58 protein-coding genes are annotated in these 55,184 nt (G+C 69.3%); 24 read left to right on the top strand and 34 right to left on the bottom strand.

The window, feature by feature from the left end:
• Positions 1–40 precede the first annotated feature (40 nt).
• Entirely contained in the window at positions 41–403 is a 363-nt protein-coding gene (locus tag Aco04nite_RS38625) for a hypothetical protein (RefSeq protein WP_213002186.1), read from the top strand.
• On the opposite strand, the gene Aco04nite_RS38620 is transcribed toward Aco04nite_RS38625, so the two are convergent.
• Genes Aco04nite_RS38620 through Aco04nite_RS38610 form a run of 3 tightly spaced genes read right to left on the bottom strand, consistent with a single transcriptional unit; the run spans position 381 to position 2,137 of the window.
• Positions 381–704, bottom strand: coding sequence for a hypothetical protein (locus tag Aco04nite_RS38620; protein WP_213002185.1), 324 nt, complete (start codon positions 702–704; stop codon positions 381–383). The genes Aco04nite_RS38625 and Aco04nite_RS38620 overlap by 23 nt on opposite strands.
• An 18-nt stretch (positions 705–722) precedes the next feature.
• The gene (locus tag Aco04nite_RS38615; RefSeq protein ID WP_213002184.1) at positions 723–1,808 is read right to left on the bottom strand and encodes a WXG100 family type VII secretion target; all 1,086 of its coding nucleotides are present in this window, start codon (positions 1,806–1,808) and stop codon (positions 723–725) included.
• A complete protein-coding gene (locus Aco04nite_RS38610; RefSeq protein WP_213002183.1) occupies positions 1,805–2,137 on the bottom strand; it encodes a hypothetical protein in 333 nt (110 codons plus the stop codon). Before Aco04nite_RS38610 ends, Aco04nite_RS38615 begins: the two co-directional genes overlap by 4 nt.
• Before the next feature lie 306 nt (positions 2,138–2,443).
• Here Aco04nite_RS38610 and Aco04nite_RS38605 point away from each other — a divergent pair, with 306 nt between their 5' ends.
• From Aco04nite_RS38605 to lexA, 3 genes are all read left to right on the top strand, one after another.
• Positions 2,444–3,406, top strand: a complete 963-nt coding sequence (locus tag Aco04nite_RS38605; RefSeq protein ID WP_213002182.1) for a hypothetical protein — start codon at positions 2,444–2,446, stop codon at positions 3,404–3,406.
• 93 nt (positions 3,407–3,499) lie between these two features.
• Positions 3,500–5,077 (top strand): COG1361 family protein, encoded by a 1,578-nt coding sequence (locus Aco04nite_RS38600; protein ID WP_213002181.1) that lies wholly within the window; start codon positions 3,500–3,502, stop codon positions 5,075–5,077.
• Positions 5,078–5,122: 45 nt separating this feature from the next.
• Positions 5,123–5,752 (top strand): transcriptional repressor LexA, encoded by a 630-nt coding sequence (gene lexA, locus Aco04nite_RS38595; RefSeq protein WP_213002180.1) that lies wholly within the window; start codon positions 5,123–5,125, stop codon positions 5,750–5,752.
• A gap of 29 nt (positions 5,753–5,781) precedes the next feature.
• Here lexA and Aco04nite_RS38590 read toward each other — a convergent pair whose 3' ends face one another.
• Together Aco04nite_RS38590 and Aco04nite_RS38585 are read right to left on the bottom strand one after the other, a co-directional pair.
• The gene (locus Aco04nite_RS38590) at positions 5,782–6,048 is read right to left on the bottom strand and encodes a hypothetical protein (protein ID WP_203835057.1); all 267 of its coding nucleotides are present in this window, start codon (positions 6,046–6,048) and stop codon (positions 5,782–5,784) included.
• A 97-nt stretch (positions 6,049–6,145) separates the two neighbouring features.
• Complete coding sequence (locus Aco04nite_RS38585) at positions 6,146–6,856, bottom strand: SDR family NAD(P)-dependent oxidoreductase (RefSeq protein ID WP_213002179.1); 711 nt, start codon at positions 6,854–6,856, stop codon at positions 6,146–6,148.
• Between the two features lie 84 nt (positions 6,857–6,940).
• On the opposite strand from Aco04nite_RS38585, the gene Aco04nite_RS38580 reads away from it, so the two are divergent.
• Entirely contained in the window at positions 6,941–7,576 is a 636-nt protein-coding gene (locus Aco04nite_RS38580; RefSeq protein WP_213002178.1) for a TetR/AcrR family transcriptional regulator, read from the top strand.
• A gap of 10 nt (positions 7,577–7,586) precedes the next feature.
• Here Aco04nite_RS38580 and mycP read toward each other — a convergent pair whose 3' ends face one another.
• The 3 genes from mycP to Aco04nite_RS38565 are packed head-to-tail and all read right to left on the bottom strand — an operon-like array spanning position 7,587 to position 10,203.
• Entirely contained in the window at positions 7,587–8,693 is a 1,107-nt protein-coding gene (mycP, locus tag Aco04nite_RS38575; RefSeq protein ID WP_213002177.1) for a type VII secretion-associated serine protease mycosin, read from the bottom strand.
• Positions 8,690–9,829, bottom strand: coding sequence for a hypothetical protein (locus Aco04nite_RS38570; RefSeq protein ID WP_213002176.1), 1,140 nt, complete (start codon positions 9,827–9,829; stop codon positions 8,690–8,692). The genes mycP and Aco04nite_RS38570 overlap by 4 nt, the downstream gene beginning before the upstream one ends.
• Positions 9,829–10,203 (bottom strand): hypothetical protein, encoded by a 375-nt coding sequence (locus tag Aco04nite_RS38565; RefSeq protein ID WP_213002175.1) that lies wholly within the window; start codon positions 10,201–10,203, stop codon positions 9,829–9,831. The genes Aco04nite_RS38570 and Aco04nite_RS38565 overlap by 1 nt, the downstream gene beginning before the upstream one ends.
• 397 nt (positions 10,204–10,600) lie before the next feature.
• Here Aco04nite_RS38565 and Aco04nite_RS38560 point away from each other — a divergent pair, with 397 nt between their 5' ends.
• The 3 genes from Aco04nite_RS38560 (at position 10,601) to Aco04nite_RS38550 (ending at position 13,412) form a co-directional block, all read left to right on the top strand.
• Positions 10,601–10,990 carry an HPF/RaiA family ribosome-associated protein gene (locus Aco04nite_RS38560; RefSeq protein ID WP_203835052.1) on the top strand — a complete coding sequence of 130 codons (390 nt, stop codon included), beginning with the start codon at positions 10,601–10,603 and terminating at the stop codon, positions 10,988–10,990.
• 134 nt (positions 10,991–11,124) lie between these two features.
• Positions 11,125–12,588 carry an aldehyde dehydrogenase family protein gene (locus Aco04nite_RS38555; RefSeq protein ID WP_213002174.1) on the top strand — a complete coding sequence of 488 codons (1,464 nt, stop codon included), beginning with the start codon at positions 11,125–11,127 and terminating at the stop codon, positions 12,586–12,588.
• Positions 12,589–12,599: 11 nt separating this feature from the next.
• Positions 12,600–13,412 (top strand): TrmH family RNA methyltransferase, encoded by an 813-nt coding sequence (locus Aco04nite_RS38550; protein ID WP_213002173.1) that lies wholly within the window; start codon positions 12,600–12,602, stop codon positions 13,410–13,412.
• Here Aco04nite_RS38550 and Aco04nite_RS38545 read toward each other — a convergent pair.
• A complete protein-coding gene (locus tag Aco04nite_RS38545; protein WP_213002172.1) occupies positions 13,409–13,843 on the bottom strand; it encodes an SRPBCC family protein in 435 nt (144 codons plus the stop codon). The genes Aco04nite_RS38550 and Aco04nite_RS38545 overlap by 4 nt on opposite strands.
• 71 nt (positions 13,844–13,914) lie before the next feature.
• Here Aco04nite_RS38545 and Aco04nite_RS38540 point away from each other — a divergent pair, with 71 nt between their 5' ends.
• The 4 genes from Aco04nite_RS38540 to Aco04nite_RS38525 all read left to right on the top strand — a co-directional run bounded on the left by Aco04nite_RS38540 (position 13,915) and on the right by Aco04nite_RS38525 (position 17,707).
• Positions 13,915–15,753, top strand: a complete 1,839-nt coding sequence (locus tag Aco04nite_RS38540) for a methyl-accepting chemotaxis protein (protein ID WP_213002171.1) — start codon at positions 13,915–13,917, stop codon at positions 15,751–15,753.
• A gap of 133 nt (positions 15,754–15,886) precedes the next feature.
• A complete protein-coding gene (locus Aco04nite_RS38535) occupies positions 15,887–16,219 on the top strand; it encodes a helix-turn-helix domain-containing protein (protein WP_213002170.1) in 333 nt (110 codons plus the stop codon).
• Positions 16,220–16,234: 15 nt separating this feature from the next.
• On the top strand, positions 16,235–17,098 hold the full coding sequence (locus tag Aco04nite_RS38530; protein ID WP_213002169.1) for an ImmA/IrrE family metallo-endopeptidase: 864 nt from the start codon (positions 16,235–16,237) through the stop codon (positions 17,096–17,098).
• Positions 17,099–17,275: 177 nt separating this feature from the next.
• Positions 17,276–17,707 (top strand): PIN domain-containing protein, encoded by a 432-nt coding sequence (locus Aco04nite_RS38525; RefSeq protein WP_213002168.1) that lies wholly within the window; start codon positions 17,276–17,278, stop codon positions 17,705–17,707.
• Between the two features lies 1 nt (position 17,708).
• Here Aco04nite_RS38525 and Aco04nite_RS38520 read toward each other — a convergent pair whose 3' ends face one another.
• Both Aco04nite_RS38520 and dhaL read right to left on the bottom strand, forming a co-directional pair.
• Complete coding sequence (locus Aco04nite_RS38520) at positions 17,709–18,149, bottom strand: protein-tyrosine phosphatase family protein (RefSeq protein ID WP_308161716.1); 441 nt, start codon at positions 18,147–18,149, stop codon at positions 17,709–17,711.
• Positions 18,107–19,768, bottom strand: coding sequence for a dihydroxyacetone kinase subunit DhaL (gene dhaL, locus Aco04nite_RS38515; RefSeq protein WP_213002167.1), 1,662 nt, complete (start codon positions 19,766–19,768; stop codon positions 18,107–18,109). Before dhaL ends, Aco04nite_RS38520 begins: the two co-directional genes overlap by 43 nt.
• A gap of 209 nt (positions 19,769–19,977) precedes the next feature.
• On the opposite strand from dhaL, the gene argS reads away from it, so the two are divergent.
• Positions 19,978–21,600 carry an arginine--tRNA ligase gene (gene argS, locus Aco04nite_RS38510; RefSeq protein WP_213002166.1) on the top strand — a complete coding sequence of 541 codons (1,623 nt, stop codon included), beginning with the start codon at positions 19,978–19,980 and terminating at the stop codon, positions 21,598–21,600.
• Here the strand turns inward: argS and Aco04nite_RS38505 are convergent.
• The gene (locus tag Aco04nite_RS38505) at positions 21,595–22,530 is read right to left on the bottom strand and encodes an RDD family protein (protein ID WP_213002165.1); all 936 of its coding nucleotides are present in this window, start codon (positions 22,528–22,530) and stop codon (positions 21,595–21,597) included. The two genes, argS and Aco04nite_RS38505, sit on opposite strands and share 6 nt — an antisense overlap.
• Before the next feature lie 16 nt (positions 22,531–22,546).
• On the opposite strand from Aco04nite_RS38505, the gene Aco04nite_RS38500 reads away from it, so the two are divergent.
• Complete coding sequence (locus Aco04nite_RS38500) at positions 22,547–23,566, top strand: stage II sporulation protein M (RefSeq protein ID WP_244876609.1); 1,020 nt, start codon at positions 22,547–22,549, stop codon at positions 23,564–23,566.
• Between the two features lie 62 nt (positions 23,567–23,628).
• Positions 23,629–24,216 carry a DUF5753 domain-containing protein gene (locus Aco04nite_RS38495; protein ID WP_213002164.1) on the top strand — a complete coding sequence of 196 codons (588 nt, stop codon included), beginning with the start codon at positions 23,629–23,631 and terminating at the stop codon, positions 24,214–24,216.
• Here the strand turns inward: Aco04nite_RS38495 and Aco04nite_RS38490 are convergent.
• A complete protein-coding gene (locus Aco04nite_RS38490) occupies positions 24,188–24,445 on the bottom strand; it encodes a DUF397 domain-containing protein (RefSeq protein ID WP_244876608.1) in 258 nt (85 codons plus the stop codon). The genes Aco04nite_RS38495 and Aco04nite_RS38490 overlap by 29 nt on opposite strands.
• Before the next feature lie 128 nt (positions 24,446–24,573).
• Here Aco04nite_RS38490 and Aco04nite_RS38485 point away from each other — a divergent pair, with 128 nt between their 5' ends.
• A complete protein-coding gene (locus tag Aco04nite_RS38485) occupies positions 24,574–25,434 on the top strand; it encodes a helix-turn-helix domain-containing protein (RefSeq protein WP_213002163.1) in 861 nt (286 codons plus the stop codon).
• Between the two features lie 200 nt (positions 25,435–25,634).
• Here the strand turns inward: Aco04nite_RS38485 and Aco04nite_RS38480 are convergent, their stop codons facing one another.
• The 3 genes from Aco04nite_RS38480 to Aco04nite_RS38470 form a co-directional block, all read right to left on the bottom strand.
• Positions 25,635–26,087, bottom strand: coding sequence for a DUF6232 family protein (locus Aco04nite_RS38480; RefSeq protein ID WP_213002162.1), 453 nt, complete (start codon positions 26,085–26,087; stop codon positions 25,635–25,637).
• A 418-nt stretch (positions 26,088–26,505) separates the two neighbouring features.
• Positions 26,506–27,033, bottom strand: coding sequence for a DUF6886 family protein (locus tag Aco04nite_RS38475; protein WP_213002161.1), 528 nt, complete (start codon positions 27,031–27,033; stop codon positions 26,506–26,508).
• Entirely contained in the window at positions 27,033–27,596 is a 564-nt protein-coding gene (locus Aco04nite_RS38470) for a hypothetical protein (RefSeq protein WP_213002160.1), read from the bottom strand. Before Aco04nite_RS38470 ends, Aco04nite_RS38475 begins: the two co-directional genes overlap by 1 nt.
• 69 nt (positions 27,597–27,665) lie before the next feature.
• On the opposite strand from Aco04nite_RS38470, the gene Aco04nite_RS38465 reads away from it, so the two are divergent.
• Positions 27,666–28,115: a DUF6314 family protein gene (locus Aco04nite_RS38465; protein WP_213002159.1), complete on the top strand. Its 450-nt coding sequence runs from the start codon at positions 27,666–27,668 to the stop codon at positions 28,113–28,115.
• Here the strand turns inward: Aco04nite_RS38465 and Aco04nite_RS38460 are convergent.
• The 5 genes from Aco04nite_RS38460 to Aco04nite_RS38440 are packed head-to-tail and all read right to left on the bottom strand — an operon-like array spanning position 28,082 to position 33,098.
• Positions 28,082–29,401, bottom strand: coding sequence for a DUF58 domain-containing protein (locus tag Aco04nite_RS38460; RefSeq protein ID WP_213002158.1), 1,320 nt, complete (start codon positions 29,399–29,401; stop codon positions 28,082–28,084). The two genes, Aco04nite_RS38465 and Aco04nite_RS38460, sit on opposite strands and share 34 nt — an antisense overlap.
• Before the next feature lie 7 nt (positions 29,402–29,408).
• Positions 29,409–30,383, bottom strand: coding sequence for an AAA family ATPase (locus Aco04nite_RS38455; RefSeq protein WP_203835032.1), 975 nt, complete (start codon positions 30,381–30,383; stop codon positions 29,409–29,411).
• Positions 30,380–31,693 (bottom strand): DUF4350 domain-containing protein, encoded by a 1,314-nt coding sequence (locus tag Aco04nite_RS38450; protein WP_213002157.1) that lies wholly within the window; start codon positions 31,691–31,693, stop codon positions 30,380–30,382. Before Aco04nite_RS38450 ends, Aco04nite_RS38455 begins: the two co-directional genes overlap by 4 nt.
• A gap of 2 nt (positions 31,694–31,695) precedes the next feature.
• On the bottom strand, positions 31,696–32,271 hold the full coding sequence (locus Aco04nite_RS38445) for a DUF4129 domain-containing protein (protein WP_213002156.1): 576 nt from the start codon (positions 32,269–32,271) through the stop codon (positions 31,696–31,698).
• Positions 32,268–33,098 (bottom strand): hypothetical protein, encoded by an 831-nt coding sequence (locus Aco04nite_RS38440; protein WP_213002155.1) that lies wholly within the window; start codon positions 33,096–33,098, stop codon positions 32,268–32,270. The genes Aco04nite_RS38445 and Aco04nite_RS38440 overlap by 4 nt, the downstream gene beginning before the upstream one ends.
• Before the next feature lie 154 nt (positions 33,099–33,252).
• On the opposite strand from Aco04nite_RS38440, the gene Aco04nite_RS38435 reads away from it, so the two are divergent.
• Positions 33,253–35,055 (top strand): bifunctional metallophosphatase/5'-nucleotidase, encoded by a 1,803-nt coding sequence (locus tag Aco04nite_RS38435; protein WP_213002154.1) that lies wholly within the window; start codon positions 33,253–33,255, stop codon positions 35,053–35,055.
• Between the two features lie 51 nt (positions 35,056–35,106).
• Here the strand turns inward: Aco04nite_RS38435 and Aco04nite_RS38430 are convergent, their stop codons facing one another.
• The 6 genes from Aco04nite_RS38430 to Aco04nite_RS38405 form a co-directional block, all read right to left on the bottom strand.
• On the bottom strand, positions 35,107–36,177 hold the full coding sequence (locus tag Aco04nite_RS38430) for a hypothetical protein (protein WP_213002153.1): 1,071 nt from the start codon (positions 36,175–36,177) through the stop codon (positions 35,107–35,109).
• A gap of 97 nt (positions 36,178–36,274) precedes the next feature.
• On the bottom strand, positions 36,275–37,834 hold the full coding sequence (locus Aco04nite_RS38425; protein ID WP_213002152.1) for a signal peptidase I: 1,560 nt from the start codon (positions 37,832–37,834) through the stop codon (positions 36,275–36,277).
• Positions 37,831–38,409 (bottom strand): hypothetical protein, encoded by a 579-nt coding sequence (locus tag Aco04nite_RS38420; protein ID WP_213002151.1) that lies wholly within the window; start codon positions 38,407–38,409, stop codon positions 37,831–37,833. The genes Aco04nite_RS38425 and Aco04nite_RS38420 overlap by 4 nt, the downstream gene beginning before the upstream one ends.
• A gap of 915 nt (positions 38,410–39,324) precedes the next feature.
• Positions 39,325–40,902, bottom strand: coding sequence for a serine/threonine-protein kinase (locus Aco04nite_RS38415; protein WP_213002150.1), 1,578 nt, complete (start codon positions 40,900–40,902; stop codon positions 39,325–39,327).
• 237 nt (positions 40,903–41,139) lie between these two features.
• On the bottom strand, positions 41,140–41,307 hold the full coding sequence (locus Aco04nite_RS49825) for a YdeI/OmpD-associated family protein (RefSeq protein ID WP_280519472.1): 168 nt from the start codon (positions 41,305–41,307) through the stop codon (positions 41,140–41,142).
• A gap of 63 nt (positions 41,308–41,370) precedes the next feature.
• Entirely contained in the window at positions 41,371–41,988 is a 618-nt protein-coding gene (locus Aco04nite_RS38405) for a hypothetical protein (protein ID WP_213002148.1), read from the bottom strand.
• Positions 41,989–42,325: 337 nt separating this feature from the next.
• On the opposite strand from Aco04nite_RS38405, the gene Aco04nite_RS38400 reads away from it, so the two are divergent.
• Together Aco04nite_RS38400 and Aco04nite_RS38395 are read left to right on the top strand one after the other, a co-directional pair.
• A complete protein-coding gene (locus Aco04nite_RS38400; protein WP_213002147.1) occupies positions 42,326–42,688 on the top strand; it encodes an STAS domain-containing protein in 363 nt (120 codons plus the stop codon).
• A 312-nt stretch (positions 42,689–43,000) separates the two neighbouring features.
• A complete protein-coding gene (locus Aco04nite_RS38395; RefSeq protein ID WP_213002146.1) occupies positions 43,001–43,873 on the top strand; it encodes a serine/threonine-protein kinase in 873 nt (290 codons plus the stop codon).
• Between the two features lie 6 nt (positions 43,874–43,879).
• Here Aco04nite_RS38395 and surE read toward each other — a convergent pair whose 3' ends face one another.
• The 4 genes from surE to Aco04nite_RS38375 form a co-directional block, all read right to left on the bottom strand.
• Positions 43,880–44,722, bottom strand: coding sequence for a 5'/3'-nucleotidase SurE (gene surE / locus Aco04nite_RS38390; RefSeq protein ID WP_213002145.1), 843 nt, complete (start codon positions 44,720–44,722; stop codon positions 43,880–43,882).
• 18 nt (positions 44,723–44,740) lie between these two features.
• Positions 44,741–45,679: a 1-phosphofructokinase family hexose kinase gene (locus Aco04nite_RS38385; protein WP_239158604.1), complete on the bottom strand. Its 939-nt coding sequence runs from the start codon at positions 45,677–45,679 to the stop codon at positions 44,741–44,743.
• Between the two features lie 22 nt (positions 45,680–45,701).
• Positions 45,702–46,007: a hypothetical protein gene (locus Aco04nite_RS38380; protein ID WP_203835014.1), complete on the bottom strand. Its 306-nt coding sequence runs from the start codon at positions 46,005–46,007 to the stop codon at positions 45,702–45,704.
• A gap of 72 nt (positions 46,008–46,079) precedes the next feature.
• The gene (locus Aco04nite_RS38375; RefSeq protein WP_213002144.1) at positions 46,080–46,997 is read right to left on the bottom strand and encodes a cation diffusion facilitator family transporter; all 918 of its coding nucleotides are present in this window, start codon (positions 46,995–46,997) and stop codon (positions 46,080–46,082) included.
• A 133-nt stretch (positions 46,998–47,130) separates the two neighbouring features.
• On the opposite strand from Aco04nite_RS38375, the gene Aco04nite_RS38370 reads away from it, so the two are divergent.
• Positions 47,131–48,063: an SMP-30/gluconolactonase/LRE family protein gene (locus Aco04nite_RS38370; RefSeq protein ID WP_213002143.1), complete on the top strand. Its 933-nt coding sequence runs from the start codon at positions 47,131–47,133 to the stop codon at positions 48,061–48,063.
• Between the two features lie 191 nt (positions 48,064–48,254).
• Here the strand turns inward: Aco04nite_RS38370 and Aco04nite_RS38365 are convergent, their stop codons facing one another.
• Both Aco04nite_RS38365 and Aco04nite_RS38360 read right to left on the bottom strand, forming a co-directional pair.
• The gene (locus Aco04nite_RS38365; RefSeq protein WP_213002206.1) at positions 48,255–50,366 is read right to left on the bottom strand and encodes a HelD family protein; all 2,112 of its coding nucleotides are present in this window, start codon (positions 50,364–50,366) and stop codon (positions 48,255–48,257) included.
• Positions 50,367–50,494: 128 nt separating this feature from the next.
• Entirely contained in the window at positions 50,495–51,412 is a 918-nt protein-coding gene (locus Aco04nite_RS38360; protein WP_213002142.1) for an alpha/beta fold hydrolase, read from the bottom strand.
• 148 nt (positions 51,413–51,560) lie between these two features.
• On the opposite strand from Aco04nite_RS38360, the gene Aco04nite_RS38355 reads away from it, so the two are divergent.
• On the top strand, positions 51,561–52,196 hold the full coding sequence (locus Aco04nite_RS38355; protein ID WP_213002141.1) for a carbonic anhydrase: 636 nt from the start codon (positions 51,561–51,563) through the stop codon (positions 52,194–52,196).
• A gap of 68 nt (positions 52,197–52,264) precedes the next feature.
• Here Aco04nite_RS38355 and Aco04nite_RS38350 read toward each other — a convergent pair whose 3' ends face one another.
• The gene (locus Aco04nite_RS38350; RefSeq protein ID WP_213002140.1) at positions 52,265–52,594 is read right to left on the bottom strand and encodes a hypothetical protein; all 330 of its coding nucleotides are present in this window, start codon (positions 52,592–52,594) and stop codon (positions 52,265–52,267) included.
• A gap of 242 nt (positions 52,595–52,836) precedes the next feature.
• On the opposite strand from Aco04nite_RS38350, the gene Aco04nite_RS38345 reads away from it, so the two are divergent.
• Positions 52,837–53,328, top strand: coding sequence for a DUF3145 domain-containing protein (locus Aco04nite_RS38345; RefSeq protein ID WP_203835008.1), 492 nt, complete (start codon positions 52,837–52,839; stop codon positions 53,326–53,328).
• Between the two features lie 134 nt (positions 53,329–53,462).
• The gene (locus tag Aco04nite_RS38340) at positions 53,463–55,163 is read left to right on the top strand and encodes a glycoside hydrolase family 3 protein (RefSeq protein ID WP_213002139.1); all 1,701 of its coding nucleotides are present in this window, start codon (positions 53,463–53,465) and stop codon (positions 55,161–55,163) included.
• Positions 55,164–55,184 lie beyond the last annotated feature (21 nt).

Raw genomic sequence — 55,184 nt, 5'->3', positions numbered from 1 at the left:
GAATCCTAAGGATCACAGCCCAAAGGGGAGTGTGACCGGGTTGCGGATTACCTATACCTCGACCTCGACCTCGACGCTTTATGCGACTTCGCGGGCGGGGGAGAAGGTGATTGCGATGCCGGAGGTGATGCCGCCGCCGAATCGGCGGGCTATTCGGTTGCCGATGTTTGTGGTGCAGTTGCTTGATGTGGCTCGGCCGGATGAATTTGGGTCTTGGGATCTGATTGCGTTCGGGGATTTCGGGCCGACCGATGCTCGGGGGGCCGCTCCGGCCGGGGTGCGGATCACGGGCAAGGATGGCAGCAAGGTGATTCTGCAGTCGCAGGCGACCGGGGCGATGGTGGGGAACGAGCCGGAGGAAGAGCCGTTTCCTGAGTACGTTATTCCTGCGGGGATCGGCTGAGGGTGGCTGGGCCGTCGAGCAGGACGTCCAGCTGTTCTTCCGCTTGCCCGGCCAGGGCGTTGCGTTCGTCCTGGTCGAGGGTGTCGTAATAGACGGTGAACTTGTCGAGGGCGACGCCGATTTCGTTGCCGTAAGCCTCTGACAGGGCGGCCTGGCGGAGGTCGATCTCGCCGTGGAGGACGCCTTCGGCCATCTCCTTGAGGAGGCCGTCGGGGCCTTCGGCGAGTTTGGTGAGGCTGGCTCGCAGGGATTTGGCGATGCGGGGGTCGTCGCCGGCGAGGTCGTAGACGCTGTCGTGCACGGGGTGGGATCCTCCGGGTCAGTTCGCCACGAGCGGGTGGTGGTAGCCGCCATAGCCCGAGAGCTCCGGCAGGTCGGCGCCCTGCAGGCGGGACACCTGGGCCTCGATGAGGCCGGCGCCTGCCTGGACAAGGCCGTAGACCGTGGTCATGACCTTGGTGGCTTCGGCCCACATGTCGAGGATTCGGGTGACCTCGATGGCGGCGATGCCGTATCCGACGATGGCACCGATTCCTGTTTCGACGGTGATGGTGCCTGCGGCGCTGGAGATTCCGGCGATGATCGCGGCGTCGAGCATTCCTTTGACGAAGCCGGTGGCCGACTCGCAGGAATTCCAGACGCCACGCGAGATCGTGTCGCACTGCTTGGCGATTTCCCGCATCGGATCGACCAGGTCCTCGACACCGGAGGCCAGACCAGTGAAATGTGTGTACGCGGAAGTGGCCGCCTCGCCCTGCCAGCTGCTCTGCAGGGAGATCGCTCCACCTTGCACGTTGTAGCCCAGGTCGTCGAGCGCGTCGGCGGCATTGCTGATGGCCTTGCCCGCCTTCGCGAATGCCTGCCAGTCACCGAGGAAATAGTCGGAGATCTTCTCGAGCGGGTTGAAGCCCAGCACGAAATCGAAGCCCTTGAGCGCCCAGTGGGAGACGCTGATGTTGTCGAGCAGACCCAGCGGGTGCGAATACTCGACGTCGTCGACGGGCTTCAGCCGGCCCGACGGTTCCCGTGAGTCGCTGAACGACGGCGCGCACGGGTTGGCTGCCCACTGGTTCTCCAGCGCGGTCGGGATCACGTCGCAGGGACTCAGCAACGTGGCGTCGAGCCTCGCCGCGGCGGCCGCATCGGTGCTGCGGTAGTAACTTGCCGCCTCGATCAGCCCTTGGCGGCTGTCGGCGAGGATTTCCGACGCTTTCTGGGAGGCTGCGACCGCGGCGTTCATGGAATTGACCGAGGAGCTGCCGACCAGTGCGATCAGTGCGCCGTTCCAGCCGCCCTGGATGGTGTAGCCGGAGAGATAGTTCTTCGTCCCGCTCGCATCGTCGGCCGCCCGGCCGATCTGGCCCGCATAACCGTCCAGCGCGGACGGCTCCACTGTGAAAGTCATGAGGTGAGCGAGATCGTGGCGAAGAACTCGGCGAACCCGAGGACGGTGCAGATGGCCGCCAGGAGTCCGAATCGTCGAGCTGGTTGCACGCCACCGGCCACGTGCACCATTCCGCCGAGTGCACCACCGGCAATCATGAGTACGCAGCCAGGTGCGGCCGCCCACGAGATGTCGCCCGCCATCAACGGAATGATGGAGACCAGCCCGATGAGCCCGAAGAGGATGCTGAGGTTGGCCGCGTAGAACCGGACCCGGGCTACGGCGGGGCTCTCGGTCTGCGCGGCGGTCTGCTCGCGGACATCGGCGCGGAACGTTCGGCGGAACGACATCGCAGCAGCCTAGCGGCAGTTGATCTCCTTCGTTGTCCCGTGATCTCCGGACGGCGGGTGCGCTCCGGGCGTACCCAAAAAGGGGTTGAAGTGATCCGGTGGGGTGTTGTTGATCGTATGGCTTGTCGGATGTCAGATCTTGGGACTTGCGGGTCTCGATGGGGTGAGGGACGGACACCGTGTCGACTAGTTCGGCACGGAACGGGGTATTTCGATGTGTACGCCCACCCGCGAACCCGCTTGGACGTGAGGAGAGACCCCCGATGGAACCGCACGACAGCAGTACTGACGAGGCCTTGTCGGGCCGTGCCGACGTGGGAGGTGACCATGGCGAGCTGGATTCTGGTGCCTTGTCTGGTCAGTCTGCGTAACGAATTCAACAAACTGGCGCCGTCACGCGACAAGGCTTCGGACGGATCGATCGGTGACACCTCGCATGCGGCCGGCGCATCGGATCACAATCCTGATGAGACCGGTAACACGCCGTCCGAGGACGCCGACAACATCAATGAGGTGCATGCCATTGATGTGGACACCGATCTGAAGAAGCCGGGCTGGAACATGCAGAAGTGTGTCGACATCATCGTCGGCAATCACCGGGCCGGGCGGGACAACCGGCTGCAGAACGTCATCTACAACCGGCGGATCGCCAGTGCCTCCTGGGGCTGGACCTGGCGGGACTACACCGGCACTTCGCCGCACACGGAGCACGCGCATTTCAGCGCCCGATACACGACGGCGCAAGAAAAGAACACGAGCCCGTGGGGGCTTCTCGAGGAGGACGGCGTGAGCAAGCAGGATGTCATCGACGCGTTGAAGAGCAGCGAGGGGCGGGCGGCGCTGGCCGACGCGATTCTCGACATGCACATCCGCAACAAGGCGTACCCGACGCGGACGTTCGAGAATTTCGTCAACGACATCGAATACAAGCGGGACTACGAGATCGGTGACGGCGCCGGCGCGAAGTATGCGGGCGTGAAGCCGGGGTCGTACATCAACATTCTCTCGGGTGTGCCGGCGACGCTGCGGACACTGTCGACGGCCATTCAGGCGATCGCCAAGAATGTCGCGGCCGACGATCAGGATCTGCCGACGATCATGGCGAAGCTGGACGAGATCGCCAGAGCGCAGGAGGGCGTCGCCGACGAGGTCCTGTCGGCGGGTCTGGGTCAGGGCGAGACCGATGAGGAGGCCGCCCAGCGGATGCTCGCCATTTACGGCCCGCAGCGCGCGGCTGCCATCGCGCAGCTGGTCACGTCCGAGGTCTGAGCTTGCCGGGGGGCGTCGCGCCAGGTAGCGGCGCCCCCGAAGTTCACCGAAATCCATTACTGTGCATCGATCATCCACGGGGAAAGAAGATCGATGCGATTCAGACCGGTACGCATGGCCTGCGCGGCGCTCGCCGCGGCTGTCATGGCTTTGACCATTCCCGCTCCGGCCATGGCCGCCGCGGCAGATATCACCATGACGCCCCGCTACAACGGCACCCTGATGGGTGTGGGCCGGTCCGGCACCGAGATCGGCATGGGCACCGGGACAACCGTGCACACGACCGCCGACACGGTCGTCCAGGATCCGAAATGGACGTGGTCGACGGCGGGGGAGCATGGCTACGTCTACCCGCACGAGAACCCGACGTGCTCGCGAAGCGGTACCGAGGTCGTCTGCCAGGGCAGTGCGAAACTGGCGCTGACCGCGGCGAAGCCCTACGACATGGGCATCGGCATTTTTCTCTCGCCCACCTCGGATGCCAAGCCCGGTGAAACGGTGCGCGTCACCGTCACGCTGAGCGGCAGCAACATCGAGCCGGTGTCGGCGGTGAACACCTATCGCGTCGTCGAGAACGTCAATTTCGCGGCGGTCGGCACCCGCCCGGCGGAGCGCATCCGGATCGGGCCCGGCAAAACCGTTGAGGTCCCGTTCTCGGCGGCGGTCGACGGCACCTACACCATTCGCCGCGCGGTGCTCACCTTCGACGATCCGACGGCGAAGCTGGTGCTGGCCCCGCCGAAGCCGGCCGAACTCTACAGCAATTGTGTCTACGACCCCGGCTTCGCCCTGCCCAAACAATGCGTCTTCGACCAGGACCTGGCGCCGGGCAAGACCTATACAGTGCGGCTGCCGATGACCGTACGCGCGGACGTCGAGCAGTTCGGCGAGCTCAGTTTCGGCTTCACCTGGGACACCGTTACGGAGCACAAATCCGTGACGGGTACGCACGGCAGCGGTGGCGCGTTGCGGATCGACTCGGCACCCGACTCCACGGGACCGCAGGTCGAACAGGTCGACCAGGACTACTGGAAGTACCCGAACAATTCGTCCTCGAAATGTATCATGGCTGACGCGGCCGCCACCGGCAAGACCGACACCGCCGCGTACGCGAAGTCCCCGATCCGTGGCAGGAAAGGCGACGTGGTGACGGCCACGGTCGGCGTCCACAACGCCGGCCAGTTCATCGTGCGGCCCAGCACTGTCGAATTCGCCCTGCCCCCGGGAACGACGGCCACCGGCCTGCCGGAGCATTGTTTCTCCTACAACAAGGCGACCGTCTTCTGCTCGACCTCGGATGTCTTCACTCTGCCCGGCGAGACCGTCACCTTCGACATCGGGCTGCGGATCGACAAGCTCATCACCACTGCCAAGGGGACGGTCCGAGTCGACCTGGTGCAATACGAGAGCTACGACGATCAGGCCAACAACGGTACGACCCTGGTCCTGAATCCTCCGCCCGCAGCATCCCCGGCCACCTCGTCTCCCGTGGCCACCTCACCTCCCGCCGCCACCACGCCCCCGGTCGTCGCCGATGAGGGCGGTTCCGGCGGCGGTGGTGGTCTACCCGTGACCGGGCCGTCCACCACGCTGATCGTTCTCACCGGAGTCGTGCTGATCGCGGGCGGTGTCCTGCTGGTCCGCCGCCGGCGGACGCGCTTCGAGGTGTAGGGTATCCGTTCGTACACATGTTCGTTTTTGCGGTAGGGTTACCGCATGGTCGACGAGGATTCCGCGGTCAGTGGCCGGCAACGACGCATCCTGGATGTGGTGCAGAGGCTGGTGCACGAGCGTGGATATCCGCCCACGGTCAGGGAGATCGCCGCTGCTGTCGGCCTGCGGTCTCCCTCGACCGTGACGCACCACCTGAAGGCGTTGGAGGCGCGGGGGCTGCTGCGTCGCGAGGCCCACTCGCCGCGTGCGGTGGATGCCCGCGAGTCGTTCTCACCGCAGCCCGGGCGGGCCGGCGCGGTTCAGGTTCCGTTGCTCGGCACGGTGGCCGCGGGTGTGCCGCTCCTGGCCGACCAGGTGATCGAGGAGGAGCTCGCGCTTCCCGAGAGCTTCGTGGGCCGGGGAGGCGAGCTGTTCGCCCTGCGGGTCAAGGGTGAGTCCATGATCGAGGCGGCGATCGCGGACGGTGATGTGGTGATCGTGCGCCGCGAGCAGACCGCCGAGAACGGCGACATCGTGGTCGCGCTGATCGACGACGAGGCCACGACCAAGGTCTTCCAGCGGCGCGACGGGCATGTCGAGCTCGAGCCCCGCAACCCGCTCTTCGACGTCATCCCGGGCGACGACGCGATCATCCTCGGCAAGGTGGTCTGCGTTCTGCGGCGGTTGCCGTAAGGGTTGGACGCGGACGGTTGCCGTGAGGGTCAGACGCGGACTTTGTGGTCGCGGCCCACCAGGTCGTGTGCGAGGTCCACGCCCTCCTGGTACTGCTCGTCCATGCTGAGGACGGCCTGGACCGATGGGAATTTCTCCGACAGCTCGATCAGCACCTCCGCCTTGCGCTGCAGCGCTTCGACGCCGAGCCTGATCGTGCCCCAGGTCAGGTCGGCGGGGACGTTGTCCTCGCCCGACGCGGCCTCCTTGTCCCAGGCCAGCAGTGATGTGTCGAGAATTTGCGCCTGTGTTTCCATGCCCGAGTCAACGACGCGCCGGGGCATTCGTGTGCGGGGGACAAAGTGACACCTACCACCCGTAACCGATTACCCATCGAGGACGGTTCCTCCCGATTCAGGGAAGCTGGCGCTCGAAACGGTCGCGCCTGGTGAGCAGATCCCAGAACGCGTCCGCGATCTCGTCGGGCTCGATCCGTGGAACGTGGGACAGGTCGAGATCGCCGGCGAGGGTGCCGCTGGTCATGGCGGTGTGGCCGGCGCTGCCCAGGACGATGCCGGCGACGTGGATGGCCCCGGCATAGACGCCCTTGTCCGCGACCTCGGCGTGCAGGGCCTGCAGGTAGTTGCGGGCCGCGGCCATCGCCGGGCCGACGCCGCTGAGGTTCGCCATCGGATGGATCGCCGAAACACCCTGGCCGAGCAGGATGGCGCCATCGCCGCGGTCCAGCATGTCGGGCAGGACCGCGCGGACGATCTCGATCGGCGTGAGCAGGTACAGGTTCACGTAGTGCTGCATCGTCGCCGCGTCCAGGGACGCAGCCGGAACGAAGCCCTCCGTGGTGATAGGGGCGTACTCGATCGCGTCGATGCTGCCGAAGTGGCGCTTGACCTGGGCGATCAGGTCGGGGACTTCGGGCGTACGCGAAAGGTCGGCGACGAAAGCCGCAGCGTCCACGCCCTGCCCGGCCAGCTCGGCGGCCAGTTTTTCCAACCGGTCCCTATTGCGGGCGACCAGCGCGACCCGATACCCCTCTCGCCCGAAACGGTGCGCGACGGCCTGCCCGAGACCGGTCCCGGCCCCGAAGACAACAACGGTCCTGCTCATGACGCTGCTCCTTAACTTGACGACGCCCTCAACTTACGACGAACTTGAGGGCGTCGTCAACTTAAGGGCACGTAGTCTTGGGGCGTGAAATTACGGAGCGACGCGCAGCGCAACCAGGAACGACTGGTGGCAGCGGCAACCGAGGCGTTCCGCGAGCAGGGCCTGCAGGTGCCACTCGAGGAGATCGCCAAACGCGCCGGCGTCAGCCCCGGCACCCTCTACAACCGCTTCGGCGGCCGCGACGCCCTCATCGACGCGGTCATGCCCGCCCTCGTCGAATCCCGAGTCCGCGACGCCCTCACCGAGGCGTCGGCGATACAGGATCCGTGGGACGCTTTCGCCCGCTATGTCACTCTGCTGTGCGAACTCCAGGCCAGCGACCTCGCCCTCAACGACGCGGTCAGCCGGCGCTTCCCGGACGCCGCCGAACTGACCCGCATCTGCGACGCCCAGATGATCAGCTCCCAGGAACTCGTGGACCGTGCCCAGCGTGCGGGAGCATTGCGGGCTGACTTCACTGCAGCCGACCTGGCGTACGTCTTCTGGTCGACTTCCATGATCCTGCGGGCTACGGCGGGCATCGCCCCGGAAGCTTGGCGCCGCGCTCTGGGCATCACCCTTGACGGGTTGAGGGCTTCGGCGGCTCATTCCCTTACGGTTCCGCCGATGACGATGGATCAGGTGCATACGGCCATGATCGGGCTGGGGAACCGGCGCTGAGTTCGGATGGTCAGCGGCGTCGTCTCAGCATGAGGGTCACGATCAGGCCGCCCAGGATCAGCACGACCGCGGCGGCGATTCCGGTTAGGAGGAGCGGCGAGGTCCGCTTCGGGATCGGCTGGGGGAGTGCCTCTGCAGTGGACGGCGGGTTGGATTCGGAGTGCGCCGTGGCTGGTGCGGCGGGAATGTCGGCGGTGAGGGCCGCGACAATGTCGAGCCGGCCGTAACCGTAGCTGTCATCGCGGCCGGGGGCGCCCGCATCCACGGCGGTCGCGGTCAGCCTATGAACAACCTCGGCAGCACTGAGCTCCGGAAAACGCGCCCGAACCAAAGCCGCAGCCCCACTCACCACCGCAGTGGCCTCGCTCGTCCCGCTGCCCTGGTAATAGCCGGAACTATTAATTCCGGTCGTAACGATGTCGACCCCGGGAGCGGTGAGGTCAACCTGCGGCCCGGTAACGGAGAAGCTGGCGATTTTGCCGGCCTGATCCGTAGCTCCAACCGTCAAAACCTCCGGATATCTGCCGGGGAAGTCATCGCCGGCCTCACCGCGGTTGCCTGACGAGGCGACAACTACGATATCTGCGGCAAGGGCGGCTCTGATCGCAGCCTGAACGGGAGCATCGTCGGCGCCGCCGAACGACATGTTGATCACTCTGGCGTCGTTCTTCTGTGCGAAAGCAACGGCCTTTACCGATTCGCCGCTCGTCCCAAAGGTGTTTATGGAAAGCCTGACGGGAAGGATTTTGGCCTCCGGCGCGATTCCTAGAATTCCGCTGCTGTCTCCGTGGCCGTGCGCGGCGATGATTCCAGCCATCTGGGTTCCGTGACCGTCGAGATCCGAACGGCCGTCCTGGCCATCATTCACCAAGTCTTCACCGGGCAACACCGCTCCCGCCAAGTCGCGATGGTCGGCGTCGACTCCTGAGTCGATGACTGCGACTATGACTCCGTCACCACGGCTGATGTGGTGAGCCTTGGAAAGGTCCAGATCGGCGATATGCCACTGCCGTTTTCTGATCGAGTCGGCGGCTGCTGGTGCTGAGGTCCACCCGAGGAGAGACGCTACTGCTGCGGTAGCGAAGGTGATACGAGCTGCGCGAGTGACAAGTCTCAACGGTCGTATCCGATGACGCCAGGGCCGGGTCCGTGCTCATGCCTGCGACGCCGTGGCCGGATGACCGGAACCACGCCTTCCAGGACGTCCCAAGTTTGATCGGTTTTGCCTTGGATTGCTGCCTCGGTCCCGCGCTGCTTACGGTCGGAGCGGGGAGGATGAGGCTGACCGATCAACCCTGAAGTGCCAGTGGCAGCGTTGGCCGAGCCGATCACCGCGCCGGAGGGCAGTGCCTTCTTGACGGGAAGGCTATGGCGGCCAGTCGGGCTGGGCTGTCGCCTGGGCGGAACCGTCAAATTTCCAGGAACGGCGCCGGGAAAGCCGAACGGCCCTCCACCAACGACGCTCCCCGGTAGAGCGCCGCCGCCAGAAATTCCGCCTCCCGAACTTATCGGAGGGCCGAGGACGCCTTCAATCGGTGCTATAGGCGTGACCGCGCCGGACAACCCGGGGCCATCAATAGACGAAGAACCGTCCTGGCCAATTGTTGCTGGCGGAGGATCATGCGGGACAGGGACCGGGATAGGAGTTGCCCGTAGAGAGTCCGAGATGGACGTCCCAGAAGAGCCCGTAGGTCCTGTGCTGATCTCCCGGCCAGGGCTGTTGCCCCCGACCTCCGTCCCTGTAACGGCCCGATCCGTCCTCATGAAGAAAAGCTCTGGTGGTTGGAGTTGGGCGGTGTGGTCGGCGATGGCGAGTTCGGCTTTTTTCATTGCTTGCTGGGCTTGGGCGTCGTATTCGTCTTCGGCGTGGTCGGCCCAGCGGGGGATGAGGTCGTTGGTGATTGTTGCGCGTTGTTCGATGAGGGGTTGGACGGTTAGTTGGGCTTCGGAGATTGCTTCGATGATGCCGCGGAGGCCGGCTCGGGTGTCTTCGGCTCGGGTGAGGGTTTGTTGCATGGCGGTGGTGAGGATGTCGATGTGGTCGAGGAAGGTTCGGGCGGAGGTGTTTTTGTCGGGGGGCCAGGCGGCGGCTAGTTCTTCCCTTGCTTCTTTCAGGCGGCGGTGCTGGGTTCGGACGTCGTGGGTGAGGGCGTCCCAGTCGAGGATTCGGTCGGCTCCGTCGCAGGTGCTTTCGTGGCGGAGCATTTTCCAGATGTCGGGGAGGGTGTAGGACTCCCAGGGGGCGGGGGGCATCACTGCTGTCCTTCGTGCAGGGGTGGGAGGGTTTCGTGGTGGGCCAGGAGGGATTCGATCTGTTTCTGGGCCTGGTCCGTGGTGAGGTCGGCGGTGGCGAAGCCCTGGGCGATCTGTTCGGCTGCTTCGGCGAAGAGGGCGGCGGCGCGGCGGAATTCGCGGAGGTTGGCTTCGGTGTTCTCGAGGACCTGGGCGTAGCGCTGTTTGGCCAGCAGGGTGGCGTCGCCGGGGATGGCGGTGGCGAAGACGACGCCGTGGTGGTGGAGGGCGGCGGCTCGGGAGGCGGCGGAGCGGAAGCCGTCGGCCGCGTCGGCGCGGATGCCCGTGGCGAAGTCGGTGACCTGGTCGGTGCGGATCTGCACGCCGTCCGGCATGATGCCTCCCCCTCGGCGAACCGCCCGGGACGAAATGTCGCCGAGCGTGTCGGCAGCCACCCCATGACGAGCGTTGCCGAGCGTGTCGGCAGCGGCCCACGGCGAGCGTTGCCGAGCGTGTCGGCAGCCGCCCACAGTGAGCGTCGCCGACGCGGTTCGACCGCGCCCGGATCGAGTGTTGCTGAGCGTGCCGACCACTTCCAACACGAGCCGGCGGGCGGAAGCGTTCACGCAAACTCGCAGGCGCCCGTGAGATGGGGTTTTGTCGATGCGCCGGAGGGTGTGGGACGGAAGTCTGACACTGGGGTTGACCGGAGGAGTGAGATGCGGGGAGTGAAGAGCGGACAAAGCGGGTAGGGACCCGGGTAGCAACAGTCCCAACGGAGGGAGACCACGGATGAGTGTCCAGGCAGAGCCGGCCACCGTTGACCAGTGTTTGCGTACTGGGGGCGGATTTTCGCTGGGTGATGTGAACTGGATCGCCGAGCAGTTCGCCACGCTCGATGCTCGGCTGGCGTCGTTTCCCGCGGAGACCACCGCCCTGGAGATCTCGGTCAAGGACCGGGCCGCCAAGGGGCAGAAGGTCACCCTGGAGTGTTTCATCGCCGGTCGGCAGACGATCGTGACGACGTCGGGTGAGGAAGATCTGCACGCCGCGCTGAACGACGTTCGTGACGATCTGCGGCGCAAGCTCGACGATGCGAAGTCGAAGCAGGAGCCGCGGCACAACCGTCACCTGCGGGAGGGCCTGGCCAGTCTGGAGCCGGAGCCGGTTCCCGAGATCTGACGTGATGGAGGGGCCCGCGAGGCCCCTCCACAGCGTTTCAGAAGAAACGGGAAATTTGGCCCTACGGCAAGAATCGCGACGAGGACGGGCAGGAAACCGTCGCGCGAGGTAAAAACAAGCGGCCACAGTGGGTTATGGATGACGTTCTGGCCCAGGTCCGGCAGGCCGCCCCCGAAGCGATATCCGGGAACAGGCTGCGCACCCTCTATGACAACAGGTGGCAGGACGACGGCGTGGCAGCTGTCCTGCGTACCCCCATTGACGGCCGGGAAATCGCGCAGAGTGGGCGAATCGATGTTCTGACCGCCGGTGCCGCGGTGCGTGCCGCCGCCCGGGACCACGCGATGTGGGCCGCGACTCCGCGAGAAGAGCGCAAGGAAAGGGTGGCCGCCGCCGTCGCCGCCCTGCAGGACCATCGCGATCTGCTCGCCCGGCTGCTGGTCTGGGAGATCGGCAAACCGTGGCGGCTGGCCTGCGCGGACGTCGACCGCGCGCTGGACGGTGTCCGCTGGTATCTGGGGCAGATCGACCGGCAGATGTTGGGTCGCACGCCGTTGCCGGGGCCGGTCAGCAACATCGCGTCGTGGAACTATCCGATGAGTGTGCTGGTCCACGCCGAGCTGGTGCAGCTGCTGGCCGGCAATGCGGTGATCGCGAAGACGCCGTCGCAGGGCGGCGCGATCTGCCTGACCCTCGCGCACGCGTTGATGACCAGGGAAGGCCTCCCGGTCACGCTGCTCAGTGGCAGCGGCGGCGATTTATCCGAAGTGCTGGTCAAAAACGACAATATCGCGGCAGTAGCCTTCGTCGGCGGCCGGGACAACGGCGGAAAAGTAGCGGCCGCTCTGGCCGACACCAACAAGCGCCACTTCATCGAGCAAGAAGGCCTCAATGCCTGGGGAATCTGGGAATACACCCGATGGGACCAGCTCGAAGAACACCTGAGGAAAGGCTTTGAGTACGGCAAACAGCGCTGCACCGCCTACCCGAGATTCGTCATCCAGCGCAAACTCGTCGACAAATTCCTCGACGTCTACCTCCCGGTCCTGAAAAGCGTGCAGTACGGCAACCCCCTGGAGCGCGACGACCTCGACTTCGGCCCGCTGATCAGCGCCGCCAAGGCCGACGAACTGCGCAGCAAGGTCGAGGAGGCGATCGAGGGCGGCGCGATCCCCCTGCACCGCGACCCGGGCCACGACGCGTACGTGGGACCGACCGCCCTGCTCGCACCGCCGGGCCGCAGCCGATTGCGCCACGCCGAGCCGTTCGGGCCGGTGGACACGATCGTGGTGGTGGACACGGAGGACGAGCTGCTCGCCGCGATGAACGTCAGCAACGGGGCACTCGTGGCGAGCCTCGCGGTTGATGACGAAGACCTGGCTCAGAAGCTCGCGCGCGACGTCCAGGCGTACAAGATCGGCATCAACCGGCCCCGTTCGCGCGGTGACAAGGCCGAGACGTTCGGTGGTCGCGGGGCGTCCTGGAAGGGTGCGTTCGTCGGCGGTGACCTGCTCGTGCAGGCGGTGACCGAGGGCCGGCCGGGCGAGCGGCTCTACGGGAACTTCCCCGGCTACACGAGTCACCCGCCGACACCGTAACGTCGGACGGCGTGCCCCGAACCCTTCGCATCACCACGCGCAACGCCACCTTCCAGCAGTGGCAGGCGCTGCTCGGCAACCGCAACAAGCGTCACCAGGCGGGGGAGTTCCTCGTCCAGGGCGTACGCCCGGTCTCGCTGGCCGTCGAGCACGGCTGGGAGATCCGCGCCCTGCTGACCTCCGACGCGCCCGGGATGTCGAAGTGGGCGCGGGAGCTGATCGAGACCAGCGGGGCGCCGCGGGTGCTGCTTGCCGCCGACCTCATGGCGGAGCTGGGCGAGAAGGACGACGAAACCCCCGAGCTGCTCGCGGTGGTGGGCATGCCGGCCGACGATCCGACCCGGATCTCAGTACGCCCGAAGCTGCTCGTTGTCGTCTTCGACCGCCCGACGACCCCCGGGAACGTCGGCACCCTGATCCGTTCCGCGGACGCGTTCGGGGCGGCCGGCGTGATCGTCACCGGCCACGCCGCCGACCCGTACGACCCCCGCGCCGTACGCGCGAGCACCGGATCACTGTTCGCGCTGCCGGTCGTGCGGTTGCCGAGTCATCGCGAAGTTGTCGCGTGGGCGGGCGCTCTGGGCGTACCCGTGCAGATTGTCGGAACCGATGAGCGCGGGCCGGTCGACATCGCCGAGCACGACCTGACCGGCCCGACCGTCCTTGCCGTAGGCAATGAGACGCACGGCTTGAGCACCGCCTGGCGGGAGGCGTGCGACCAGATGGTCCGCATCCCGATCACGGGCGCGGCCAGCTCGTTGAACGCGGCGTCGGCGGCAACCGTCGCCCTTTACGAGGCCGCCCGCCAGCGCCGCCCGGGCTAACCGAGCTTGTTGAGGGTCTCGGTGAGGCTCTTGGCGGTCTCGGTGCCGAGTTTCTCGAACTCGAACTTCATCACCGGGGTGGCCAGCTTCGCCGCGCCGTGCATCTGCAGTTCGAGGTGGTAGTTGACCTCGCTGCCACCCTCGGCCGGGCGCACGGTGATGGTGTCGGTCGAGGTGGCACCGTCGTTGCGGCCGACGAAGACGAGCCGATCACTCGCCGCCTCCTGCAGCGTGTAGGTCAGCTCGGTGGTGATGCCGAGGACCTTGGAGACGTTGTGCCAGGTCGACCCGGCGACGATCGGGCCGGCGTCGGTGCGGGTGGTGGTCTGCGTGCCTGGGTCCCACTGCTCGGTGTTGCCGAAGTCGCGCAGGTACTCGAGGACGGCGGCGGGGGTGGCCGTCACGGTGAAGGTCCGGTCAACGGTGATCATCGTCTACCAATCTAACCCGGCTCGGTAACAAAAAGGGCGAATGGGGCGGCTTGGCGTGATGGAATCGGCCGGTGCCCGTATTGCTGCGGCCGGTCCTCGCGGCCGCCGACCGGATGCGGACCAGTCTGCGGCTCGGCACCCTCGTCCTGGTGCTGATGATCCCGGGTGGTGCCGCCACCTACGGTTACGTCCACGAGATGCACACCAAGATCTCGTTCAGCGCGAGCGAGCGTGACGGTCTCGAGGTGGTCCGTCCCGCGCTGCTGGCCCTGGCCACGGGTGATCGGAGCGACCTCGCCGCGGTCAACACGGCGATTGCCGCCAATCCCTCGTTGCGACTCAGCAGCGTGACCACCGGCGCCGAGCTTCCGAAATTGATCACCGATGCCGGCAACAACTCCAACCTCATCCTCGACCCGGACCTGGACTCCTTCTACGTGATGGATGCCCAGATCATCCAACTGCCGAAAGCCTTCGCCACCGGCGCCGACCAGTCGGTGGTCCTTGCCGCTCTCAAGTACGACGTGAGCACCGCGATCGCCAACACCTCCGCCCCCGATCTCGAATCCCGGCTGGCCCCGGTGCTCAGTTTCGACATCAGCGACCCCGACGCGGCCATAACCGCGCTGACCTCGGTGCTCGACGACCTGCTCGAAACGCGGATCGCCGGGTTCAGCCGCGAACGCCTGATCATCCTGGCCATCACGCTCGGCGGATTCGCGCTCGCGGCCTGGTTCGCGGCGGCGGTGCTCTGGCGCACCCGCCACGACGTGGCCCTCGCCGTCGGTGGCGTCACGGCCATCGCCGACGGCGACCTGACCACGCATCCGCTCCCGGCCGGCCGCGACGAACTCGGCGAGATCGGCCAGGCGATCGACGCGGCCCGCACCCGCATGATCGGCCAGGAGGGCGAACTCGCCGCCGCCCAGTCCGTCCGCGAGGAACAGCTCCGGGTCAGCTTCCGCCACCAGCGCGAAGCCGAGATCGGCCTGCGCGACCGCGCCCAGGCCATCATCGGCGAATCGGCCACCGCCGTCGCCGAGGAGCTCCGCCAGGTCACCGATCAGGTCGCCGACGTCCGCGAAGCCTCCGCCACCATCGACCACGGCATCGCCGTCACCGAATCCGCCACCTCGACGGTCGTCGACCACGCCCGCCGCGCCGAGCAGGTCATCGCCTCCCTGGAGGAGAGCCTCCGCAAGGTCGCGGCCACCGCCGTCCTGGTCAACACCATCGCGGGCCAGACCCGCCTGCTCGCCCTGAACGCCACCATCGAGGCCGCCCGCGCCGGTGACCTCGGCCTCGGCTTCACCGTGGTCGCCGACGAGGTCAAGGACCTCGCCACCAGCACCTCCGAATCCACCGACCAGATCGCCGCCACCATCGCCGACCTCACCCGCGACACCACCCTGGTCTCCCAGACCATCGCCGCCATGATCGCCGGCATCGGCGGCGTCGGCACCGCCGCCACCTCCCTGCGAACCATCGCCACCGGCCAGGGCCAGGTCGTCGAACGCCTCACCGAACGCATGTCCCAGACCATCGACCAGGTCGAACGCATGTCCGGCCTCGCCGCCCAACTCGAACGCCGCCAATCCCAGCGAATCGCCACCACCGGCACCGTCCACCTCCACCGCGCCGGCCGCGCCCACGACCTCGAAGCCGCCCTCATCAACATCAGCAAAACAGGCCTCCGCGTACGCCTCCCGCCCGAAACCCCCCTCGACCCCGGCGAAATCGTCGACGTCCAGGGCCTCGGCAACCCCGCCGACCCCATCACCGTCATGGCCCGCGTGGAGATCCGCGAATCCGACCAGGCCGGCCTCGAAATGATGATCACCGACCCCGCGATAGCCGACCGGATCGAACGCCACGTCAACGACCTCATCCGCACTCCCACCAGCCACTGATTGCGTGGTGCAGATGTGGGTGCGGTTGAGGCCGTGGTGTGACGCTCGTCGGCTCGCGCGGAGTGCGATCAAGTGGAAACCCGCGTAGGCTGAATCACGGCCAGGAAGTTTGATTCAGCTCGGGAGTGTGGCGATGGCTGATGTAGGCGCATCGATAGAACGGGCACGTGCTGCGGCAGGTCTGAGTCAGCGCGCTCTCGCGGATCTGACCGGCATTTCTCAGCCCACCCTGTCGCGGATCATCGCCGGGGATCGCGTCGCGAAGATGCCCGAGATCATGACGATCGCCTGGGCGACCGGACACACCGTCGCGCAACTCACCGGGCTGGAGACCGTCGCCGATCGGGTCGAGTTCGTGGCACGCGCGACCAGCGACTGCGACATGGAAGACATGCGCCGATCGCTCCTGCACTTCCTGGACCTGGACGACTACCTGGACGACCAGGCCATCCCGGCCACGATCTGAGATGGGCGGACAGGCATGAGCGCAGAAACGGAAGGGCGTGGCGCCGCCGAGCGGTTCCGTCGGGAGCACCGACTGGGCCTGCAGCCGCTGGGCGACCTTGTTGCGATCGTTGAGCAGACAGCCGGCATCGATGTGGCCGTGCTCGATGCCGGGCCTGACGAGCACGGCCTTACGATGCGCGATCCGAAACACAACACCGTGATCATTGGGGTGGCCCGCACGAGAAATCCCATGCGGCAGCGGAGCACCCTCGCTCACGAGCTGGGGCACGTGCAGTTCGGCGACTGGACGGAGAGCACTCCCGGCAAGCGAGGCGGCCGGTCCCGGGCAGAGGTCCGCGCCGATGCCTTTGCCCGCCATATGCTGCTGCCGATTGACGGACTGCGGGAGTTCCTCGGCACGGGGAAGCCGGCAACCCATGCGACGCTTTCGTCGGTCGTGCAACGGTTCCTGGTGTCCCCCGCCATCGCCGCCATAGCGTTGCAGCAGGTCGGATATCTGGACGCAGCCACGAAGGACAGCTGGATGGTCCTGTCCACCCGTCGTCTGGCAGTCGGCTTCGGGTGGAGCGACCAATATGAAGCACTGCGAATCGATTCCGACCGGCGCAGAGCGCCCCAACGGCTGCTCGCTCGCGCGATCAACGGCTATGTAGAAGGTGTGCTGTCTGCCCAGGCCATCGCGACGCTGCGCGGAATTCCTCTGGAAACTGTTGAAGCGGAGCTGCGCGAGGCCGGCATCACCCCCGCCGAGCGGCCGGTCGTGTGGGCTGATCCGTCCGAGTCCCCGAACATCGAGATCGACTGGGCGGCTCTCGACCAGGATCTCAACGCGCCGGACGTTGCCGCCGAGTCACGCACGGAGGCCGCGGGGCGATGACCCAACGGCCGATCATCGATGCCGGACCGAGTCTGAACTTCTTCTCGATCAACAAAGAGCGTCTTCTCATGAGCGTCCTGGGCCCGTTGAGCGTGCCGGAGACCGTCCGAGGCGAGGTGCTGAGGTAAAGCCAGAGAGGACAGCCGCTTTCAGGCCGCAGCGACAGTCTGGCGCAAGTTGACGCCACGATGGATCGAGGTCCTCTCCGACGAGGTCACCCCCGAATTGGACAGGGTGATCTATCGGGTCTCCCGGCAACCTATGCACGAGCGGGTGCGCCATGCGAAAGACCTTGGCGAGCTCATGGTCATCGCTCACGCCGTCGTCGCTGCCGAAGCCGGCGTCGCGGTCATCGTTCTCATCGACGACGGTCCCGGATCACAGATCGCGAGCGCGGAGTTGATGCGTCTGCGACGTCTCCGGGCGCAGGGCTACCCGGTGGGCGCAATAGCGCTGTTCAGCACGCTGACCGTCCTGAAGCGAGCAGCCGGCAGCCCGCATATCCCCGACAGGAATGCGATGCGCGACATCTACGAGCGCCTGCGCACGCTCGACGACGGTCTCCCGCCGCTTGTGAAGACCGACCTGCTGGCACCCGCCCACTGGTAACTCAGCCGCCGGTGAAATTTTGGACGTAGCGGTGCTGCCAAGGAGTTTCTACGGCGTGGGGGCTGTAGTGGGTGCGGACGTAGGTGACTGCTTCTGCGGGTGGGATGCCGTCGAGGATGGCGATGCAGGCGAGGGCTGTGCCGGTGCGGCCGCGGCCGCCTTTGCAGGCGAGTTCTACGCGCTCGGTGGCGGAGCGTGTCCAAGCCTCGTGGAGAACCGCGTAGGCGTGGGCTCGGTCGGTGGGGAGCCAGAAGTCGGGCCAGTGGATGTCGCCGCCTCGGCCGAGCAGGCGGATGGTGAGGTCGGCGGGTGGGTCGAGGGGCGGGCGGCGCAGGGCTCGGCCCCGGATGAGGCGGCCCGACGGCAGGGGGAGCACGCCGGGCCCGTCGGGGTGCCAGGTCAGGTGGTGGGGCTCAGGGCCGCCGAGATTGCTTCCAGCCACAGCACCACAGCGTACGCGCCGGGGTCGGGGTGGCCGAGGACTCTGTCGCCGAGGTAGCTGGAGCGGCCCAGGCGGGCGGTGATGGTGGCGGTGTGGTCCGTGCCGGTGCGGGCGGCGGTGATGGCGGCGGCCAGGGTGCCGCCGGTGGCGAGGGCTTCGGCTGCGGGGGAGAGGGCGTCGATCATCGTTCGGTCGCCGACCTCGGCGCCGCCTACGTCGCGGATGCCGTCGGTGCCGGCCTGCAGGGCGGCGGGCCAGGAGCCGGTTTCCTCGAGGGCGGCGGCTGCGCGGAGCAGGAGGATGGCGTAGAGCGGGCCGGAGGTGCCGCCGACGTCACGGCGTACCGATGCTGAGACCGCTCGCAGGACCGCGGCCGGGCCCTGCTCGCCGGGGTAGGTGGGGGTTTCGGCGAGGATGGCGGCCGCGCCGCGGGCGAGGCTGATGCCGAGGTCTCCGTCGCCGACCTCGCGGTCCATCGCGGTGAGTTCGTCGCGGTGGGCGATGAGGGTTTCGGCTACGGCTTCGAGGGCGCGGCGCACAGGGTCGGAAGCGGCAAGGGTTCCGCTTTCGGGAAGAACACCGGGTGGTGCCGGCAGGACGGTGCCTTCGGCGGTGGATTCGGTACGCGGCCACGCCGGTGCCGTCGTCGGGGCGTCGAGCAGGCCGAGGAGTTCCTCGTCGACGGGCAGGAGGCTGATCGAGACGCCGGCCATGTCGAGGGCGGACAGGAACGTGCCCGCCCAGACCCGGGTAGCGGTGATGCCGCGTTTGCGAAGGTCGCGGATGGCGGCGTCGGCCACGATGGAGAGTTCCATGGGCGGGGTGGCGCCGAGACCGTTGACCAGCAGGGCGACCTGGCTGCCGGAGGTGATGCCGCGGTCCTCGACGATCGTGGTGATCAGGCGTGCGGCGACCTCCGCGACCGGGGGCAGCGTGGCCCGTTCCACGCCGGGTTCGCCGTGGATGCCGAGGCCCCATTCGGCTTCGTCCTCGTCGAGCAGGAAGCCGGGCTGTCCCGCCGCCGGGACCGTGCACGCGCTGAGGGCCAGGCCCATCGAGCCGACCGTGTCCGCGACGCGGCGGGCCAGGCGGGCGACCTCGCTCAGGGACAGGCCCGCGTCGGCGGCGGCCCCGGCGACCTTGTGGACCAGGACCGTGCCGGCGATGCCGCGGCGGCCCGTCCCGGAGACCTCGGCGAGGGCCACGTCGTCGGCGACCACGACGGTTTCGGTGCTGATGCCCTCGGTGCGGGCCAGCTCGGCGGCGAGGCCGAAGTTGAGCCGGTCACCGGTGTAGTTCTTGACGATCAGCAGGACGCCGCCGGGGGTGGCGACCGCGCGGATCGCGTCGAGGACGGCGTCGACCGACGGGGAGGTGAAGACCTCGCCCGCCACCGCGCCGGTCAGCATGCCCGGCCCGACATAGCCGGCGTGGGCCGGTTCGTGTCCGGCGCCGCCACCGGAGAGGAGGGCCACCTGGCCCGCGGCACGTACCTTGTCGATGTCGGAGCGGACGGCGGTGGTGGAGCCCGCCAGCCGGGCGATGCCGGCGCTGGTGAGAGTGAGCCCGTCGAGGGCTTCGCCGACCACGTCGCCGGCAGCATTGATGAGCTTCTTCACCCGGCCGATTCTGCTCGCATCAGCGGGAAAATACCCGCTAAGATGGCGCTCGTGTACAGCATCAGTTGCGAGCGACGCCGGAAAAGCAAGCGCCGGCAAACGGACTGAACAGCTGAGCTGACACATGTCCTCCACCGGTGGGTTTCCCGCCGGTGTCGAAGGACAGGACCATCGGTGGGCCCGCCGCCCCGCGTACCGATGGGTTACCGATGAATCTCGAAGCTCTTCTCGCCGCACGGCTCGGTCCGGCACTGGACGGGGCCGACCCGGCCGTCCGGCGCTCACCGCACGCCGACTACCAGTCCGGGGCTGCGCTGCCGCTGGCCCGCACCCTGGGCCGGGCACCGCGGGACATCGCCGCCGACCTGGTGGCCCGTGCCGACCTGGCGGGGCTCGCCACCGCGGAGGTTTCCGGGCCGGGGTTCGTCAACCTCACCGTCGCCGACGAGCTGATCGCCGCGGCGCTGACCGAGCTGGCCGGCGACGTGCGGCTCGGCGTGCCCCGGGTCGAGCGGCCGCAGACCGTGATCGTGGACTACTCGGGGCCCAACGCGGCGAAGGAGCTGACCGTCGGGCATCTGCGCTCGACCGTCATCGGGGACGCCGCCGCGCGGATCCTGGAGTGGCTCGGGCACGACGTCGTGCGGGCCAACCATCTCGGCGACTGGGGGACGTCGTTCGGGATGCTCATCGAATATCTGCTCGAGCATCCCGGCGGGACCTATCTCGACGCCCGGGCGCTGTTCGCGAGCAGCCCCGAGTTTCAGGAGCGGTCGCGGCTGCGGGTCGTGAAGATGCAGGCGGGGGATGAGGAGACGCTGGATCTCTGGCGGAAGCTGGTCGCCGGGACGAAGGATCAGCTGCTCACGGCGTACCAGAGGCTGGGGGTGACACTCACCGAGCGGGACTTCGCCGGGGAGAGCAGCTATCACGATCGGCTCGCGTCGGTTGTCGCCGAGCTGGAGGCGAAGGGGCTGCTGACCGAGAGCGACGGTGCGCTGTGCGCGTGGCCGGCCGGGTTCGTGAGCAGGCAGGGCGGGCCGCTCCCGCTGATCGTTCGCAAGAGCGACGGCGGATTCGGGTACGCCGCCACGGACCTCGCCGCGCTCAGGCACCGGACTCTCTCAGCAGGAGCGACCCGGCTGCTGTACGTCGTCGGCAGCCCGCAGCGCACCCATTTCGAGATGGTGTTCGCGGTGGCGAGGGCGGCCGGCTGGCTGCCGGATACCGTGAGCGCCGAGCACGTCGAGTTCGGGTCGGTGCTGGGACCCGACGGCAAGATGTTCCGGAGCCGGTCCGGTGACGCCGTCCCGCTCGCCGCGCTGCTCGACGAGGCCGTGACGCGGGCCGCCGTCCTCAACCCCGACCCGGCCGTCGCCGCTGCGGTGGGCATCGGCGCCGTGAAGTACGCCGACCTGGGTGCGGACCGGCGCTCGGACTACGTCTTCGACTGGGACAGGATGCTGGCGCTGACCGGGAACACCGGACCCTACCTGCAATATGCGTACGCCCGGATCAGCTCGATCCTCGACAAGGCCGGGACGTTCACCGCGGGCGTGACGCTGGGCGAACCGGCCGAGCGGGCGCTGGCCCTCGAACTGCTCGCCTTCGAACCCGTCGTGAACGGCGTGGCGGATTCGCTGGAGTTCCACCGGCTCGCCGCGTACCTGTACGGGCTGGCGGCGCTGTTCAACACGTTCTTTGCGCAATGCCCAGTCCTGAAGGCTGCTCCGGGCGTACGGGAGAGCAGGTTGACCCTTTGTCTCTTGACAGGTCGCACGCTGCGGCGGGGACTGGATCTCCTGGGAATCGCGACACCTGCCCAGCTATAGGTTGTCGCCCTGGCGTTCCTTCGCGATCCCGAGAATCGGCGGGTGGGTGACCGAGGGATCCCAGGTCGGGCCGCCGGCCGACGGCCACTGCGCGCGGCCGAAACCGGGCCAGATCCGCTGGGTCAGGGCGCGGGTCGCGTGCACCCGCTCCCCGGCCCGGCGGCGCCGCTCGGCCAGCACCGCGCTGAGAAACATCCAGGGCGGCACGCCGGGCGGTGCCGGATGGGCGATCCGGATGCTCACCTCGGCGGCCAGGCCGTTCGCCAGCCGGGAGTTCATCGGCTCCTTGATGTCGCGGACCCGCGCCAGGTAGTGCCGCGACGCCAGGGCCAGGTCGTCGTCGAGGTTGGTGAGGTCGAGCGCGCTCGCCCACGCGCCCAGGTGCGGCGGCATCGACGGCACCCAGCCCCACGGCACCGCGGCGCGTTCATGCACCACGAACGTGCCGGCGGCCAGGTCGCCGAGCCGCCGGCCGCGGGGCGAGGAGATCATCGTGGTCAGCGCGACCGCCCAGGTGAACGGTGGGAACAGCAGGCCCGGCCATTCCACCGCGAAACCGATCAGGCTGCGGGTCAGCGCGTGCCGGACCCGGATCGGCCCGCCGTCCTCCCGCACGACCCGCAGGCCCATCGCGCGTTTGCCCGGGCTCCGGCCGTTGGTGAGGGTCTCGACAACCGTCGGGTACGCGATGAAGCCGACCGCGATCGCGATGGTGATCATGGCGTTGAGCAACGCGTCGTCGACGAGGTTCCGGACCAGCCCCTCGGCGATCGCGGTGCCGGCGATGAAGACCGCGAGCGCGATCAGCACCTGGATCATCAGGTCGAGCAGCAGCGCGAGCCCGCGCGAGCCGACCCGGGCATGCCGGATGTCGACCTCCACCGCCTCGCCGTTGACGAGCTGTACGTCCGCGACCGGCACCACACTCATGCGGGTAGTTAACCCGATGGCCGCCCGCTACGCTGCGGCGGTGGACCTGGACGCGTACGTCAGCGAACGCCGCGGCGAGTGGAACCGCCTCGAGGCCCTGACCCGGCGTCGCCGCCTCGACGCGCACGAGGCCGACGAGCTGGTGCTGCTCTATCAGCGCGCGGCCACCCACCTCTCCGTCGTGCGCAGCCATTCGGCCGACCCGATCCTGCTTGCGTCGCTCTCCCAGCTCGTGCTCGCGGGCCGCTCGGCGGTGACCGGCAGCCGCCGCTTCTCCTGGCAGCCGCTGGCCCGCTTCTTCACGACGACGCTGCCGCTGGAGCTCTACCGCTCGCGGCGCTGGTGGCTCGTCGTGATGGTGCTGAACGTGCTGGTCGGTGGCGTGCTGATCGCGTATTTCGGCTCGCACCCGGACATCATCGAGTCGCTCTCGCCGGGCGGCCTGGATTCCGAGACGGCCACCAGCTCGTTCGTCGACTACTACAGCGAGTTCCAGGCGCAGAACTTCGCCGCCGAGGTCTGGACCCACAACGCCGTGATCGCCGGGCAGTGCCTCGCGTCCGGCGTGCTGATCCTGCCCGTGATCTACGTCCTCGGGCAGAACCTGCTCAACATCGGGCTCGTCGGCGGGACGATGGTCTACACCGGCAACAGCTCGACGTTCTGGACCTACATCCTGCCGCACGGTTTCCTGGAGCTCACGTCGATCTTCGTCGCGGCCGGCGTCGGCCTGCGCATCGGCTGGGCCTGGATCGCCCCCGGCCCGCACCGCACCCGGGGTCGCGCGCTCGCCGAGCGGGCCCGCGCCGGCATGCTGGTCGCCCTCGGCCTGGTCGTCATGCTGCTCGTCTCCGGGGTCCTCGAGGCCTACGTGACTCCGTCCGGCTGGCCGGATCCGGTCCGCATCGGCATCGGCCTCACGGTCTGGGCCGCCTTCCTCTGGTACGCCCTCGGCGTCGGCGCCGCCGCACACCGCCGCGGCGAGACGTCGGAGCTCGCCCCCGAGCACACGGTCGCTTCCATCCCCATGGGGTAGCTCAGTGCTCTATTCTGCATTTCGCAGATTGCACTTGGCAGACTTCGGAGGGTGGGAACAACGTGGTTCCTGACAACACGGCCCCGGCGTGGGCTTCGGACGCGTTCGTGCAGCTCCTGGAGCTGGAACGCGAAGCGACCCACATCCTGCAGAACCAGCCGCTGTTCCTGCCCGGCCTGTTGCAGACCGAGGAGTACGCCGCCGCGATGCTCGGCGCGTTCGGCGACTCCTTCGTCCACGACAAGGTGGCCCTGCGGATGCGCCGGGCGGCCGGCTTCCGCGAGCGGCTCGACGGGGAGCAGCCGCCCGGGCTCACGGTCGTGGTCGACGAATCGGTACTGCGCCGGCGGGTTGGCGACGAGACCGTCATGGACAAGCAGCTCGGCCACCTGCTCGAGACGTCCGCGCGTTACCCCACGGTCCGCATCTTCGTCGCGATGCTGGACCGCGGCGCGCATGCCGGACTGGCCGGCCCGACCGAGATCATCGAACGTGACGGTGTCATGGCAGCCGCGTTCTTCGAGGCTCCGGACGGCGACCGGATCGCGACCGACCCGCAGGTGCTGGCGTCCTGCCGCGCCCGGATCGACGCGCTGATCGGCTCGGCGCGCGTGGCCGAACTCAGCGAGCGGACTCTTTCACGAAGGTGATGAATTCCCGGAAAGCGGTCCGGTCGAAGCTCAATACCGGCCCCGCGGGATTCTTGGAATCGCGGATGAGCACCTGATCGGTGTCGGCGGCGATCTGCACGCAACTGCCGCCGCCACTGCGGGAACTGGTCCGCCAGATGAGGTCGCTCCGGTCGCTCATCGTCTCAACGTACCCGATATCCGGCGCTGTGCATGGGATCGCAAGCGCCCCCTTTTCCTCAGTGGACATTGGCAGGAAGCATATGTCAGGTAGAATTCCGCGAATGGACTTCGGCAGGTTGCAGAACGCAGATTCACGTGCGGGCTCACATGCCTGATTCAGCCCGCAGACCCGATTCAGTCCGCAGATCCGATTCGGTGGGCCCTACGGTCGCCCGCGAGCGGCTGCGGTTGCGGCTGCGCGAGCTCCGCGACAGCTCCGGTCTCAGCACCGACACCGTCGCGACCAGGATGGACTGGTCACCGTCGAAACTGAGCCGGATCGAGAAGGGCGACGTCACCGTCCAGCCCCTCGAGGTGCGCGCGCTGCTGGCCCTCTACGGCCTGCGCGACGAGGCGGAGGTCGTCGCCCTGGCGAGCCTGGCCCGCCGGTCGCGCACCCGCCAGTGGTACAGCAAGCACCGGCTCAACGGCGACTATCAGCGGTTCGTGGCCTACGAGAACGAAGCCTCCACGATCAACATCTGGCAGATGCTGTTCGTGCCCGGCCTGCTGCAGACCCCCGGCTACGCCCAGGCCATCACGTCGATCTCCATCCGCGAGGACCCGGCCAGCGAGAACGTGCAGGCCCGCGTCGACCTGCGCCTCGACCGTCAGCGGGCCTTCCAGGAACGCCTCCTGCAGCCCGCACCACCGCGCATCGTCGCGGTCATCGACGAGTCCACCCTGCGCCGCCCGGTCGGCGGTCGCGCGGTGCTCGCCGGTCAGCTCGACCACCTGCTCACGCTGGCCAGGGAGAATGCCTACACGCTCGCCGTCACCCCGATCGAGCTGGACCGGCACCCGGGCCTCGGCGGCACCTTCGAACTACTCGAATTCGCCGGCACCGCCGACCCGGACGTTCTCTTCGTGGAGGCCGCCGCGTCGACCGACGACCTGTCGCTCGACCAGGAGCTCACCGCCGTCTACGGCGAGATCATGCGCGAACTGCTCACCGTCGGCCTGACCGGCGACGCGGCGCTCGACCTGATCCGCGGCATCCGGGCCGGGCTGTCATAACCATCGGCCCGGCCCTCCCTTCGGCCCTCCCTTCGGCCCTCCCTGCGGCTCGGCCGTCATGGCGCCCGGCCCTCATTGCGGCTCGGCCCTCGTTGCGGCCCGGCTCTCACTGCGGCTGGCCGTCACTGCGGCTGGCCGTCATTGCGGCTGGCCGTCATTGCGGCCCGGCCTCGGCGCGCTCGGCCCTCGTTGCGGGCCGGTCATGACCAGGGGTCCCGGTTGATCTGCACGGCTCGGATCACCGCGCGCCGGACCTGCTCGAACTGCTGCTTGTCGGACGAACCGAACAGCTCGATGTCGCGCCCCTGGTGAGTGGCCCACAACGCCATCCATCGCGGGTTGTACCGGCGGTCGACCACCTGTGCGGCGATGCCTCCCACCACCGCGGCGGCCGCGGCGACCAGCAGGGCGGCGTACCCGAACGGAACGGACAGGGGCACCGCCACGATCACCGCGGTCGCGCCGGCGATCACCGCCGTCAGCCTCGGGCCGCCGGACCGCAGGTGCACCTGCCGGACCTCCGTCAGCGACGTCACCGGATAACGGCCCGCGGCGTTCATGACATACCAGCTCGTGACGACCACTCCCGGCCCGTCGTAATACACGACCCAGCCGCTCTGCCCCGGAACTGCGGTACCGGACTCAACTGTCATGGCTACCTCCCGTGACCCTCAAGACATCATGGTCAGGGCTGACATACGCCAACAGCAAGAGTCGTTCCTGAGTTGGCAGTCGGCGGACCGCTGTCTGCGCTTTGCAGTCGAGGATATTTGGGCTTTATGTCCGCTTGCTCATCATCAGAATGGGGCTAGCCAGGGCGAATGCGGGCGAAAGAAAATCTTTATGCCCGGTTCGTGCCTTCCAGCGCCAGACTGAACGTTGATTAAGCCCGATTCCCTATTTTCCGCTTGCACAGCGTGCGATGGCCGACGAAATGGCCTGCGGCAGCCCGGCGTGCGGCGGGGCGGCGTGCGGCAGCCCGGCGTGCGGCGGGGCGGCGAGGCCGCGGGCTGGGGTCTGGTATGCGGCGGGCTGGGTGTCAGGCGTGTGGCGGCCCGGCGTGCGGCGGCTCTACGGGGCAGGGGCGGGGGTGGTCGGGGGCTTGGCGTTGCGGAGGCGGATGGCGCTGAATCCGAGGGTGCTGGTGGTGACGGAGTGCCAGAAGGGCCAGAGGTTCGGGAGGACGCGGAGCTGGATGCCTGCCTGTTCGTGCAGGTCGAACAGGTTGCCGACGAGCTCGGGAGGGCCGAGCGGATCGACGGCCCCGGTGGTGACGACGGCGTGCGGGTCGGGCAGCGGGCGGAAGGGTGCGGCGGGGAGGCGGTAGGCGTACAACTGGACGGTTCTGATCGTCTCCAGCCAGGCGTACTCGACCGCATGGACCCGGGTCCCGCAGCCGGCACCGATGATCCGGTCCCGGTCGGCGTCGGAGGTCGTCGCGACGGTCCAGGCCATCGCGCGGGGGCACTGCCGGGGAAACCAGTAGTCGGGGGCCCGATCGTGATCGAGGGCCCACACGAAGGCGCCCGGTTGCGGCACGAACCGCTCGATCGCCGGGTCCTCCGAGAAGTGCAGCACCTGGCCTGGTCCGGGGCGCATCAGCGGGTGAGTTCCTGATAGGCGGCCAGCACGGCCGTGGTCCGGTCGGTGAGGTCCGCGGCCGTGGTGGAGCCGGGGTGCGGGGTGTTGTCGGTGTCCAGCAGGTAGTCGGCTTTGCGGAGGATCGCTTCGGCTTTGCGGAGGGCCTGCTGCTCGCGGATGAACTCGGCCGTCTCGTCGGCGAGCCGGGCCAGATGCTCGACCTGGCGTTCCACGTTCGCGTCGAGCTGGGACATGCGGGCCTGGGCGCGCAGGACCCGTTCGGCGACCTCGGCGCGGAGGTGGCTGCCGGCGGGGATGCCCTGGTCGAGGGCGCCGAGCTGGAGCTGGCTCTCCCGCACCCGGGCGCGGTCCGTCAGGATGCCCGCGAGGTCCCACAGCGCGGTTGCCAGGGTGGGGCTGGGGTCGTCCAGGTCGAGGTGGCGGCGCAGCGACGGCCAGTGGTGCAGGGTGAGGACCGCGGCGTCGCGGCGGAAGTCGTCCTGGTCGCACGGCACCGACGCGGCGGGGGCGCGCCGGCCCACGAGCGTGCTCGTCGCGCCCTCGCCCAGGAACAGTTTCACGTAGGGGAGATTAGCGGGGGAGCGTGGTCGGCGTAGCGTGGCTACCTGCGACATGGAGGGCGGGCGGCGATGGTGAGTGGGAGCACGCCGTTGCAGTTTCTGCACGGTGAGTGGGTGGTCCGGCGGGACATCACCGATCGCCGGTCCGGGCACAACGGTCTCTTCACCGGGCACGCGAGCTTCGAGTGGGACGACGTGCGGGAAACGCTGCGATACGAGGAAGAGGGCGAGCTCCGGTTCGCTGAGCATCGGGGTCCCGCGTCGCGGCGGCTGGTCTACGTGGCCGGGGTCGGGTCCGCGGTGGGCGTACGTTTCGCTGATGGTCGTCCGTTCTATGAACTGGATCTTCGGGATCAGCGGTGGGGTGCGGATCATCTCTGCGGGGCGGATCTCTACACCGTGACCGGGCTGATCACCGGGCCCGATTCGTTCGTGGAGACCTGGCACGCCGGTGGGCCCGGTAAGGACTACGACCTGGTGACGTATTACAGCCGGCCGGCGGCCTTCAGCGCGAGGTAGGCATCGGAGACCTTCGAGGCGAAGGTCTCGCGGGGTTCGTCGACGACCATGACGCCCTGCTGTTCCAGCAGGGCACGGACCCGGCCACGCTCGGCCAGGGCGAGTTCGGCGGCAGCGGCCAGGTGTACGTCGTCCGCGCTCGCGCCCTCGCCGGGCAGCTCGGCAAGCTGCGCGGTCTCCGGGTCACGCACGCTGGCCAGTATCACCCGGTGCTTGGTGGTGAGCCGCGCGAGCATCGGCAGCAGACCCTCCACGATCGGGGCGGCGTCCAGCGCCGAGAAGATCACGACGAGGGCGCGCTTGTGGCCGCGGCGCAGCAGGTCGCTCGCCGCCGGGCCGAAGTCCGTCTCGACGAGGCGGGGCTCCAGCGCCGCCATCGAGCTGATCAGCCGGGGCAGCTTGGTGCGGTGACCGCCGCCCTCGACCCGCGCCCGGACCTGGGAGTCCACCGCGAGCAGGTCGACCCGGTCGTCGGCCTTCGAGGCGAGCACGGCGAGCAGCAGCGCGGCGTCGATCGCGGCGTCGAGGCGGGGTTCGTCGCCGATGCGGGCCGCGGAGGTGCGGCCGGTGTCGAGGACACAGACCACGCGGCGGTCCCGCTCGGGGCGCCAGGTCCGGACCATCACATCATGGGTACGCGCGGAAGCCCGCCAGTCGATCGACCGCACGTCATCGCCGACCACGTACTCCCGGAGCACGTCGAACTCGGTGCCCTGTCCACGTCCCCGGGTGACCACGGCGCCGTCGAAGATCCGCAGCTTGGCCAGTTTCTCGGGCAGCAACCGCCGCGACGGGAAACGCGGCAGCACCCGCAGTGTCCACTCCGGTGTGATCGCCTCGTTCCAGCGCTGCCGCCGTTGCCGGTACGCGAGCCCGAGCGGCCCGTACGACCGCAGCGTCACGCGCACGGCGGGCCGGTCGCCGTGCCGCGTCGGGGTCAGCGTCGTGGTGATCGTCTGCTCCTGTCCGGCGAGCAGCCGCAGCCGGTGCTCGGCGTTGTCCGCGCCGGCCGACGGCACCCAGCGGTCACGCAGCCGGAGCCACATCGGACGCCCCGACGTGTTGGTGACCGTCAGTGTCGTGGTCGTCGTCGCTCCCAGCCACAACGTCTCGGCGCCGTCGCGACGCAGCGTCACGCCGTTCAGCGGCGCAGCGACAGCGGCGTCCAGCGCCGCCGCGGCGAGCGCGAGCGCCAGCACGGCGGCGGTCAGCAGCCACGGCGCGGGCAGCAGCGCCGGCAGGGGCACGCCCAGCGCCAGCAGCAGCGCGAAGCGCCTCGTGATCACGGCCGGCTCAGCGGGGCGCCGGGACGGCACCGAGCACGGAACGCAGCACCGAGTCGGTGGTGACGCCGTCCAGCTCGGCTTCCGCGCGCAGCCGTACCCGGTGGCGCAGCACGGGGATCGCGAACGCCTTCACGTCGTCCGGGATGACGTACTCGCGGCCGCTGAGCCACGCCCGCGCCTTGGCGACGGCGAGCAGCGCCGTCGTGCCACGCGGGGAGGCACCGAGCTCCAGCGCGGGGGCCACCCGGGTCGCCCGGGTCAGGTCGACGACGTACTCCAGGACCGGTTCGGCGACGGCGACGCGGCGTACGGCCTCACGCCCCGCGGCCAGGTCGTGCGCGTTGGCGACCGGGCCGACCCCGGCCGCCTTCAGGTCCCGCGGGTCGAAGCCCATGTGGTGGGCCCGCAGCACCCCGAGCTCCTCGTTGCGCTCCGGCAGCGGCACGGCGAGTTTGAGCAGGAACCGGTCGAGCTGCGCCTCGGGCAGCGGATACGTGCCCTCGTACTCGATGGGGTTCTGCGTTGCCACCACGATGAACGGCTCCGGCAGCTTGCGGGTCTCGCCGTCGGTGCTGACCGTGCGCTCCTCCATCGCCTCCAGCAGCGCCGCCTGGGTCTTCGGCGGGGTGCGGTTGATCTCGTCGGCGAGCAGCAGGTTGGTGAACAGCGGCCCGGCGCGGAAGTTGAACGCGGCGGTGCGCGCGTCGTAGATGAGCGAGCCGGTCACGTCACCCGGCATCAGGTCGGGGGTGAACTGGACCCGCTTGGTGTCGAGGTCCAGCGCCGCGGCGAGCGCGCGCACCAGCAGCGTCTTCGCCACCCCGGGCACGCCCTCCAGCAGCACATGGCCGCCGGAGAGCAGCGCGATGATCACGCCGCCGACCACCGCGTCCTGGCCGATGACAGCCTTCGCGACCTCGGCCCGCAGACGCTGCAGCGCGTCCCGGGCCGAGGCGGAGTCGCCGGATGCGGAAGACGTCACGTCAGATCCCCTCGTTCATTGCTGATAACCGTCCTGACCAGCCGCTGCACGTCCGAGGCGGCGCGGGCCAGCTCCTCGTCGCTGTCCTCGACCCCACCGCCGAGCAGATGCCGGACCTCGTTCTCCTGCAGGCCGGTCTGCGCGGCCACCCGATGGGCGACCTCATCGACCGTGCTGTCGGCCGGCATCCCGAAATGCACCATCAGCCGGGTACGCGCGGCGGCCTGCACGGTCGCCAGCGAGGTGCCGCGGGCGCGGGCCCTGCGGTAGAGCCCGCCCAGGCCGCGTACGGTCTCGGCGGCCCTGACCTGGACCGGCAACGGCTCCGCGACCGGCGTGCCCAACCGGCGGGCCGAGGCCAGCGCCAGGGCGATCCCGGCCAGCAGCAGCAGCGCGAGCGTCGCCCAGACGGCGGGCGGGAAGGCCTGTGCCAGGGGACTCCCGGCCACGCCCCCGCCGTCGTTGCTCTGCTCGCCCGGCTGCCCGCTCGGGTCCTCGGTCACCGGGGCCGGCTCCCCGTCGTCGTTCGACGGATCGTCGTCCCACGGCTCGGTGGAGTCCGGGTCGGGGGTCGGCTCGGCGGGGTCGGGCTCGGCGGTCGGCGCGGTCGGTTCCGGCGGCGCCTTCTCGCGTTCGTGCAGGTCCAGCCAGATCAGCCGGCCGTAGCGGGAGAGCAGGCTGACGGCGAGCGCGCGGTTGCCGTACTCGTCGGCCCGGTCGTTGCGGAACGGGTCCGCCGCCCCGACCATCGTCAGGTTCTTCACCTCGACCACGCTGTCGGAATAGCAGCGCACAGGTTCGGTGCGGAAGTCGCCGGTGTCGTAGCGCCAGCGCAGGGTCGCCGCAGGCCCGGCCTGGGCGAAGTCCTCGGTGCACCCCGGCTGGGGCGCGGCGGCTGTCCAGCGTGGCCCGGTGACCACCACGTCGAGGCCGGCGGCGTACACGGCGTCGGAGCCCGGCGCGACCATGACGACCCGGACCCGCGGCGGCAGCAGGGCCAGCCGCTCCAGGTAGTAAGGGTTGACCAGCTCCGGCGTGGTCACGAGCAGCGTCACGGCGTCGCCGTCGCCGACCGCCTCGATCGCCTCCGGGCTGGTGCTCCGCACGTCGATACGCACGCCGTCGCGGGTCAGATCATCGGCGAGACGCCGGGCACCGTCACCCGCGGTGCTCGTGGGGGACAGGAACGAGGCGTCGGTCGGGTCGGGCTGCTGCACCACGTGGACGATCACGGTCAGCGCCACCAGCACCAGCACCACGGCGAACGGCATGATCAGACGCAGGCGGCGCGGATTCCTCAGTCTCGGCATCCTCATCGTGCGCCGCCCGTCATCCTGCTTCGGACCTCGCCGGTCAGGGTTCGCATGTGATCGTCGTGGACGCGGTCCGCGGGGCGGTCGCCGTACCAGACCTCGGAGAACAGGTCGGTCGCGCCGCCGAGCGGTGCCGCCACCGCGGGTCGATGCTGGGCGGCGGACGCGGCGACCTCGGCGGCGGTGGTGCCCGGCAGCGGGGAGACGACCCCGGCCGCGGTCAGGTCGCCGACCACGTCACGCAGCCGCTGGCGGATCGCCTCCGCGTAGCGGCCCTCCGAGGCCAGACGGTCGGCGAGCAGCATGCCGTTGGGCAGCACGACCTCCGGCTCGAAGAGCGGCTCGCTTTCTTCCTCTTCCTCGTCCTTCTTCGGTGCCGGCGCTTTCTTGGTCTTGGGGCGTTTCGCCCGCTTCTTCCAAGTGGGGAGACGTGGCCAGCGGCGCGGGATCCAGCGTGGATACCAGTACCAGAGCGAGCCGAGCAGCCCGGCCGCCGCGAGCATCAGGAGCAGCAGCAGGCCGGGGGAGACGTGGTCGAAGACGGACGCGACGAACTCGTCCCAGACGCGGGTCACGGCGCCCACACCAGCGCGACCGCCGGATCCTCACCGCGGCTGCGCGCCCTGCTGACGGCGATGTCCAGCCCCTCGGTGCGGATCCGCGTCTCCAGGACCAGCACGGCGTCGACACAACCGAGCGCCGCATAGGCGACGGTGTTCGCGAGCGTCCACGCGATCGGTGCGGCCCAGCTCGACCAGTCGGGCAGCCCGCCACCGGTGAACAGGTCGAACGCGGCAACCCACCCGGCACCGAGCACGACCCGCACGGCGAGCCACGTCAGATATGCCGCCAGCCTCGTCCACACGCCCCGCAGCCCCCCGCGCGACGCCAGCCGGGCCGCGCGCACGAACGAGGGCCCCGCGCGGTCGATCACGATCACGCCGCTGACCAGGCCGAACAGCCCGTACGCGAAAATCCACCCGACGAACCCCGCGAACGCCGCGATCCCGCAGATGGTCCCCAGCACGATCGCGGTGACCAGCGTGCTGATCGGCCGCATCCGCGTCCACAGCTCCCTGTCCCGGACGCTCTGCCCCACCAGGGCCGGCCCGGCAGCCGCGGCGGCGAGCGCCCCGAGCACGCAGATGATGAAGCCCTCGATGCCGAACCCGGCCGACACCAGCGTCCACCAGGCCCCGAAATGCCCGTCCTCGGGCAGATAGAGCGGCGCGCTGACCTGCGCGAACCCCCGCAACGGGACCAGCACCGCCTGCTCGAGCCCCGCCAGCACGAACGCGGTGGCCAGCAGCGGCAACGCCCGGGCCCGCAACAGCGTCATGGCGGCATCCAGCAGCTCACCGAGCGTCATCGGACGCAGCGGCAGATCAGGCTGCGCAGACATGGCCGCGATCCTATGGGATCCGGCCATCCCCATGGGTCACGACCCGGCCCGGTTACGTTCACGTTGTTGATCTCGCCGATCGATGCATTCGCAGCTATGGTGCCTCGATGGGCGCCCACAAGGCGTCCGTGACCTCCCTTCGAAAGGTTCGGGTATGACCCTCCCCACGGGCGTATCACGGCGTAGCGTGCTCGGTGCCGCTGCCGCCGGTGTCGCCGCTCCTGTTTTCCTCGCCGGTGCTGCCGATGCGCACGGCAAGGGCGGGCACGGCGGCGCTCCTGCCCCCAAGACCTACGACCTGACCGTGCTCGGCACCTCCGACACGCACGGCAACGTCTACAACTGGGACTACTACAAGGACCTGGAGTACGACGACAGCGCGCACAACGACGTCGGTGTCGCGAAGCTCGCCGCCCTGGTGAACCAGATCAGGACCGAGCGCAAGGGCAAGGCCACGCTGGTGCTCGACGCCGGTGACACGATCCAGGGCACGCCGCTCGCGACGTACTACGCCAAGCAGGAGCCGATCACCACGACCGGTGAGCGGCACCCGATGGCGCGGGCGATGAACGTGCTGAACTATGACGCCATCACGCTGGGCAATCACGAGTTCAACTACGGGCTGCCGTTGCTGAACCTCTGGATCCGTCAGCTGGGCTTCCCGGCGCTGGCGGCCAACGCGGTCGGCGCTTCGAGCGGCAAGCCCGCTTTCACGCCGTACATCATCAAGAAGGTCTCGCTCGGTAAGGGCGCACCGACCCTGCGGGTTGGCATTCTCGGTCTGACGAACCCGGGCATCGCGATCTGGGACCGGGCCAACGTCGAGGGCAAGCTGGTCTTCAACGACATGGTCGCGACCGCGGCCAAGTGGGTGCCGATCATGCGGGCCCGCGGCGCGGATCTCGTGCTGATCTCCGCGCACGGCGGCGACAGCGGGACCAGCAGCTACGGCCCCGAGATCCCCAACGAGAACCCGAGCGCGCTCATCGCCGAGCAGGTTCCCGGCATCGACGCGATCCTGTTCGGGCACGCGCACAACGAGGTCGCGCAGCGCTTCGTCACCAACACCAAGACCGGTGTGCAGGTGCTGCTGTCCGAGCCGTCCAAGTGGGGACAGCGGCTCACCCGGATGGACTTCACGCTGGTCCGCGACAAGGGCCGGTGGAGCATCACCACCAAGAAGTCGGCGACGCTGAACACCAACACGGTCACCGCCGACCCCAAGGTGCTCGCCGCGGTCAAGGCCCAGCACACCAAGACGGTCGCGTACGTCAACCAGGTCGTCGCCACGTCCACCGAGGAACTGTCGGCCGCCGAGTCGCGGTACAAGGACACGGCGATCCTGGACTACATCAACAAGGTGCAGACCGACACGGTGACCACGGCGCTGGCGGGTGGCGCGTACGCGTCGCTGCCGGTCCTGTCGATCGCCGCGCCGTTCAGCCGCACCGCGGTCTTCCCGCAGGGCGACGTCAAGATCAAGGACGTGGCCGGGCTCTACATCTACGACAACACGCTCGAGGCCGTCGTCCTCACCGGTGCCGAGGTCAAGGCGTACCTGGAGTATTCCGCCAAGTACTTCGTGACCCTGCCGGTCGGCGCCACGCCCGACCCGGCGACCATCAGCGACTCCACGGTGCCGGACTACAACTACGACGTGCTCTCCGGCGTCGACTACGACATCGACATCAGCCAGCCGGTGGGCTCCCGCATCACCCGCCTGGAGATCGCCGGCGTCGCGGTGGCGGCCGACGCGCAGTTCGTGGTGGCGGTGAACAACTACCGGCGCAGCGGCGGCGGCAACTTCCCCGGCATCGTGAAGACGCAGGTCTACAACGCGCAGCAGGAGATCCGCCAGCTGCTCATCGACTGGGCGCAGGCCAAGGGCGCCATCGACCCGGCCGACTTCTACGTGCCGAACTGGAAGCTCGTGCGCGCGGGCGTACCCGTCTTCTAAAGCATTTGTCCGTGGCGCACCCGACCCCCCGTCGGGTGCGCCACGAGCCTTCTACTTGGCGGCCATCTGCTTCCAGGTGCCGTCCTTGTCGGCCGTCACCGTGACCTGCCCGGTCTTGCCGTCATTGAGCGTCAGATTGCACAGGTAGTCGCGGGTGCCGTCAGCCCGCCGCTCCGACGCCGCGTTGCACTCCGCCTTCGTCGCGGTGATGTTCGCCTTCGCCAGCTGCCCGTCGTGCAGCACCTGGTTCTCGACCGCACTCTGCGCCCGCGACTCCAGGAAATCCGTCACCGCCGGTTGGATCACGGTCAGCGAGATGACGAACCAGACGAACGAACCGGCGACCAGGGACACCGCCCAGGCGATCCAGTAGGGGGCGCCGCTGTTGCCGCCGCGCTGGGCCCGGTTGGCCCGGCGGGCCGCCGACACCACGCCGGCCAGACTGAAGAAGAAGGTCAGGACCGCCACCGGCCAGAGGGCCGGGGGCTGCGCCTTGGCCGCGTTGCGCATCGCTTCCGGATAGGGAACGAGCAGCCCACCCACAACCGGGACCTGGCTGTCGTACGCGGAGCCGGGTTCCGCTTCCCCGCCGGCCGCGGTGGGCGCCCAGGGGGGATTTGTCGGGTAGACGCCCTGCGGCGTGTAACTCTGCTGCGCCGGGGGCTGCTGCTGGGCGGTCTGGGCCTGGGCCATCGCTCGCTGGGCGGCGGCTTGCTGGGCTGCTACCAGCTGGTCCTGATCCTGTTGGCTCGTGGGATAGGGCTGGTTCGCGTAAGTCTGATCCGCCGGGTAACCCGGAGTCGCATAGTTCTGGGGCGCAGGCGGGTGGGGCGCCTGGGTGTGGGCTGCGGGGCTCTGCTGGGCGGGGTGCTGGGGGTAGGCCGAGGGTTGCGGGAAGGCCGAGGGCTGCGGGTGGGCCGGGGGCTGCGGAAAGGCCGGAGGCTGCGGGTACGGCGTGGGCTGCGGGAACGCGGCCCCGCCCTCCTGAGGGTAGAGCGGCTGCGCGTAGCCGGGCTGCGGCTCGATCGGGTGCTCGTAACCGGCCGGCGGATACTGTGCGTGCCCCGCGGCGAACGACGGATAGTCGGCGTTCTCGGAGCCGTACGGAATCTGCGTCGTCATTCGGGGGGCCTTTCCGGTAGCGGCAGGGGTGCAACTCCGCGCCGAGAACAACTGCATCGGCCGATATTCGGCCGACCTGAGTGAATGCCTTTGCGTGCTATTGCCGGGCCAACGCGTAGAACGTGCTGATCTGGGTGTCGGTCAGGGCCCTGCTCCAGATCGCGACCTCGTCGACGGAGCCGTTCAGGCCGGTGGAGGCGTTGTCCTCCGACACGGTCAGCGGCAGCGTCGTGTCGACCGCCAGGGTGCCGCCGGCGGCCTTGGTCGCGGTCATGACGCCGTCGATGTAGAGCTTCGCCGCCGTGCCGTCATAGACCCCCACCACGAAGTGGTAGCCGCCGGTCGTCGGCCATTTCGACTTGACCTCCTGCCGGACGCCGCCGGCATCGACGAGGAAACGCATGTCCACGCCGGAATCGCTGCTCCAGGAGAGCAGATAGTTGAGCTTGTTGGTGCCCGGGCCACCCTTGAAGACCAGGCGCCAGTTCGTGTTCGCGATACCGTCCGTCCAGGCCGCGACCGTCATCGGTCCGGAGATCGAATGCGCGGCGCTGGTGACCCCCGCGTACGAACGGCCGGTGCCATTCTTGAATTTGGTCGCGGTATTGGGGTCGACGCTCACCGCACCGGCCGCACCCACGACCGGGGTTCCGTAGAGAGCGAGCGGAACGGTGCCCATCTCGTCGGCGACCGACGTGGTGCTGGCGCCGCCCATCCGCCAGTACGAGACGGGGGCGGACGCTTTGACGGCCGCCGTGTAGAAGTAACTCGACTTCCATGCGTTCGCCTGGGTCGGGCTGATCGCGGAATAGACGGCGCCGGTACCCGGGCGGGCAAGACTGGTAATGACAACAAATCCGAGCACGGCCAGGAGCGCCACGCCTGCACGAGGGCGGTTCCGCCTGCGCGTTCCCCGGCGCTTTCGCACGGCTCCGCGCGGCCGTTTCCGCTTGGTGGCATGCGCGTTGACGCGCTTCCTTCTGCCTCTCAACTGCTGGGAGGAATCGCCTTTCTCGACCGGCCGGTCCTCAACTGCCGGGCCGCCCTGAGCCGATGGGCCGCCCTGAGCCGGCGGATCGTCGCTGTGGACGGCGGCGCGGCTGGGTCCGACGGCGGCGCGGCGGGTCTTGCTGGTGGCGCGGCGGGGTTCGGTGGCGGTGCGGCGGGGCTGGCCGGCGGTCGGTGGGCGGGGTCTGCGGCGGCGGGTCAGGGCGAACACGATGACGGCCAGGCCGGCGAGGGCGGGCGCGACGCGGCCGCCGTGGAGGCGTACCAGACCGGCCAGCGGAACCACGACGCGACCGAGCCCGATCAGCTGGTCCTTGGCGACGAGGCGCGAGTCAGCCTGGGCGTTCGCGTCACCGCGGGTGCGGAAACGGCCGTCCGGCAGCCGCTCGACGATCCGGTGCGTGACCGGCTGACCCCCGGCCGTCGCCGGCGCGATCACCACGACCTGCCCCACCTTCGGACCGGCGCCGATGCCCGGCGAAGCCAGCACCACATCACCCGGCCGGACCAGCGGAGCCATCGAACCCGAGGTCACCGTGTACGCCTGCCAGCCCCACAGCAACGGCACCACCGTCCACGCCGTGAGCGTGAGAACGGTGGTGACGACCATGACGAGCAGCCCCCGCCCGACGACCCCCGGCCACGTCACGACGCCTGGGCCTCCCAGTTGAACACCGCGGACGCGTTACCGTTCTGCGCACCGGCGACATTCTGCACGGTCACCGAGAACTTGTACGTCAGCGAATTGTTCAGCGTCGCATTCCACGAACCCAGCCCATTGGCGTAGCTGTTGTTCGCCGACCCGAAACTCGCGACCGTACCGCTGCTGAAGAGCGTGCCGCCGCTGACAAAGTTGGTGCAGTCGTTCGCCGTACCCGTGCCGGTCTCGATCTTCAGATCGAGATAGCTCGACAGCCCGCCGGAGATGCTGCTCCCGTAAAGTTTGATCTGCGCCGCCGAATTACCGGTGTACTTCACCGCGATGCACTTGGTGACGGTCTGCCCGCCGGCCAGCAGACTGTCATTGGCCTGACTGAACACCGCACTCGCCGAAATGGCACCATCGTTGCTGATCGCGGCGCCGCCGGTGGTCCAGGTGTTCGACTGCGTCGCGGTGGAACTGGTGATGACCGCCTGGGTGGTCCGCACGACCATGGTGGACGTGAGCGCGAATCCCAGCAGAACACCGGCAACGGTGGCGACATGGGTCCTGCTGAGTTGCATACTTTCTCCCGCCTGGTCCTTTGCTTTCTCGCCCGACCCGTATCGGTAGCGGAAATCCGATCCTGAGGCGTCGCAACCGCGTCACACCCAAGCTTGGGGCAGGCTTGAGCCGGCATTGAGCTGCGGGCATCGGGCAGGCAGATCGGCACGCGGGGCTGCCCGCCCGATAACGTCTGACATTCCTGCCGCCGCCATAAACGTCTGACAACCCGTTCCGCCCGAAACGGTTCTGCCGCCGGTCGCGGTAATCGAAGTACGCAGAACAGGGTCCCGGCGCTGGTCATGGCCGGTGGGGAAATCGGCCGCTTCACCCTCATGCCACCCGGGCGAAGTGCGGCGTCGGTAGCTTCACCTGACGCCACCCAAGCGAAGTGCCGCCTCACCCTGACATCACCCGAGCGAAGTACGGCTTCGTCTTCAGCCGCTGAGGCGGCAAACTGAACCGCTGCTCGCTCTTCGCCCGTTTCTGGTCACCCGCCCGGTGGTTGCGGGTGGAGGGTCTCTGGTTGCTGCCCAGCCGAGAGTTCGCCGACCTGTCCCTTGCCCGGCGTGCGTTCGGCGGTAGCCGGCGAACGCACCCGGCCGTCGCTCAGGCCGGCCGCCGGAGTGCTGCTCGCGCTGCGCGAGGCCGCCCGTTGCTCAGGCTGGCCGCCGGTGTGCTGCTCGCGATGCGCGATGCGCGATGGTCGACAGTCGCCCGGGCCCCAGCCGTGGCCCAGGCCTGCCGACCGCTTGGGCTTGCTGACTGCTCGGGCCAGCGGATTGCTCGGGCCAGCGGATTGCTCGGGCTTTGCCGACCGCTCGGGCCGGTCAAGCCCAGGTCAGCGAACTACCGAGGTCAGCAAACTCTGCCAGGCGAGACGACCATGGGGGTCGGCCTGCCAACCACCGGGGTCAGCGAACCGGCCAGCGGGGTCAGGCTCCGGCGGCGGCGGGGTCGGTGGGGTCTTCCGGGGGTGGGGTGCCCTCGTCCGGGGGAGTGGTGGTGGGGTCCGTCGGCGGCTTGCTGGTGGGCTTGCTCGTCGGCGGGGTGGTTTTTGTTGTCGTCGGGGTGGCGGAGGTGGGTTCCGTGGGGGTGGGGGAGGACGACGGGGGTGCCTTGCTGGTGAGGCTGGGGAGCGGGGCCGGGTTGTTGGGCTTGGCGGGGGCCTCGGTCTGTTCGGTTTCGGTCGGCTCGGTGGGGTCGTCCTCGGTTTCCTCGGTGGCGTCCGTCTGGGACGGGACGGTGCCGATTCCGGGGGTCTTGCGCTCGCCGGCGTCGCTGCCCGTGGATTTCCAGATGGCGACGCCGAGGCCGATCGCGACGAGGAAGAGGACGATCACCGTGATGAGGACGGCGACCTGGCTTTTCGTCTGCTGCGGCCGGGACGGGGCGAGCTGCGGCGGGGCGGCTTCCAAGAGGTTGCGCTGGGAGGGCAGTGGGCCGCGGGGGCCGGCCGGGCTCATGGGCCTGGTGAGGGAGGTGCCGGACATCGACTGGCCGTGCATCGACTGGCTGGGGAGCGGCTGGCCGTGCAGGGACGAGCGCGGGTCGAGCCGGGCGCCGGTCGAGTAGGGCACGTTGGCGTAGGCGCCGGTTGAGGGTGCGCCGCCGAGGGCCGTGTGAGCGGCCGAGGGGCGGACCAGGGCGGTCCGGGTGCCGGTCTGTGCGCGCCAGTCGAGGGCACCGGAAGCGGCCAGGGCGGCCTCGGCGAACTCGGCGGCGCTCTGGAAGCGGTCGGCGGGGTTCTTGGCCATCGCGCGGCTGATCAGCTCGCGGACGGCCTGCGGGGCCAGGCTGTCGGGCAGCGGCTCCGGGTCGTCCTCGAGGTGACGCAGTGCGACCTGGAGCGCGTTGTCGCCGTCGAAGGGCGGGACACCCGAGATGCAGTGGTAGGCGACCGCGCCGAGCGCGTAGATGTCGGTGGCGGGGGAGACGTTGCCCTTGGCGACCTGCTCGGGGGCCATGTAGAGGGCGGTGCCGACGATGGCGTTCAGGCCGGTCACGCTGGTCACGGCGGCGGAACGCGCCACGCCGAAGTCGACCAGGATCACCGTGCCGTTCGGCTTGACGATGAGGTTGCCGGGCTTGACGTCGCGGTGCACGGTGCCGTTCTCATGCGCGGCGTGCAGGGCCTCGGCGGCCTGGGCGACGACCGACATCGTCTCGGCGACCCCGATCCGTCCCTGGTCCTTCAGCCGGGCCGACAGTGGATCGCCGTCCACGAATGCCATGACGAGGTAGGCGCACTGCTCCTCGTCGCCCTCGTTGCCGGCGCTGTAGTCGTAGACCTCGACAACGCCCGGGTGCCGGAACGCTGCCATCATCCGGGCCTCGCCGTAGAACCGGGCGGCGAACTCGGGGTCGGTGAGCATCGCGGTGCGCAGCACCTTGACGGCGATCGTCCGGCCCAGCACCACATCGGTGCCACGCCACACGTCACCCATGCCACCGGTGGCGATGCGATCGTCCAACCGGTAGCGGTTGTCCAGGAGACTTCCCGAACTGAGCACCAGCAGGACCTTATCTACTCGGGTGTCGCCACGACCGGACCATGAACCTGCCTACCTCCGAACCGCGCACCACGATACAGATTCCCTGCCCTCCACGGCGAGGTCGGTGCGTTGCGGATCGGGCACACCGAAGAACAATCCGTACCCCTCCCGGGTGACGTCCAATCATCCCCTGGTGAACCGCCATCCCCACCGCTCCCACCTCAGCCCGCCACCCCGAAAGAGTGAGCCAGCGCACTATCGGCGGGTCAACGGTGGCACCGTACGCGACGCCGCCGAGTCGGTGATCAATTGAGTCAGCCGCCGGTCCCGGGTTTCGGAGCGTTTGGCGCTCGTCACCCGATGCACGGGAGCGCGGCGGTACGAGGCCGGCTTGGCGAAGAAGACAGCTTCCAGGCCACTCACGCTAGGCCTGGGGTACGACAAAAGCGGGCACCGGAAACCCGGCACCCGCTCGGAAGCGGAAGGTCAGTTGTCGTAGGTCGGCGTGACGACGATCGCCGTCTCCGCCAGCTCCAGCTCCTCGTTCTCGGCCTGACGTTCGGCGGCGGCGCGCACCGTCGCGGCGGCCAGCCAGCCCGCGGCCACACCGATCAGGCTGGCGCCGATGATCAGGCCCCAGGGCAGGCCCGGCTTGCGGCCCGCGAGGGCGTTCGCGGCGAGGTTGGCCCGCGACCAGGCCTCGTCGGTCGCCGCGTTGACCTTGGCGCCGGCCTTGCCGGAGAGCTTGTAGCCCTGGGTCGTCGCCCTGTCGGCGAGCTCCGAGCCCTTGGAGCTCGCCTTGTCGGCGAGCTTGGAGCCCTTGGTGCTCGCCCTGTCGGCAAGTTTGTAACCCTTGTCGGCGAGGCGCTGGGACTGCTTGGAGGCCTTCGCCGCCAGCCGGTCGGAGTGCTTGGCGGCCTTGCCGGCCAGCTTGTGCGAGTGCTTGGACGCCGCGTCGGCCAGCTCGGACGTCTTCGTCCCCGCCACGTCGACGGAGTGCAGTCCAGCGCCCTTGACGCTCTCGCCGGCCGCGGTCATCGCGGTCGACAGGTAGTCCCATGCCTGGGCGGTGGTGCGCTCGGCAGTGCTCTTGCGAGAGAACATCGTCTTGTACCTCCTGCGTTCGCCGGTGCCGGCGCTAGGTCATCCACAGGTCTCCTGCCCATCGCGGCCGAATCGCAAACGTGACGTTACGTCGGGCACCCGTCAGATGTGGACGTGCCTCAGGCCGGAAACCGGTGGACGTCACTGGGTACGCTTGCTCCGGTTCACGGGTGGCACACAGCCACCTGCCAGGTTCGAGCATTAGTGTCCGGGGCAGTTTCACCGGACCCGACGGGGGTAGTCAACGCCGCCCCCGGCGAAAGGTTTCCGCAGGTCGGGGCCCTTTCGAACCCAGGAGAAGACGCTCGGGGGTGACCCGAGCGGGTGGAGGTAGGGCGTGACGCTGTCGATAACGACGTCGACGAGGACCACCGGCGTGGTGGAGATCTCACCCGTGGGTGAGATCGACGTCGAGAACGCGTACGAGATCAAGGAAGCCGTCGCGGAGCACCTGGCCGCGGCAACCCCGGACCGCATCGAACTCGACATGCACGGCGTCTCGTTCATCGACTCCGTGGGAATCTCCGCCCTGGTGGCGGCATTTCAGATGGCCAGCGTGAGCGGGGTCAAGCTGGTGGTCACGCGGCCGAGCCGGTTCGCGCACCGCCAGCTGTGGGTGACGGGCCTGCTGGGCCTGTTCGGTGCGCCGGAGCCGTGCACCGACTGCGGCGATCCTGCGCATCGCACCCTCGTACCCTGATCGATCTCTCACTCTGATCGATCCGGCCGCGGCCCAGGTGGGTCGCGGCCTTTCACTCTTCAGGTACGCCCGGCCGCGCGCCCGCCGTGCACAATCAGCCCCGCCGTCGGCGCAAACCAGGATCATCGTGGCGGGTCTCACCCCGACCCGCCGCCGGCGAATCGGCTCACCGGCTCAAACCGGACCAAAACCGCGTTCCGCACCGCCCGGGCGGACCTGTGGTCATGTTCACCTGACCGCGCGTGATGCGGGGTTGAGTCGTCCGAAAGAGCTGCTTGTCGCTTTCCGGCCCGCTGAGGAACACTCCGGTGCGTGGCGAGACTCGCGATGGGCACCACTCTCCTGGAGCGCTACGTGCTGCTCGGCGTGGCCGGCCAGGGCGGCGTCTCCACGGTCTACCGAGCCGTCGACGTCCGCTTCGGCCGCCTCCTCGCGGTCAAGCTCCTGGCCGCCGCGCACGGTGACGACCCCCGCCCCCGCGAAACCGCCCGCCGCGAAGCGCTGATCACCGACCGGCTCCGCCACCCGGGCGTCCCCCGCGTCTACGAATACGGCGACGCGCCCCTCCCGGACGGCAGCACGGCCCCATACCTGGCGCTCGAGCTCCTCAACGGCATCCCCCTGGCCGACCGGCTCACCCACAGCCGCCTCGACTGGCCCGAAGCAGCCCACGCCGCCGCCCTGATCGCCGACGTCCTCGCCGTCGCCCACGAAGCCGGCATCGTCCACCGCGACCTGACCACCCGCAATGTCATGCTCACCCCAACCGGCCCGAAAATCATCGACTTCGGCCTGGCCACACCCCCCGAGGGCCCGGTGCGGACGGACTTCGCGGGAGCTGGAGCCAGGCCGGACGGTGGGGCCGGGGCGAGGGTGCTGGCTCATCCACGGACGCGGTCGGCAGACCCCGCGGAGGATGTCTACTCGCTCGGTGTGGTGCTGTACGAGATGCTGACGGGCCGCTCGCCGTACCCTCCGCATGTCGCCGCGATGATCATGGCGGCTGGGCGGGCCGGGCAGCTCGCGCCGACGCCGGTGCTGGCCGTGGTCGGGCTGCCGCCGGAGTTGCGGGACCTGGTCCGGGCCTGCATGGCGAAGAGGCCGGAGGATCGCCCGCCGAGCGCGGAGGTCGCGCTCCGGCTCCGTCAGATCCAGGTGCGCCCACCGGCACCGAGCATCAACTGACGGGGCTCAGATGGCCGGGGTCTGGAAGACGATGTTCTCGAGGTTGATCTTCACGTCCGTGGCCTCGCCCGGCGCGCGGATCGGCGTGACCACCGCGAACCCTTCGGCCAGGGCGGCGAGGTCCGTGCCGTCCTCCAGGGGCTCGTCGGCGGCCTGGACCGCTGTGCGGACATAGCCCTCGCCGGCCTCGGCGATGCTCATCTGCACCTGGCCGAAGCGCGCCAGCCGGGCCCGGCGCAGGCCGCGGATCCCGTCGACGTGCAGGTCGGGCACGTTCAGGTTGAGGATCGTGCCGGGCGGGGTGTGGGTCAGGGTGGGCAGGAGCTTCACTGCCAGCTCCGCGGCGCTGGTCCAGTGGCGTTTCTCGTCGTCGGCTTTTTCCAGGTCGGCGATGGCCTGGCCGCCGCTGCTCACGCTGCCGTTGGCGGGTGACAGCACGTCCAGGGAGACCGCCAGCCCGTGCAGGCCGGCGTGCGAGGCGGTCATCGTGGCGCCGACCGTGCCGGAGTGGATCACCGCCGCGCCGGCGTTGGCGCCCCGGTTGATGCCGGAGAGGACGAGTTCCGGGGGTTCGCCGAAGGCTCCCCGCAGGGCGAGCAGGACGATGAACGCCGGGGACGCGGCCACGCCGTACGCGGGGACGTTCTTCACGCCGGGCAGTTCGCGGGTCTGCACGACGATCTTGCCGTGCTGCTCCACCGCGGTGATGGCCGCGCTGGTGCCGCTCGCCTCGGTCAGCGGGGCCGCCACCACGATGTCGAAGCCCTGGCGCGCGACCGCGCGGGCCAGCCATCTGATCCCCGGGGCGTCGATGCCGTCATCGTTGGTGATCAGGATCCGAGGGGTCACCGCTGAATCTCCTTAGGGTCACGCCGGGACTTTGGTGTCGACGGGGGTGAGCCGGACCCGTTCGGTGAGGACCTGGACGGCGTCGACGCGGCCCGTGCCCAGGCCGTGGCGGGTGACGTTGAGGGCCCCCGCGGCGGCACCCGTACGCACAGCGTCACACAGCGTGCCACCCTGGGCCAGGACTGCCGCGACGCCCGCCGTCATGGAGTCGCCGGCGCCGCGGGACTCGGCGGCGATCATCCGGGGCATGTCGACCTCGTAGACCCGGTCGTCGATCAGGGCGAGTGCGCCTTCGTCGCCGCGGGAGACCAGGGCCATCTCGGCACCGTCGGCGTGCAGCTTGTGCAGCGCCTTGAGCAGGGCCGCGGTGGAGCCGTCCTTGACCATGCCGTCGCGGATCAGCTCCTCGTGGCTGACCTTGACCACGTAGGGGCGTGCCTCCAGCGCGGCGGACAGGTGTGCCGCGGACAGGTCGATGATGACTTTGCACCCGTTGGCGCCCAGGTCGGTCGCGAGCCGGCGGTAGACCTCGGCGGGGACGACGGACGGGTGGGCCGGGCCGCTCAGGACGGCGATGCCGGCGCGCAGGCCCTCGGCGAGCGCGAGGCTGTAGAGCTCGTCCATCTCGTGCCGGGACAGCGGCTGACCGGGATCCTCGGCCAGCTCCTCGCGTTTGCCGCTGCGCCGGTCGTGGACGTACCAGCCGGTGCCGTGGTCGCGTTTGATGGTCTTGAGGGTCACGCCGTGAAACTTGAGCAGCGGCTCCAGCACCCGGCCGACCTCGCCGCCGGCGGCCGCGCAGAGCGTGACCTGGGCGCCCAGCAACGTGATCATCCGGGCCTGCCAGACGCCCTGGCCGCCCGGATGCACGTGCAGTTCCGCTTTGTCGTGCTGCTGCTCGATGGTCACGGTGAGCTGGGGCGCAGGCACGAACACCATGACCCCTTTGTTACCCATGGCCCCAGTATCGACCAAAGGGTCAGACAGTGGTGGTCAGTTCCTGGATCACGGGGATCAGGTCGGGGCGGTTGCGGATCAGCTCATCCAGCCGTACGCGCCAACGGCTGGCCTCCACGTCCACGGTGAAGCGGTCGTTGTCGCTGCTCTCGATGGAGGCGTGCTGCAGGCGCTGGCGGGTGTTGGCGAGCTCGCCGTAGTACCCGCTGCCGAGGCGGCTGAGCACCGTGGCGGAGAAGGCGTCGTAGCCGGATCCGTTGGCGGCCCGGACGAACGCCCGCGCGCCGTCCCAGACCACGCGGGGCTGATGGATGACGGTCTGACTCATGGTTTCCCTCCGCGGTTGACTAACCACCCACGGTAGGTACGCCGGGTTGCAGGGCCGGGGTTTTCCGGAGACTCACCAGCCGACGGGCGTGCACTCGCGGCCGCCGGCGCCGACCGGCTCCACCTGCAGCGTGGCGTGATCGATGTGGAAGTCATGGTGCAGCGCCTCGCGGGCGCTGGAAAGGACCTTGCCGAGCTCGGCGTCGGTTTCGAGGCTCAGGTGCGCGGAGGCCACGTCCATGCCCGAGGTCAGCGTCCAGACGTGCAGGTCGTGCACGTCGCAGACGCCCGGGACGGCGGCCAGCCGGTCGCGGACCACGGTGATGTCGAGGTGCTCCGGGGCTGCCTGGACCAGGATGCGCACCGCCGAGCGGCCGAGCGCGAACGTGCGGGGCAGGATCATCAGCGCCACGACCACGGCGACGATCGGGTCGGCGTAGGACCAGCCGGTGAGTGCGATGATCCCGGCCGCGACGATCACGCCGACCGAGCCGAGCAGGTCACCGACCACCTCGAGGTAGGCCCCGCGCACGTTGAGGCTCTCCTGGGCACCCGAGCGGAGCAGCGCGAACGCGATCAGGTTGATGACCAGGCCACCGGCGGCCACGAGCAGCATCGAGCCGGCGGGGACGTCCTGCGGATCGGTGAACCGCTGCACCGCCTCGATCAGCACGTAGATCGCGACGCCGGTCAGCAGCACGGCGTTGGCCAGCGCGGCGAGCACCTCGAGCCGGTAGAGCCCGAACGTGCGTTGTGAGTCGGTGGCCGCGCGGCCGGCGGCGTGGATCGCGGCGAGCGCCATCGCGATGCCCAGCACGTCGGTGAACATGTGCCCGGCGTCGGAGAGCAGTGCCAGCGAGCCCGTCATGATCGCGGCGACCGCCTCGACCAGCATGAACGCGGCCAGCAGCCCCGCGGCCCACCAGAGCCGCGACCGGTGTCGCTCACCGGCGCGCATCGCCTGACCGCCGTGGTCGTGCCCGGCTCCCATGCGCCCACCTTCCGTCGTGGCTGATCGCCTTGGCCAATATATGTTCACATTGCTATGTGTGCAATCTGAACCAGGGCGTGTTCATCGGGGTACGTACTGTCGACAACTTGACCCCGCCTGGAGGGATTCATCCGTGTCCAGACGCATTTTCGCGATCGCCGCCCTGACCGCGCTGGCAGTGACCGCCACCGCACCGGCCGCCCCTGCGAGTGCCGCTCCCGCCGGTTACGGCTCCGAGCCGGTGGTGCTCGCCCTGCCCGACGGGTTCCAGCCCGAGGGCATCGCGATCGGCAAGCTCCCGTACGCGTACTTCGGCTCCCGGGTCGACGGTGACATCTACCGGGTCAGCCTGCGAACCGGCAAAGGCAAGGTCATCAGCGAGGGGCCCGGCACGCCGTCGCTCGGGCTCAAGCTGGACGGCAGGGGCCGCCTGTTCGTCGCCGGCGGATCCGGAGGCAACGCCCGGGTGCTGAACGCGGCGACCGGTTCGGTGCTCAAGACGTACCAGCTGCAGACGGGGGCCGCGTTCATCAACGACGTCGTGCTCACCGGGGGTGCGGCCTGGTACACCGACTCGGCCAACCCGGTGCTGTTCAAGCTCCCGCTCGGCCGGCACGGGAAGCTCCCCGCGGAGCCTGTGCGGGTCCCGATCACCGGTGACCTGGTCTACACGACCGGCAACAACGCCAACGGCATCACGGCCACCCCGGACGGGCGCGGCCTCATCGTCGTGCAGTCCAACACCGGAAAACTCTTCAACACGTCGTACGCGGGCCGGACCACCGAGATCGACCTCGGCGGCGACAACGTCCTCAACGGCGACGGCCTCTGGCTGCGCGGCTCCACTCTCTACGTCGTCCAGAACCGCGACAACGTCATCACCACGATCAAACTCAACAACCGGGCCACGGAGGGTACGGTCCTCAGCCGCACCACCAGCCCCGCCTTCGACGTCCCGACAACGATCGCCGAATACGGCAAGCGCTTCTACCTCCCGAACGCCCGCTTCACCACACCCCCGACCCCGACCACGCCCTACACGGCCGTCGGCGTGCCGCGTCCGTGAGTCGTCGTCCCCTGCCCGACCTTCGGGTAAGGGGTTGATCTTCGGTGGGTGACCACTTACGCAGGCCGAGGGCCCGGTAACCCCGTTCTGGCGCCGCAAGGCGCCTGGGGTTGCCGGGCCCGACCTCGGCGTGAGCAGCGGTCCGCACCACCCACCGAGCTACGACCAGTCCTTGATCTTGTCTCTACGGGTTACCAGACCTTGCTGGCGACAGTTGTCAATCGCTGCGTGGCTCGGGACAAAGCGACGTAAAGCGTGCGCACCCCGCTGGCGTCCGTGGCGATCTCAGCCGGCTCGGCCAGGACGACCGCGTCATACTCCATGCCCTTCGCCTCGAGAGCCGTGACCACCTGGACGCGTTCGGGCAGGCCGGCCACCCAGCCGGCCATCTCGTCGCGGCGCGGGACCGGCGTGATCACGCCGATGGTGCCGTCCACGTCGGCCAGGTGTTTCTCGACCGCGTCGCGGATGACCTTGGGGAGCTCGGACTGCGCGACCATGTGCTCGATCGGTTCGACGCCGGTGCTGCGGACGGCTCGGGGCAGGCGCAGGTCGGGCATGAGTTTCTTGATCACGCGGGCGGCGACCGCGAAGATCTCCGATGAGTTGCGGTAGTTGGTGGTCAGCTCGTAGGTCTGGCGCTTGCGGGAGTTGAGGGCGCGGTCGCGGGCCGCGTCGAGCTCGCTGGTGTCGCCCGGCCAGGCGGTCTGGGCGGGGTCTCCGACGATGGTCCAGGAGGCGTACTGGCCGCGGCGGCCGATCATGCGCCACTGCAGCGGGGAGACGTCCTGGGCCTCGTCCACGACGACGTGGGCATAGTCGCGGTAGTCGTCCTCGCGTTCCGCCTTGGGGCGGGAGGCGTTCTGGCGTTCGATGGACATGCTGACTTCCTGGACGCCGTCGCGCACGTGGAACTGGCCGCCGGTCTTGCGGGCCGGTGCCTTGCGCGGGCGGCCCATCAGCTCGTCGAGCTCGTCGAGCAGGGCAACGTCGGCGATCGTGGGGCCGTGCCGGTCCAGCCCGTCGAACGAGCCCTGGAGGAGTTTGATCTCCTCCTTCGAGAGCAGGCCATTGGTGTACGCCCGGAGCCGCCCCGGGTCTGCCATCCACCGCAGCACCCGCATCGGGGTGAAGCGGGGCCACCAGAGCTTGAGGAACTCGCGGAAGTCCGTGCGGTCGGCGAGCTCGGACTCGAATTCCTGCTTCTCGGGCAGGTTGCGCACCGAGCCCTTGGCCTGTGCCCAGAGCGCGTCGAAGAGCCGGTCGAAGCCGACGCCCCGCATCTCGTTGCGCCGGGCGCCCTTGTTCAGTGCTTTGCGCCGGACCTTCTCCAGCTCGGCCGCGTCGAGGCGCAGGAGCGCGCCGCGGTAGAGCAGCCGCAGCTCGGTGGGGGCGTCGGGCACCGCGTCGTGGGAGGCGCGCTCGAGGACCCGGCGCATCCGCAAGGAGCCCTTCACCGCCGCGACGTCGGTCGGGTCGACCCGGGTCGCGTTGTAACCGGGCACGAGCGAGCCGAGGGACCGCAGCGTGGCGGTGTCCTCGCCGAGCGACGGCAGCACCGTGGCGATGTAGTTGACGAAGACGCCGGACGGGCCGACGACCAGGATGCCGCCGCCGGCGAAGCGGTTGCGGTCGGCGTAGAGCAGGTAGGCCGCGCGATGCAGCGCGACGGCGGTCTTGCCCGTGCCGGGGCCGCCGGTGACGATCGTCACGCCGCTCGCGGGGGAGCGGATCGCCTCGTCCTGCTCGCGCTGGATGGTGGCGACGATGTCGCGCATGCCGCGGCCGGTGGCCTTGGAGAGGCTGGCCAGCAGCGCGCCGTCGCCGACCACCTTCATGTCGTCGGGGGCCGCCTCCGGGTCGAGCAGGTCGTCCTCGATGCCGGTGACCCTCTCCCGGCTCGACTGGATCATCCGCCGCCGCACCACTCCCTGCGGCTCGGCGGGGGTGGCGCGGTAGAAGGCGGCGGCGGCCGGCGCCCGCCAGTCGACGACCAGCGACTGGGACTCCGCGTCACGGATGCCCATGCGGCCGACGTAGTGCCGGGCGCCGCCGTTCATGTCGAGGCGGCCGAAGACCAGGCCTTCGTATTCGGTGTCGAGGGCGTGCCGGCGGCGCGCCGCGTGGAAGACCATCGCGTCGCGCTCGACCAGGGCGCCGAACGTACCGACGCCGGCGAGCTGGTAGCCCTCTTTCTCGGCGAGGGACGCCTCGCGGCGGAGCTCGGCGAGACGGGTGTAAACCGTGTCGACGTGCTCCTGCTCGACGGCGATCTCCTGCTGCAGGACGTGGGCGTCGCTCAAGTCGGTCATGCTCCCCGCTGGTGGATCTGATCTGGCCGTGGATCTGATGAACGCCCCCGGCGTCCACCTGTACGAAGGGGGCAATCGAACTTACTCCTGCCGGGGTGCCGCCGTCGACGGCGGCACGCTCAAGCGGCCCGGCTGTATCCCTGCCGTTGCTGCCGGACGGCCTTGGCGAGCACCGTACGCAGAGCGGCGGTCACTTCATGTGGTCGTTCGAGCATCAGCATGTGACCGGCGCCGGGGTAGACGGCGAGTTCGGTGCCGGGCAGTGCGTCGGCGATCGACTCCGCGCAGGCGGGCGGTGTCAGTCTGTCGCGGTCTCCAACGAGTGCGGCGGCCGGGATGTTCCCGAGCGCGGCCAGCGTGTCGAGCCGCTGCTGGGCGCCGACCGAGGCCCGGAAACCGCCGATCGCCCGCATCGACGCCCGGTTGAACGCGGACATGGTGGCGGTCAGGTCGGCGGGCTCGTACTCGTCGCCGAACAGCAGCCAGCGCACCACCGGCTGCAGCGCGGGCTTGATCACCCGGTGCGGCCGACAGTCGCCGAGCCGGGCCAGCACGCCGGCGCCGGTCTGCTCGGCCATCCGCAGCACGGGTGTGAGCTGCGAGGGCAGGCCATAGCAGGTGTGCGTGGCGCCCTCGGCCGTCGTGGACACGAAGAGCAGGCCCGCGACCCGGGCGGCGAAATCGGCGGGGTGCGAGTCGGCATACTCCATGATCGTCATGCCGCCGAGCGAGTGGCCGGCGAGCACGATCGGGCCCTGCGGCGCGTACGCGTCGAGCACCTCGGCCAGGTCGGCACCGAGCCGCTCCAGCGTGGCCGATCGCAGGTCCATGCTGCCGGAACGCCCGTGACCGCGCGCGTCGTAACTGATCACCCTGGTCCCGGTGCCACGCAGCGCCGCCCGCTGGTAGTGCCAGGTACGCCGGTCGAGGCACCACCCGTGCAGGAAGACGACGGTCACCGGGGCATCCACGGGTCCCGACGTGTCCACGCGTAACCGGACGCCGTCGGAGAGGGTGAACTGCGAGCGTTCAGGCATGGGCACCTCCGTGTGTCGCACGGCCCCGTCATACCCGCGGGTAATAAGCATCACTCCTGCGAGTTGTGAACGCCATCCCATGATCGTCGAAAAAGTGATTCGAATCGCACCCGCTGTTCAGCGGCGGCCGCTCGTAGACAATCAACCCATGACGGGCCCCTCACCTGCAGCTACACCCGCGCCGGCGGTGTCCGGGCGGATCGTTCGACCGGCTGACGCCCTGGCGGAGCTCGTGGCGGGAAACCGCCGCTTCGTCAGCGGGCGTCCCATCCACGGCCATGAGGTCGCCGCGGCGGCCCATGCCTCGGGCGGGCAGCTCCCCCACGCGGTCGTGCTGGGTTGCATCGACTCCCGGGTTCCCCTGGAGGCCATCTTCGACCAGACCTTCGGCTCCATCTGCGTGATCCGCTCCGGCGGGCACGTGGTGGACCGGGCGGTGCTCGGCTCGGTCGGCTTCGCGGTCTCGGCGCTCAACGTCCCGCTGATCGTGGTCCTGGGCCATGTGCGCTGCGGGGCCGTGGACGCGACCGTCAGCGCGTTGCGGACGGATTCCCGGCCCGACGGCGACGTGGGCTATCTCGTGGACGAGATCGCACCCGCCCTCGACGGCCTCGGGCTGGACGACCCCGACGTGGGCGCGAAGGCGATGCGGGCGCACGTCACGCGCACGGTCCGGCGGATGCGCGACGTCACCGGCGTGCCGGAAGCGGTCGCGGCCGGCCGGGTGAGCATCGCCGGTGCCGTCTACGACCTCGACACCGGCCAGGTCGAGCTGCTGACCTGATCTTCTTCGGGAAATGCGAAAAGGCGCTTCAGGGTACGAAACCCCGGAGCGCCTTTTCGCGTGGTCACTCAGCCCTCGAAGACGCCCGCGTCGACGAGGCGCTTCTCGGTCGCCGCCCAGTCGTGCTTCGGGTTGGCGGCCTCGAGGCCCTGGATCTCGGCGCGGATCTTGGCGCCGTGCCCGGCGGCGGCCAGACCGCGGATCTCCTCGACGAACGCGTCCGAGTCGGTCCTGAGGTGGTTGGTCTTGCCGTTGGTGAGGTTGCGCACGTACGCGAAGCGGCCGTCGGCGAGCGGGATGAGGTACTTGAACTCACCGAGCACGCTGAGGGCGCCACCCTGGCCAGCTTGTCCGGCGCGGACGGATGCGCGGGCGGTCTTTGAGGTGTTGCCTGCCACGGCGGTACTCCTTGGGAAGAACGGTTGTCGGCAGAAAATGCCGCAGCCAGTTTACACGATCGCGGCCGGGCCGCGTCGCCCGACAGGCCAGGTCCGTTAGGTCAGGTGGGCCTCGACGGCATTCCCGATGTCGATATTGCGGTTTCTCTGGCGCACCATCCGCACCACCCGGCATCATGGAGCACGATCAACCGCGGTCGAGGTCGTAGGGGAAGACGCACCTCGGTCTCCGGGAGGTCACCGTGCCAACGTGTGGCGTCGTATACGTCCACTCGACCCCACTCGCCGTGAGCCAACACGTCGAGTGGGCGATCGCGCGCGTCCTGACCGCGCCGGTCACCCTGCACTGGAGTGCCCAGCCGGTCGACCCCGGCATGCGGCGCTCCGAATGCAGCTGGACCGGTCGGCCCGGGACGGGCGCCGAGCTGGCTGCTGCCCTCCGGCAGTGGCCCATGATCCGTTTTGAGGTCACCGAGGAGCCCAGCCCCGGCGTCGACGGGGAACGCTTCATGCACGTCCCGGGTCGCGGGCTGTTCCGCGGCACGATCGGCGCCTCCGGTGACATCCAGATCGGTGAGGACCGGCTGCGCGCCATCATGGCGTCCGTCCGGGCTCCGGAGGCGCTGTCGCACGCCCTCGACAAGGCGCTCGGCACCGCCTGGGACGCCGAGCTCGAGCCCTACCGCTACGCCGGCGACGGCGCCCCGGTCACCCTGCTGACCCGCGTGGGCTGACCCGCGTGGGCTGACCCGCGTGGGCTGACCCGCGTGGGCTGACCCGCGTGGGCTGACCCGCGTGGGCTGACACTTGTCCACAATGCGGCTCTGTCCACAGGGCGGTTTGTCGTTGATCGCCGGATGCTGATCCAATGGCGGCCATGACGACGAGGGCCGTGGTTCCCCTGGCGATGGTGCTGCTTCTGGCGGCGTGTGGCAGCGATGAGCCTGCCCCCACCCCGCCACAGGTCGTCGCGCCCAGCTCAGCGCCCCCGGCCATCGCACCCACCGCTGCACTGGAGCCCGCAGCCGCCGTCGCCGCCATGAGCGACGCCGACCTGGCGGGTCAAGTTCTCATGCCCTATGCGTATGGTGACGGCGCCACCACCGTGGACAAGCTCGCCGCCGCGGGCAACCAGAGCATCGCCGGCGTCGACACCCCCGCCGAGATGGTCGCGAAGTTCCACCTGGGCGGCCTGATCCTCGTCGCGTTCGCCCCCGACGACCCGACCGGCGCCACCAACCCGGCCACCAACGTCGACAACCCGCAGCAGGTCCGCGCCCTCACCGACGGTCTGCAGACCGCCGCCCGGCAGCTCCCCGGCGGCGCGCCGCTGCTGATCGGCACCGACCAGGAATACGGCGTGGTCACCCGGGTCCGCACCGGGGTGACGCTGCTGCCCGCGGCGATGGCGTTCGGCGCCGCCGGCAAGCCCGCTCTCACCAAGGCCGCCTGGGGTGCCGCGGGCGAGGAGCTGGCCGCGATGGGGATCAACCTCAACTTCGCCCCGGTCGCCGACACCCTGGGCCCGCAGGGCAACGCGGTCATCGGCTCCCGCGCGTTCGGCGGCGACCCGGCCACCAACGCCGCGCAGACCCGGGCGGCGGTGCAGGGACTGGAGGGCGCCGGGGTGACCGCGGCGCTCAAGCACTTCCCGGGCCACGGCCACACCACCGGCGACAGCCACGACGACCTCCCGATCGTGAAGCAGTCCGCCGATCAGTGGAAGAAGCAGGACCGCCCGCCCTTCGAGTCCGGCATCGACGCGGGCGCGGGCGTCGTGATGTCCGGCCACCTGGACGTCGAATCCCTGGACAAGGGGGTGGCCGCCACCTTCTCCCACAAGATCATGACCGACGTGCTCCGTAAGGACCTCGGCTTCAAGGGCGTCGCCATCACCGACGCGATGAACATGGCCCCCGCCATGAAGTGGCCCGCAGGCGAGGCGGCGGTCCGGGCCCTCAACGCGGGCAACGACATGCTCCTGATGCCGCCGGACCTGACCGCGGCCCGCGACGGCATCCTGGCCGGGCTCCAGGACGGCAGCCTGAAGCGCGCGCGCCTGACCGAGGCGGTCACCCGCATCCTGACTCTGAAGAAGCGCCAGGCGGCAAAGCCCCAGCCGGCCCTCACCACGCTCGACTCACCGGCCCACCACCAGGCGGTCAGTGCGGCCGATGCGGCCTCGATCACCCTCCTGCGTGGCGCCTGCGGCGGCCCGCTGATCACCGGCCCTGTCACCGTGACCGCCTCCGACGGCCGCGAGACGGCCCGGGCCACCCTGGTCAAGGCACTGCAGGAAGCGGGAATGACGGTCCAGGCCGCGGGCGGCAAGATCGTCCACCTCGTCGGCTACGGCGACAAGACCATCGACCTCAGCCCCGACGCGGCGGTAACGGTCATCATGGACACGCCGTACCTCCTGACCCAGGCCAAGTCCCCGGCCCTGCTGGCCACGTATTCCTCCAGCCCGCTGTCCCTGCAGGCCCTGGCCGCGGTCATCGCCGGCAAGGCCAAGGCCCCCGGCAGGTCACCGGTCCCGGTTGGCAAGCTCCCCGCAACCGCCTGCTGAGCCGCCGTCTCGCCCGGCCGC

The organism is Winogradskya consettensis (assembly GCF_018332715.1).
Lineage (GTDB): Bacteria > Actinomycetota > Actinomycetes > Mycobacteriales > Micromonosporaceae > Actinoplanes > Actinoplanes consettensis.
Note: the sequence above shows the minus strand (reverse complement) of the source record. Positions and strands in the feature narration are given on the sequence as shown.

Excerpts from the sequence above, each read along its gene's own strand:
- Aco04nite_RS38615 (WP_213002184.1), bottom strand. The coding sequence starts at position 1,808 with ATGACTTTCACAGTGGAGCCGTCCGCGCTGGACGGTTATGCGGGCCAG.
- Aco04nite_RS38610 (WP_213002183.1), bottom strand. The coding sequence starts at position 2,137 with ATGTCGTTCCGCCGAACGTTCCGCGCCGATGTCCGCGAGCAGACCGCC.
- Aco04nite_RS38600 (WP_213002181.1), top strand. The coding sequence starts at position 3,500 with ATGCGATTCAGACCGGTACGCATGGCCTGCGCGGCGCTCGCCGCGGCT.
- lexA (WP_213002180.1), top strand. The coding sequence starts at position 5,123 with ATGGTCGACGAGGATTCCGCGGTCAGTGGCCGGCAACGACGCATCCTG.
- Aco04nite_RS38590 (WP_203835057.1), bottom strand. The coding sequence starts at position 6,048 with ATGGAAACACAGGCGCAAATTCTCGACACATCACTGCTGGCCTGGGAC.
- Aco04nite_RS38585 (WP_213002179.1), bottom strand. The coding sequence starts at position 6,856 with ATGAGCAGGACCGTTGTTGTCTTCGGGGCCGGGACCGGTCTCGGGCAG.
- Aco04nite_RS38570 (WP_213002176.1), bottom strand. The coding sequence starts at position 9,829 with ATGCCCCCCGCCCCCTGGGAGTCCTACACCCTCCCCGACATCTGGAAA.
- Aco04nite_RS38565 (WP_213002175.1), bottom strand. The coding sequence starts at position 10,203 with ATGCCGGACGGCGTGCAGATCCGCACCGACCAGGTCACCGACTTCGCC.
- Aco04nite_RS38560 (WP_203835052.1), top strand. The coding sequence starts at position 10,601 with ATGAGTGTCCAGGCAGAGCCGGCCACCGTTGACCAGTGTTTGCGTACT.
- Aco04nite_RS38555 (WP_213002174.1), top strand. The coding sequence starts at position 11,125 with ATGGATGACGTTCTGGCCCAGGTCCGGCAGGCCGCCCCCGAAGCGATA.
- Aco04nite_RS38545 (WP_213002172.1), bottom strand. The coding sequence starts at position 13,843 with ATGATCACCGTTGACCGGACCTTCACCGTGACGGCCACCCCCGCCGCC.
- Aco04nite_RS38535 (WP_213002170.1), top strand. The coding sequence starts at position 15,887 with ATGGCTGATGTAGGCGCATCGATAGAACGGGCACGTGCTGCGGCAGGT.
- Aco04nite_RS38530 (WP_213002169.1), top strand. The coding sequence starts at position 16,235 with ATGAGCGCAGAAACGGAAGGGCGTGGCGCCGCCGAGCGGTTCCGTCGG.
- argS (WP_213002166.1), top strand. The coding sequence starts at position 19,978 with ATGAATCTCGAAGCTCTTCTCGCCGCACGGCTCGGTCCGGCACTGGAC.
- Aco04nite_RS38505 (WP_213002165.1), bottom strand. The coding sequence starts at position 22,530 with ATGAGTGTGGTGCCGGTCGCGGACGTACAGCTCGTCAACGGCGAGGCG.
- Aco04nite_RS38500 (WP_244876609.1), top strand. The coding sequence starts at position 22,547 with ATGGCCGCCCGCTACGCTGCGGCGGTGGACCTGGACGCGTACGTCAGC.
- Aco04nite_RS38490 (WP_244876608.1), bottom strand. The coding sequence starts at position 24,445 with ATGTCCACTGAGGAAAAGGGGGCGCTTGCGATCCCATGCACAGCGCCG.
- Aco04nite_RS38480 (WP_213002162.1), bottom strand. The coding sequence starts at position 26,087 with ATGACAGTTGAGTCCGGTACCGCAGTTCCGGGGCAGAGCGGCTGGGTC.
- Aco04nite_RS38475 (WP_213002161.1), bottom strand. The coding sequence starts at position 27,033 with ATGCGCCCCGGACCAGGCCAGGTGCTGCACTTCTCGGAGGACCCGGCG.
- Aco04nite_RS38465 (WP_213002159.1), top strand. The coding sequence starts at position 27,666 with ATGGTGAGTGGGAGCACGCCGTTGCAGTTTCTGCACGGTGAGTGGGTG.
- Aco04nite_RS38450 (WP_213002157.1), bottom strand. The coding sequence starts at position 31,693 with ATGCCGAGACTGAGGAATCCGCGCCGCCTGCGTCTGATCATGCCGTTC.
- Aco04nite_RS38440 (WP_213002155.1), bottom strand. The coding sequence starts at position 33,098 with ATGTCTGCGCAGCCTGATCTGCCGCTGCGTCCGATGACGCTCGGTGAG.
- Aco04nite_RS38435 (WP_213002154.1), top strand. The coding sequence starts at position 33,253 with ATGACCCTCCCCACGGGCGTATCACGGCGTAGCGTGCTCGGTGCCGCT.
- Aco04nite_RS38430 (WP_213002153.1), bottom strand. The coding sequence starts at position 36,177 with ATGACGACGCAGATTCCGTACGGCTCCGAGAACGCCGACTATCCGTCG.
- Aco04nite_RS38420 (WP_213002151.1), bottom strand. The coding sequence starts at position 38,409 with ATGCAACTCAGCAGGACCCATGTCGCCACCGTTGCCGGTGTTCTGCTG.
- Aco04nite_RS38405 (WP_213002148.1), bottom strand. The coding sequence starts at position 41,988 with ATGTTCTCTCGCAAGAGCACTGCCGAGCGCACCACCGCCCAGGCATGG.
- Aco04nite_RS38385 (WP_239158604.1), bottom strand. The coding sequence starts at position 45,679 with ATGGGTAACAAAGGGGTCATGGTGTTCGTGCCTGCGCCCCAGCTCACC.
- Aco04nite_RS38380 (WP_203835014.1), bottom strand. The coding sequence starts at position 46,007 with ATGAGTCAGACCGTCATCCATCAGCCCCGCGTGGTCTGGGACGGCGCG.
- Aco04nite_RS38375 (WP_213002144.1), bottom strand. The coding sequence starts at position 46,997 with ATGGGAGCCGGGCACGACCACGGCGGTCAGGCGATGCGCGCCGGTGAG.
- Aco04nite_RS38360 (WP_213002142.1), bottom strand. The coding sequence starts at position 51,412 with ATGCCTGAACGCTCGCAGTTCACCCTCTCCGACGGCGTCCGGTTACGC.
- Aco04nite_RS38355 (WP_213002141.1), top strand. The coding sequence starts at position 51,561 with ATGACGGGCCCCTCACCTGCAGCTACACCCGCGCCGGCGGTGTCCGGG.
- Aco04nite_RS38340 (WP_213002139.1), top strand. The coding sequence starts at position 53,463 with ATGGCGGCCATGACGACGAGGGCCGTGGTTCCCCTGGCGATGGTGCTG.